Source organism: Photorhabdus hindustanensis, assembly GCF_002968995.1.
Taxonomy (GTDB): domain Bacteria; phylum Pseudomonadota; class Gammaproteobacteria; order Enterobacterales; family Enterobacteriaceae; genus Photorhabdus; species Photorhabdus akhurstii.
Genome location: NZ_PUWT01000040.1, coordinates 1 through 48,230 on the forward strand (window position 1 = coordinate 1; position 48,230 = coordinate 48,230).

Consider the following 48,230-nt stretch of genomic DNA (forward strand, 5'->3'; position numbering starts at 1 on the left):
CTGGCTTTTTGCGGGTTCCCTGCCCGCGGGACAACGGGCGGCCATGATAATGAGCCTATTGGAAACCGCTCAGGCCAACGGACATGAGCCCTGGGTCTGGTTACGTGATGTCCTCAGCCGGCTGCCTGTCTGGCCGAACAATCGGTTGAATGAGCTGCTGCCCTGGCCTGAGAATCCCTTCCGTTAACATCCCATTTTGTTGTTATCTGACAACGCAAGGTGAGTCCACCGGAACATTACAAATGAGGTCATGGTATCAGTCATGAAAATCTTCATTACCGATGAACAAAAAGCCGAACTTGAACACCTCCATCACATCTGCTGTGATAAAAGAGAGTGTGATCGCATCAAAGCGGTCCTGCTGGCCTCTGAGGGCTGGATTCAGTGATGATCGCTCAGGCCCTGCATTTTCATGAAGCGACCGTTAATCGTCATATCAGCGATTACCTTAATCACCGCAAACTTAAGCCCGAAACGGAGCCGGTTACCACCGGAGTGAGCTGGTGAAAGACTGGGCTTATGTGATGAATATCGACTTTCGTTATTTACCGCCATACAGCCTGAATCTGAACCCGATAGAAAGGCTATGGAAGGTGATGAATGAACAAGTCAGAAATAACCATTATTTCGCCTCGACGACCTTGTTCAGGCAGGCAATACATCGCTTTTTTACGGAAATATTACCGGAACTTGCCGGGAACCTGTCGTGCCGTATTAATGACAACTTCTAGGTTCTGAATCCTGCATCTTCAAGTTAAGCGGGTATATATTGTTGCCTGGTTACTACTTCTATGTGTATTCTCATGACTACCTTAGCCATGATATTAACCATAAATAGTGTATTTATGGGTATAAGAAAATGTAAACATATTATTTTCATTCAAGTCAGCCATGTATTGTATATGATACTTGGATATTGGAATCCAAATCATTTACCTAAAGCTTTAATATCTTTCTCATCAGAAAGTTCGCTATATTTCATCAGGTTTTTATTACCATCGATCACCATTAGCTCTTTCTGTGATTTGAAACAATTGCTTAATGGTGAACGGCAGTATTCTGGAAATTTATGATAAATACCTAGCCAATCACTGATAAGGTAATAATTATCTGAAGTTGAGAAAGGGGTATTTATTACACCAGTATGACGATATTTTGGATCAACATTATCGTTATACCAAATAAATAAGGGGATATTATAAGCCTCTTTTCGAGGATGACTAACTCCGTGGTGATAACGAATGTCACCGTTTTTATCTAAGCGTTGTAATCCATGATCTGAAAAATAGAGAATAGATGCTTTATAATCTTTGATTTTATTAATGATTTTCTCTATTAGATGATCAGTATAAATTATTGAGCTGTCATAGCAATTATCATCTTCGTTCGATGAGAAAGATATTAGTTTATTTTCGGGAAATCGGTTACAGGATGGCTCATGACTGCCGTAGATATGCATAATAATAAATTTTTTACCTTTCTGTTTTAGTGCATCATCTAGATAGGGTAGTAACTCTTCATCGTATCCAATATATTCATTCCATTTTTGGCTTTCAGCCATATTAGCAATAACTGTAATCAGGCTATTGCTTTTACCTGATCTTCCTTGATTACTTATCCAAGTTGTCCTAAAACCTGCATCTTTAGCTAAAGATATAATATTGTCGGCATAATGAACCTTATTTCTGAGCTGATATAGAGTAATATTAGAAAGCGAAATAGGTAAGGATAATATAGTAACTGGAGCTGGGGAAATAGCTTGATTGAATATCAACATATTTCTCTGCATTGTGTCTAATGTCGGTGTTGTGGTTTTGTTATAACCGTACAGAGACATATGATCTCTTCTTACTGATTCTCCTATCAGCAATATGTAAATATCAATATCTTTATCTTCTTTTATGTAATTAAAATTCACATTAACAGAAGAAATATTTTTAATTTGTTGATTTTCATATATTGCTTTTACCATTGCTGATGAGTTATAGAATGGTGTTCCCATTAGAAAGTGTTCTGATAGAATAATATCATCTGAATATTTCTTTCCTGAGATATAGTAGTCAACAGGCACTAATAGGCAGACAAAAATAAAAGCCCATAAACTGGATTTGAGTAATTTTTTGTCTATATTTTTGGATAGCCATCTAATAGACAAAAAATATATTAACAACATGAAAATAAAGAAAAGCACATAGTATTTATTGTAGGACAACATACCTACAGCTTCGTTGCTATTTGTATTAATAAAAGTATTGGCAATAGTTGAAGAAAAGCTTATCTGGTGTTCATTAAAGAAGAAAAAAGATGTGGATATATTAAGCGACCACAATAGAGAAATAAGTAAAACCAATGGTTTAAGATATTTATAACAATAAAAGAATGCGTTAACACTTGCTAGCAAGAAACTCAGTAATATTATTTTTAACTTATACTCACCGGCTAAATCGCTAGTGAAAATTATCGGTAGTAAAGAGAGAATCAAAATAATAATAATCGGAGATTTATTTCGCATACAGATTAATAGTTTAATTAATAAATTGAAATAAAAGAGTTAATCATTAACCTGTGATTAAAACAAGAGGTTAACTTGTGAAATAGCTCTGAATTCAGGTGACTTCTAATGAAAATACCTCTCCCGAAGGAGAGGTTGGACATAAAAACGTAACTAATGTGTTTTTCCTTGTGCGATACCGAGTCCTGTTTGTGATCGAATAAACTGGATTCTAAATTGTTCTCTTTCCTGCATACCTTGTTGTGAATTATCGGTGATAGAAAATAGCCATGAGCCAATAAAAGCGATAATCATTGAAAATAATGCTGGATATTCATAAGGATAGATTGGTCTCTCGTGACCGAGAATGCTGACCCAGATTGTTGGGCCGAGAATCATCAAAACCACCGCTGTAATTAATCCTAGCCAACCCCCAGCTAAGGCACCACGGGTAGTGAGTTTACGCCAGTACATAGATAAAAGAATAATTGGGAAGTTACAGCTTGCAGCAATAGAAAATGCCAATCCAACCATGAAGGCTATATTCTGGTTTTCAAATAAAATACCTAATCCGATTGCGATAAACCCAAGTATCACAACTGTTATTTTTGATACTCTCAGTTCATCTCGTTCATTGGTTTTACCGCGTTTAATGGCGTTTGCATATAGGTCATGTGATACCGCTGATGCGCCAGCCAGCGTTAGCCCCGCAACAACGGCTAGAATTGTGGCAAAGGCGACAGCAGAGATGAACCCCAGGAACAAGTTGCCTCCAACTGCATTAGCGAGGTGAACGGCTGCCATGTTAGTCCCACCAATGAGCGCGCCGGTAGCATCTTTAAAGGAAGGGTTTGGACTAACCAGTAAAATAGCACCGAAGCCGATAATAAAAGTCAGAATGTAAAAATAGCCAATAAAGCCAGTAGCATAGAAAACACTTTTTCGTGCTTCTTTCGCATCACTTACAGTAAAGAAACGCATAATAATATGAGGTAAACCAGCAGTACCAAACATCAATGCCAGACCGAGAGAAAGTGCGGATATTGGGTCAGATACCAACCCTCCTGGACTCATGATAGCTTCACCTTTTGAGTGAACAGCAACAGCTTCTTTGAATAACGTATTGAAATTGAAGTTTACTGTTTTCATGACCATAAGCGCCATAAAGGTGGCGCCAGCTAGTAATAGGATAGCTTTGATAATTTGTACCCAAGTCGTTGCTAGCATACCGCCAAATAGAACATAAAGTACCATCAGGATGCCAACCAATACGACCGCTACATGGTAATTGAGTCCAAAAAGCAATTCGATAAGTTTACCTGCCCCAACCATTTGAGCGATAAGATAAAGAGCGACAACAAACAGCGAACCAATTGCAGATAACGTACGGATTGGACGTTGCTGTAACCGGTAAGAAGCGACATCGGCAAAAGTATAGCGTCCAAGGTTTCTTAATCTTTCGGCAATCAGAAATAGGATAATAGGCCAGCCAATCAGGAAGCCGATAGAGTAAATTAGTCCATCATAACCAGAGGTATAGACTAAAGCGGAAATACCAAGGAATGATGCTGCGGACATAAAATCTCCCGCAATTGCCATTCCATTTTGAAAACCTGTAATACGTCCACCCGCCGTGTAGTAATCACTACGGGAGCGTGTTTTTTTTGAGGCCCAGTAAGTGATATAGAGTGTAAAACCAACAAACAGGACAAACATGATAATAGCTTGAACGTTGACAGGTTGCCTTTCTCCGGTTTCAGAGATTGCATTAGCCCAGGTGAGATGAGGAAATAGCATTATTGCTAATAGCAGGAACTTTTTCATTTCTTTACCTCACTGAGAATTTGTGAGGTAAGGTGATCAAACTCGCTATTGGCTCTGATGACATATAAGCCGGTTAAGATGAATGAAATAATAATTAAACCAATACCAACCGGTATTCCACGGGTAATACTGGAATCATTATAAAGGGGAGTACCTAGCCATTCGGGTGAAAATGCAATGAGAAAAATAAAACCGACATACAGAATTAATGTGATTATTGATAGCAACCATGCAAAACGTCCTCGCTTTTCAACCAATTCTTTAAAACGAGGGTTATTTTCGATCCCTTGGTAAATATCGTCATTCATCGGAATATATCCTCTTATATTTATTATATTTTGATTACAGCCGCCTTACGGCGGCATGATCTGTTACGAAATTCTCATTGTTTGTTTTTCTTCCAACAATTTTTCTACTACGCCTGGATCTGCTAGTGTTGAAATGTCTCCTAGATTGCTGGTATCGCCGGAGGCTATTTTGCGCAGAATACGGCGCATAATTTTTCCTGAGCGGGTTTTTGGTAAGGAGTCTGTCCAGTGTAGGATATCTGGTGTAGCAATCGGGCCGATTTCTTTACGTACCCAATTACGGACTTCTGTATAGAGTTCTGGAGAGGGCTCTTCACCGTGATTTAAGGTGACATAAGCGTAAATTGCTTGCCCTTTAATGTTATGCGGGGTACCTACGACAGCAGCTTCTGCAATTTTAGGATGAGAGACCAAAGCAGATTCAATTTCAGCAGTACCTAAACGGTGGCCGGAAATATTCAACACGTCATCAACACGGCCAGTTATCCAATAGTAGCCATCTTCATCACGGCGTGCACCATCGCCACTGAAATACATTCCCTTAAAGGTAGAGAAATAGGTTTGTTCGAAACGGTCATGATCGCCAAATAGTGAGCGTGCTTGTCCTGGCCAGGAATCGGTAATAACCAAATTTCCTTCACAAACCCCTTCTAGTAGTTCACCAAGATTATCAACCAATGCAGGCTGAACGCCAAAGAAAGGTAGCGTTGCGGAACCTGCTTTTAGTTCGGTTGCGCCCGGCAGTGGTGTGATCATGAAGCCACCAGTTTCTGTTTGCCACCAGGTATCGACAATCGGGCAATTGCTGTTACCAATTTTCTGGTAATACCATTCCCAAGCTTCCGGGTTAATCGGCTCGCCAACTGATCCCATAATACGCAGAGAAGTACGTTTTGTTCCTTCAATCGCTTTGTCGCCTTCAGCCATCAGGGCACGAATCGCTGTAGGTGCTGTGTACAGGATATTGACCTGATGTTTATCAATAACCTGACTCAGACGGTTAACCGCAGGATAGTTTGGTACGCCTTCAAACATTAGAGTGATAGCGCCGCAGGAAAGGGGACCGTAGAGCAGGTAGCTATGCCCGGTAACCCATCCCACATCTGCTGTGCACCAATAGACTTCCCCCGGCTGATAGTCGAATACATATTTAAATGTCAGAGATGCATATACAAGGTAACCTCCAGTGGTGTGCAATACACCTTTAGGTTTACCGGTAGAGCCTGAGGTATAGAGAATAAATAGCGGGTCTTCTGCATTTATCTCTTCAACTGGACAGTCAGCACTCGCGTCTGCGACCAATTCATGCCACCAAAGGTCACGGCCAGATTGCCAGTGACTAATATTTCCAGTACGTTTAAAAACGATCACATTGGATACACTGACAACGGCTGCATTATTTAATGCGTCGTCAACATTCTTTTTCAGGGGAATAGTGCGTCCGGCTCTCAATCCTTCATCGGCGGTAATGACCAATTTTGTGTTTGAATCGATGATGCGCCCGGATACGGCGTCGGGAGAAAAACCGGCGAAAATAACAGAGTGAATAGCACCAATGCGGGCACATGCCAACATGGCAACCGCTGCTTCTGGCACCATCGGCATGTAAATAGCAACAACATCGCCTTTTTTAATACCCAGATTTTTTAATACATTGGCAAACTGACATACATCATGGTGTAATTCACGATAGGTTATTGCTTTGGATTCTGTTGGATCATCACCTTCCCAGATAATAGCGGTTTGATCGCCACGTTCTTTTAGATGACGATCGAGACAATTTGCGCTTAAGTTTAGTGTCCCATCTTCAAACCAGCGGATATTGATATGTCCAGGATCAAAAGAGGTATTTTTTACCTTGGTGTAAGGCTTAATCCAGTCAATAATTTTGCCTTTCTCACCCCAGAACCTTTCGGGATCTTGCAACGATAATTGATAATCTTGTTGATATTGTTGTTTATTCATCAGGGCATGTTCTGCGATGGAGGCAGGAATAGGGTGCTTCATTATTTTGGTCATATAATATTCTCCTTACGAATGTTAATATTATGTCAAATCAAAGTTAACTAAAGTGTAAAGAGAATTTTTGTTTTTTTTTTTGCGCGGAAGATCACGCAATAAAAAGAATATTTTTCACGTAATCGTCATTTAGTGTGGCGGGTTTATTTAGGTTTAATTGCTAACCAAAAATAGTAATTCAAAATCCTAATCCAATAATAATGTTAAATATAGATAAATTGACTGGTAAGTTGCTGAAACACAGTCATATAATAAAACCATAATGAGAATATGGTATTGATAAACATTTCCAATAATATTTAATTAACTATAATGATCACGTTGTTCACAAGGTGTGGACTTTGAACCATTCTTATATGACTGGAGTACATGATATGAGCTATTCATTACCTTCTCTTCCTTATTCTTATGAAGCTCTGGAACCTCATTTTGATAAGCAGACGATGGAAATTCACCATACCAAGCATCATCAGACTTACGTCAATAATACCAATAGTGCCTTGGAAGCTTTTCCTGAGCTAGCGGGACTGGATATTGATGATCTGATTCAGCAATTAGATAAAATACCTGCTGATAAACGTACTTTTGTACGTAACAATGCTGGTGGACACGCTAACCATAGCTTGTTTTGGAAAGGTCTGAAATTAGGTACAACTCTGCAAGGCTCATTGAAAGAAGCTATTGAACGTGATTTCGGTAGCATAGATTCTTTTAAAGAGAAATTTGAGCAGGCAGCGGCTACCCGTTTTGGTTCTGGTTGGGCTTGGCTAGTACTGAAAGATGATGGCAAGCTGGCGGTTGTATCGACTGCTAACCAGGATAGCCCATTAATGGGTGAAGCTATTTCTGGTGCATCTGGTTATCCGATTATTGGTCTGGATGTTTGGGAACATGCTTATTACTTACAGTACCAAAACCGTCGTCCTGACTATATTAAAGCGTTCTGGAACGTTGTTAACTGGGATGAAGCAGCAACACGTTATCAGGAAAAAGTGAAATAACTAGCTGAATAATTTCTCTTTTCTGCTATGCCGGCTGATATGACTGCCGGCATTTTTATTGGTTGAATGTTGGTTTATGATGGTGATGTCAGACTGATTTCAATAAGGAAAGTGAATTATGTATTGTCCGCAGGTATATACGGGTAAAATTGAAATATCAGGAAAACTTTCTGCTAGCGCAATTAATAAACGAATGGTTGATGGTAGTCTGAGTCTGACTTCTCTAGGATTGGAAGGTGATGAGCAGGCTGAGACCCGTTTCCACGGTGGCCCTGATCGTGCACTTTGTCATTATCCTCGTGAACACTATGATTTCTGGAAACATCAATTTCCTGATCAAGAAGATTTTTTTATTGCTCCAGCGTTTGGTGAAAATATTTCCACAACGGGGTTGACTGAAGAAAATGTTTGTATTGGTGACATTTTCAGTTGGGGTGGGGCAATGATTCAGGTAACTCAGCCTCGTTCGCCTTGTTACAAACTTAACTGTCATTCTGGTATCAGCAATTTTTCTGCCATTATGCAGGAGAGTGGCCGTTGTGGCTGGCTTTATAGAATTATTTCCACAGGAAATGTCAGCCCAGATGAGCCTCTTGTTCTTGTTTCCCGTAATAGTGATGTTTTAATTAAGGAAGCGATAGCTATTGCTTTTAATATGCCATTTGACGAGGAGCAATATCGTCGGCTGATGAGTGCCGCTGGCTTATCTGCTAGTTGGAGCCTGACTATGCAAAAGCGGGTGATGTTTGGAAAGATTGAGGATTTTAACCGTAGGTTATTCGGAAAATAATAAAATGTGCACGTGATGAACGTGCACATTTTAGATTGCTGGTTTTTAACGTTGTTTTTATTCCTTTATTAACCTTGCGATTTAGTGTTTTTTATTGACTTTTCTAAGTCCGATTTATCAGGTTAAATCATATGGATTATCTTTTCTATACCATTTAAAAACAAATGGTTATATAAAACTCTCTTATTTAAATGCGTTATCTGAAAATGATAAAATAGTAGTTAAGAAAAGCCGATAGTCTTTTAGATTAACCAGATTACAGCGAAAAAAGAATAAAAACATTTAACAGTATTAAAACCATTAAATAAATTGGTTTTGATTTTAATACTATTAGCATATCTATTATCCTTTTTGGTTTTAAACTTAAAATAAATCAAATAGAGGAAAAACGAGAAAACTTAAGTATCAGTTTAATGAAAATGGAAAAACCATTAGATTTGCAAAAATTGCTCGTTTAAACGGTAATCTGGCAGGTTTTTTAAAATAAAGTTACGCACATCTGGTTTTCGGTTGATTTATCAAGTGATTGATGAAGAAATCGTGATATAGGTTATTGTTGTTGGTAAACGTGAGGATGAGAAAGCCTATGATACTGTGCGTAAATGGATTCACTGAGGTTGAGCAAAAAAACAGGCGTATCTGGGGAAAAGGCTTTTTCTCTGCTGTACAAAAAACAGATTTAATTTAGAATTACCCCGTTTTCCAAACAGCCCCTAGGTCATGTGGGTGAATTTAAGCGATTCCACCAAAATAGTGTTTCGTAATACCCGGTTATCCCGAACAATCCTGTTGAGATAGAAACCACGATGTCCGATATCAGTAATCTGCTGCGGGATCCGCAGTTTTTTTCCATGCTGCATAAACAGATGTTGCAGTTTGCCAGCTTGCAGTTGAATGATTTTCATCAGGCGGAAGATGTTGTCCAAGAGGCGTTGGAAGGGGCGATGAAGAATGCCGCTTCTTTTGCCGGACGAGCCGCTTGGAAGAGTTGGGTGTTTACGATCCTGCGCAACAAAATCTCGGATGCCTTGCGTATGCGTTATCGGCACAGCAACGTGCAATTGACTGATGATGTTGATGAGCAAAATTTCGAAGCGCTGTTTGATGAATCTGGTCACTGGCCGAGAAATGAGCATCCACAGCGCTGGCATTTACCGGATGAAGCGGTCGAGCAGGAGCAGTTCTGGACGGTTTTCGAGCTTTGTTTGACGCAGTTGCCAACGCAAAACGCCCGGGCATTTATGATGCGCGAATTTATTGGCCTTGAAACTCAGGAGATCTGTCAGGAAATGGCGCTTTCTGTCAGCAACCTGAATGTGATGCTCTGGCGTGCGCGTATGCGTTTACGCGAATGTTTGTCACAACGTTGGTTTTCCCAGGAGGGTAAATATGCTTAGTTGTTATCAAGCTACGCGCCTGATGTCTCAGGCGCTGGATGAAAAAATCGTGTTTTCCCAACATGTTCAGCTAATGCTGCATTTGCGAATATGCGGCGGGTGCCGAAACGTCAGACAACAGCTTGCCGACCTGCGCACTATCACTTCCGCATTCACTCGTGGCGAAAACGAGAATCAAAATAAAGTAACGTAGGGAAGGGGAATCAGGTGGTACGATGGCGGTAAATCAGGCGATCAAGGGAAAACCTCCCACCGCCATACATCACCAGATACAACTGAGCTGTCAGCCAGGTAGCGTGAACAGGCCAGGCATCTGGATAAACAAATATTTGAATCACCAGCGTCATCACCATTAATGCTAGCGCGGAGAAGCGTGTCGCTAATCCGACAATCAGCAGCAGCGGAAACAAGTGTTCTGCGGTTGCGGCCATGACGGCAGCAACATCGGGTGGTAGCAGAGGAAGCTTGTATTCGTTGGTAAAGAGCGACACGGAGCTGTCGGTAACGCGCGGGATACCTAATTGCCAGGGTGTACGTGTTTCCAGAATATCTATGTTTAATCCCACCACTTTGCTTTGGCCCGACAGCCAGAATGTTGCGGCAAGGCTAATGCGTGCCAGAAGGGGGATAACACTTTCCTGCGCAATGTGTTGCCCTTTTAACACTAATGTTTTGAGTAATGCCATCTTAGCGCTCCGTGTTGCTATATAGAGAAAGGATCAGTTCGTAGTGCTGCATACGTTGTAAAATCGATTGAGGCTCAAAAGTTGCCTCCTCTCCGGCGGCAATCTCCAGGGCTTCGGCAAGGCACCGACCGGACTGGAGCATGGCGACAAACTGCATTTCCGCACGGCTGATCAACATTATTCGCACGTCGTCGGCAACGCGGCACAGCAGCATATGTTCCGGCTGGAATGGGTCCAGCGCCATCTCGTTTTCACTTTGTTGGTGTGAGGCCCACAGGCTGAAGACAGCATAATCTGAACTGAAAAGCCGTACCGAAGGATGGAGCACCATCCGCAACTGTGCGGGATCGTCAACGGGAGCTGCTTCTGTTGTCTGTTCGGTAGGGTCTGCCGCGTGCAGCGATTCAATAAACAACATTTCCAGCCGGGTGAGATCACTCAGCCAAGGCCAGTCTGCCAACGGCTGAAACGTCGCAATCCAGTCCGGCAATTTAGCGCCATAGCCTGCCAAAACAGGAGAAGAAGGCGGTTGTTGACGTATAAACTCCGCCGCCATCGCACGGAAAAAGCCCTCTCCAAGTTGGGCGACAAGGACGGGGCAGTTTTCGGCCAGTGCGTCGATCAGCGACGTTATGACATTATTACGATAAACCGCAAAACGTACCGCTGGATCGCTACCGTTCCAAGCTGTCAGCCCTTCTGGCACCATGAGGTCGGGGTTAAGGAGGGCTTTATACAGTTGTTGTTGCATTTTTCGTGCTCTCCGTAATGTAACGCTGGGCATGGCTGGCTTCGTTCAGCAACACATCTAATGGTGGAATATTGCTGTCCCATTCGAGCAGGGTGGCGATCGGCCCCGTTTCACGTAGGGTCTTGTTATAGAGATCCCAGACAGGCCCGGTCACATGGCTGTCGTGCGAATCAATCAGCAGCCGGTCGTTTGCTCCATCGCGGCTTTCCGTATAGCCCGCCAGATGAATCTCACCGACACGGTGAAGTGGCAGCTCGAATAGCATCTGCCGTGGGCAGCGATTATGGTTGATGCCACTGATATAGAGGTTATTCACGTCCAGTAGTAGTCCGCATCCGGTGCGGCGTATCACCTCGGAGATAAAGTCAGTCTCGCTCATGGTTGAGGCACTGAACTCGACATAGGTGGACGGGTTTTCCAGCAGAATGGGACGACGCAGCGCATTCTGTACCTGATCGATGTGTTCGCAGACCTGCGTTAGCGTGACATCGGTATAAGGCAGCGGCAGCAGATCATTGAGAAATAGATCGTTGTGCGTTGACCAGGCAAGGTGTTCAGAAAAAACAGCTGGCTGGTAGCGTTCAACCAGCGCAGCAACACGTTGTAAATGGGTCTGATTCAGAGGATTTTCTCCGCCGATGGAGAGGCCCACGCCATGAATAGAGAGCGGATAATCCTGGCGAATGGCGGTCAGTGCCTGGTGAAACGGACCACCCGCAACCAGATAATTTTCCGCGTGAATTTCAAAAAAACCAATGTCGGGTTTATCGCGCAGGATAGCGCGAAAATGCTCCGGCTTTAACCCAATCCCTGTTCTGGCCGGGAGCTTATTTAGCATGAGGCAGTCAGGAGCATCACGAGAGACGCTGTGTGAGGGTAAAGAAATTGTCATCGTATAGCTCCTGCCTGATGTTGGAATTACACTTCTTTAAACGCGTCCAGTTGACCAAAACCGGTCGGGGAGGTCGGAGACTTCATTTTTACGCAGGAACCCGCCGGTACCATTTTCCAGGCGTTACCTTGATAATCCTTTTTTGAGGTACCAGCACAGGTGGTGCCTGCACCTGCTTTACAGTCGTTTTTCCCTTTCAGAGAAACGCCATAGCATTTCTCCATTTTGCTGCCGGAATCCGCCATTGCTGAAGTGCCTACCGTAATCAGCGCGCTACCTAAGGCCAGAGCCAGTAATGCTTTTGTCGTTTGTTTAGTCATAGAACGTTCCTTTTATATTGGTGTAGAAGGTGAATTACTGCTTCGCTTAAACGAGCATTTGCTTCACTCCATTAGTCGCACCACACATTAATTTCTTACAGTGAATATGAGAAAAAAATGATTTTTTTATAATTAACTGATTTTTAATGACTTATTTTTTTGAATTAGATATCGATCTGTACAATAAATAGGCTTATTTTGGGATGTTTTCCGTATGTTCATTGTAGTAGGCGTGAAAGCGGGGTGGTTGTGGTCGTCATAGTACATCTGTATCAAGATGCCAAAAAACTTCCGATTAAACCTAATAAAAAGCAGGTGTTAAAAGTGGTAAAAACAACGGTCAAAACCTTATACCGATTAAAACTAGAAGGTAAAACAACGGCCTTTAATAATGGTTTAAAATATGCCCGTCATAAAACTATTAATGGAAAATGAACCGTTTTAATAATATTTTCAACCGCGGAATAAACTTTTTGATAAACCAGTTAAATAATCGAATATGAAAAATCGGAATACCTTAAATAGGTCAGTTTAAGCTTGCTTTACGCTGTTTTTAATCTGTTTAATCGTATTGCTTTTCTGTCAGATTAAACTATCAGACTTTTCACCATTGATGATGCAAAAACACTCCTCGTTTTTTAAATAGGTTTTTCTGTGGCTTGAAATGTGCACGTAGTGAACGTGCACATTTTATCGATTTAAGGGTGGGCAATAAAGCCAACAGCTTCGTATACTTTATCCAGCGTAATCTGGGCGCGGGCTTTTGCCTTCGCTGCACCTTCCGCCATGATTTTATTCAGCAGTACTTCATCGTTACGGAAATGATGGAAACGCTCTTGTAACTCAGTCAACATACCGGAAACGGCATCAGCAACAGCACTTTTTAAATGACCATACATTTGGCCTTCAAATTCTGCTTCTAGTTCAGGAATGGTTTTGCCAGTAACACCCGCGAGGATATCTAATAAGTTGGAAACCCCCGGCTTTTGTTCCAGATCGTAGCGAACACGGGGTGGCTCTTCTGAATCTGTGACGGCGCGTTTTATCTTTTTAGCGGCTGATTTTGGATCTTCCAGCAAAGCGATAACGTTGTTGCGATTATCATCTGACTTGGACATTTTCTTTTCTGGGTCTTGAAGAGCCATAACTCGGGCGCCACCGGTTGGGATAAACGGCTCTGGTATAGCGAAGGTATCGCCATAGATGGCATTAAATCGTTGAGCGATATCACGGCTCAATTCAAGATGTTGTTTCTGATCGATACCTACTGGAACTTGGTTTGTTTGGTATACCAAGATATCCGCTGCCATCAGTACTGGATAGTCAAATAAGCCTGCATTGATATTTTCGGCATGACGAGCTGATTTGTCTTTAAACTGAGTCATACGGCTGAGTTCACCGAAATAGGTGTAGCAGTTCAGAACCCAGCTTAATTGGGTGTGTTGTGGGACATGAGATTGGACAAAAATAGTACTTTTCTCCGGGTCGATGCCACAAGCCAGGTAGAGCGCCAGTGTATCCAGAGTGCGTTTTCTCAACTCTTTTGGGTCCTGGCGGACTGTGATTGCATGTTGGTCAACAATGCAATAGATGCAGTCGTAATCATCCTGCATTTTAACCCACTGGCGTAACGCTCCCATGTAGTTACCGATGGTTAATTCACCGGAAGGTTGTGCGCCGCTGAATACAATAGGTTTTTGGGAGTTTAGTGTTTCAGATACAGTGGGTTCATTCATTTTATTATGCTTCCTGAAGTTTCAAAGATGGGAGTCCAATTGTGGATAGCAGATCCGAAAAATCCGTTAGTATGCAATCTGGATTGCTTAATGCGATAGATTCACCGTAGTTATATCCATAAGTTAAACCAACACAAGGGCAACCTGCCGCTTGTGCCGCCAAAATATCATTACGGGAATCACCGACAAAGAGCAGTTCTTCCTTACGCAGTCCGAATGTGCCCATTGTTAAATAAATAGGTGCCGGATGTGGCTTTTTCTCTTTAACATCATCACCACCTAACACTAATGAAAAATACTCACTAATGCCTAAAGAAGCCAGTAGAGGAGCAATGAAAGGTGTTGGTTTATTGGTGATGATACCCATTGGTAAGTTGTGTTTTGCCAGTTCAGCCAATGTAACTTTGACTTCCGGGAATAACTGACTGCCTGTTGTTACAGTTGTTTCATAGAAACGGTCAAACAACTCACGGGTTTCTTTATGCAGTTGAGCGGTCAATTTGACGTTGGCCCATGTCAACGCCCGTTCCACCATAATATCTGCGCCATTACCTACCCAGGCAGCAACCCGTTCTTTTCCCGCAGCAGGAAAACCTTTGGTTAACAGCGCTTGATCCAAGGCATCAGCCAAACCACCGGCGCTGTCTACCAGTGTGCCGTCTAGATCAAAGGCGATAGCACGAATACCTGTTAATACCTTACTTGCCATGAGATACCTTTGACAATTCACTACGCATATTATCAATAACAGTTTTGTAATCTGGTTGACCGAAAATGGCTGAGCCAGCAACAAACATATCTGCCCCCGCAGTTGCCGCCGCGGCAATATTGCTAGCTTTAATACCACCGTCTACCTCAAGACGAATATCATAACCGCTTTCATCAATGATTTTACGAACCTGACGCAGTTTCTCTAGTGTTCCAGGGATGAAAGATTGGCCGCCGAAACCAGGATTTACCGACATCAATAGAATGACATCTAATTTATCCAGGACATAATCAAGGTAACTCAGAGACGTTGCAGGATTGAACACCAAACCGGCTTTGCAGCCATGCTCTTTAATGAGTTGTAGGCTGCGGTCAATATGCTCACTGGTTTCTGGGTGGAAGGTAATGTAAGTAGCCCCTGCTTTGGCAAAATCAGGGATAATGCGGTCAACCGGTTTTACCATCAAATGGACATCGATTGGTGCAGTAATGCCATAATCCCGCAGAGCCTGGCAGACCATAGGCCCAATAGTCAGGTTAGGGACATAATGGTTGTCCATAACATCAAAGTGAACAACGTCAGCCCCTGCTGCCAGCACCTTAGCGGTATCTTCACCCAGTCGCGCAAAATTTGCAGATAAAATGGATGGGGCAATCAGAAAATCTTTCATTATCTTCTCCAAATCGTTTCTATCATCCCTTAATTGCCTGGCAAAAGGGGGTGGATAAATCAGCGATATAATGCCAAAAGTTCGTCTACCTTACTGCGGGCAAGGATATTCCTGCTGATAGTACGACGTGCTTTGACAATATGAAGTGAAGCTTGATAGTACCATTTTCGTGTCATTGGCGTATCGTGGTTGGATATCAAAACAGGAATTGCACGTTCTGATGATAACTTAAATGCAATATTTGCCAGATTTTCCTGATCTGCAATGTTAAAACTATTAGTGTGATACGCCGTAAAGTTCGCTGTTGCTGACAAAGGAGCATAGGGAGGATCGCAATAGATAACTGAGCCTTTATGTGCTTTGTTCAACGTGTATTGATAGTGCTCGCAGATAAAAGTCGCATTTTGGGCTTTTTCAGCAAACCAGTGTAATTCTTCTTCAGGAAAGTAGGGCTTTTTATAACGGCCAAAAGGTACGTTAAATTTACCATGAGAATTATAACGACAGAGGCCGTTGTAACAATGACGATTGAGGTAAAGAAATAACACGCTGCGATAGAACGGGTCCGTGCTTTGGTTAAATTGCTCCCGTAACTGATAAAAGTGTTCGGCTGTATTGTATTCTTGGGTAAACAGAGGTCGTGTGTGGACGATAAACTCATTAGCCCTGAGTTTTACTGTGTTGTACAGGTTAATCAGGTCACTGTTGATATCAGCGAGGATATAAGAATCGTAGTCTGTGTTCAAAAAGACAGAACCTGCGCCAACAAATGGCTCTATCAGACAACTACCGGCTGGCAGATGACGTTTGATGTCATCTACCAACGGGTATTTTCCACCGGCCCATTTTAAGAAAGCGCGTTTTTTTTTTCATGCTGTCAATAAGTACTCAATCATTCCAGAGCCGCAGATTGTACTCTGTTTAGGACAGCATATCAGCGCCTAATAAATATTGTTTTATTTTCTTAGGTCTTGTTGCACTTGCTGCATCGTTCTGACCCAAGGTTTTTTCGCCTGAATCTCGGCCGGTAGAGATGAAACAGCCTGTTTAGCTTCAGAAACGGAACGGTAGTCTCCATGAATTAAAACAAACCAAACTTTTCCATTACGTTTAGTTTCATAAACTTTGTAATGAGTAAGATCATGCTTTTTAGCAAAAGCGGTCAGTGTATCTGAGCGGCTGGCACTACTTAATTGTAAAGTGTAATGGTTTGCCGGGGTTTTCGATAAATCACTACTGGTGCCGCTGACCACATGGTTTTTACTGCTAGCATGATTTGTCGATGGTTTTGATTTAGCCGGTGTTTCTGATTTCAGTGGACGGATATTTTCCGATTTCTGCTGTATCACTGGCGGCGGTGTTACTGTCTGTTGTTGGGCTTGATTCAGATTTTGCACTGCGTGATTTATATTACTTTGTTGTTGAGTCAGTGCATCAGGAATATTTCCTGGTAATTCAATGCGCTGATTTTGGGTTTCGCCATTGTTGGTTTGAGGCTGATGAGGTTGAGTTGCAGTACCACTAACAGGAGGAACATGGATTTCCTGTGGCCTGTTAATTGTATTTGTGGTGTTACTCTCTGATGTTATGGATTGATTGTTATCGTTGTTGGACGATGAACCGGATAAATCAATATTCTTCTCGGCAACATTTGGCGATTGCTGTTTTTCATGCTCAGTTGGGGCTTTTAAAGCAGAACTGATAGCAATAATCAGCAGTACCAGCACTAAAATACCAATGCCGAGCATCATTTGCTGACGTGAAATCGCAAATTTAGGTTTGTTTAATGGCTGACGCGAGCGTGAAGGACGGCGATCTGAGGTATCTGGCCTAAACTCACTGTCTACTCTTTGAGCTGCTCTTTGTTCATTTTCTGATTTGAATTCGTCCATATAGCCCTCCAAACAGAGCCAATACTGCCAATTGCAATTGAAGCCAGTCCGGCCGGCTGACTTAACTAAGATAGAAATTTGTCTGATAGAATTGTTATTTTATGACACAACAATCAGATGTATGCAAAAAAACATTTAATTTAATGCCATAAGCATACAACTTACTTAAAATTTACACATTTTCATGGTAAGCACTGACGAATAGCGTCAATAACACAATTGTGTTCAATATCTGAGCGGAGATCAGCTTTACCTATTTTTGTTGGAAGAACCAGCCGTAATTTACCTGCTATAACTTTCTTATCTCGCATCATATGTGGGAGATAGGCTTCTGGCGGCATGTTTTGTGGCCCGTGTACAGGCAGATTTGCCCGTTCCAACAATCGGATAATGCGTTGAGTATCCTGTTCGGAGAAGTTATCAGCAAGTTGAGCTGTTCTTGCTGCCATGACCATTCCTGCGGCAACTGCTTCTCCATGTAACCAGACACCATATCCCATTTCTGTTTCGATGGCGTGACCAAAGGTGTGACCAAGGTTCAACAGGGCACGCAAGCCACTCAATTCTTTCTCATCTGCTGCGACAACTTCAGCTTTCAATTCGCAGCAATGACGGATGCAGTAAGCCATTGCTTGGGTATCGAGAGCCAGGAGTTTACCCATATTATCTTCAAGCCAGCTAAAAAATGCGCTGTCGAGAATGATACCGTACTTAATGACCTCAGCCAGACCGGAAGAGAGTTCGCGGGCTGGAAGCGTTTGCAGGCAGTTGAGATCGATCATTACAGAGGCGGGTTGATAGAATGCGCCTATCATATTCTTGCCGAGGGGATGGTTTACTGCGGTTTTTCCTCCGACAGAGGAATCAACTTGAGCAAGAAGGGTGGTAGGCATTTGAATAAAACGGACGCCACGTTGATAACAGGCAGCGGCAAAACCAGTTAAATCACCGATTACGCCGCCACCGAGAGCGATAAGTGTTGTGTCCCGGCTGTGGTTATTTTCCAGCAAAGCAGAAAATACGTCATTTAATACGGAAAGAGATTTGTACTGTTCACCATCAGGTAGAATCACTTCATCTACCCAAATCCCAGTTTGCTGCAAGGCGGCTTTTACTTTTGCCAAATACAGCGGAGCTAGGGTTTGATTTGTTACCAGCATAACCTGCTGGCCTGCTTTTAGTGGTGCAAAAGCAGAAGGATCATCAAATAACCCTTTTGCAATGGTAATTGGGTAACTACGTTCCCCTAAAGTGACAGTGATCTTTTCCATAAGCAACCTTCGCCTTAATTATTTATCGCTGTACAGACTTGCTTGAATCAGTTCTTTTCCAGTAACTCAATGATTTGGTTAGCGACAACTTTAGCGCTCTGTTCATCGGTACGGATAGTGACGTCAGCAATTTCCTCATATAGAGGGTTACGTTCGCTTGCTAAATTTTCTAAAACTTCGCGTGCTGGTGCATCGACTTGAAGTAAGGGGCGTTTTTTATCGCGCTGGGTGCGTGCTAACTGTTTTTCAATGGTGGTTTCCAAGTAGACCACGACACCACGGGCAGACAGACGATTACGGGTTTCTCTGGATTTCACAGAACCTCCGCCAGTCGCCAGTACAATGCCTTGTTTTTCAGTGAGTTCGTTAATCACTTTTTCTTCGCGCTCGCGGAAGCCTTCTTCGCCTTCCACGTCGAATACCCAGCCCACGTCAGCTCCGGTACGTCGCTCAATTTCTTGATCGGAGTCATAAAACTCCATATTGAGTTGCTGAGCTAACTGACGACCAATAGTGCTTTTGCCGGCACCCATAGGCCCAACCAGAAAGATATTACGTTTCTCTGCCATGTTTTTGGTATTACTAAGACTATTCGTTAATGATAACCCGCCCCGCTAATCAAATCAGCAGCGGGACCTAAACTGAAACCTCATGAGCGGTAATGTGAGATCAGATAACAAAATTATCTCAGTACATCAGCCAGTTTTGCAACTATATAAATCAATGATGAGCTTTTTGTAACGAAAGCTCTGGTTTCATTGGCTGATTATTGTGATGTTAAACCCGACCACTCAATTAGCTAACTCTTGTATGCTAAATCGGACTCAGCGTCAAATCTATAAACAAGATTAGTTGGAAAAATCTGCGTATCATCATACGGAATAGTTAAGTTTTCTATATCCAACTTACTGATATAATGGTTATATTTTTATTTTTGATCAAATGTCCATCAGTTGAGGAGTAATAAATATGACTAACTCGCGTCGGCTGTGTTTATGGCCTTTTTGGTTAAATAGTGAACCGAGCAATGGGATGTCTGATAGATAAGGTACCTTTTGGGTTTGCTCGCCTTTTTTCTGTTGAAAAATTCCACCGAGAATAAGTGTTTCACCATTCTTTACAGTAACTTGAGTTATTATTTCCTGTTTGTCGATGGTTAAATTCTCACCTCCTCCTTGACTGATTGAGATCCCTGGCATGTTTTGGCTGATTTTCAGAGAGAGTCTGATTTTATTTTTTCTCAGTATATGGGGGGTAACTTCCATTCCTAGTACGGCTTCTTTAAATTGCACGGTACTTTTCTCTTTTTCTTGGCTGACGTAGGGAATATCAGAGCCTTGCTTGATGCTGGCTAGCTGTTGATGTGAGGCGGTTAATCTTGGACTAGCGATAATATCTAGTTGGTTTTCTTGCTCTAAGGCACTGAGTTCCATTTCCAGTAAACTGGTGTGAATGCGGGCAATATTGAACGCAAATCGATGCATGTTGTCGCTGGCTGATTGGTTAATATTGAGGCGGTTTATACCTGTTGTTGCATTAATCGGTTCTCCGATCGGCATGCCCCAGTAAATGCCGAGTTCATGTAGTGCTTCCCTGCTGCTGGTCACGATATGTGCCGTAATTTGCACTTGCTGTTGTGGTGTATCTATCTCTTTCAGCCAACTTTTTATCTGTGCGATGGCGATGGGGGTATCCTGTAAAATCAGACTATTAGTTTCAGGATCAAAATCAACTTTACCCTCTTTTGTTATCAGTGCGGGTCTATTTTGCTTGAGATTTAGCGCAATTTTTTCTGCGTCTGCATAGTGTAATACGGTTGAGAGGGACTGAATTTCGGTCTCATTGACTGATTGATCAAATAACTCAACCGATTGCTCTTCTGTCTCTATCATCGGGGGTGCAAAAGGATTTCTTATTTCTGCAACAACAATAGCAGGCAGAAAAAGGATAAGCAGAATAAATTTTTTAGTCATAAAACTCCTCATGTGAGGTTTCTGACAGGGTGATTTTGACGTTTAGGGATTCACCTGATGGCGAAATGGAAAGCTGTTTAATCAGCAGCGGTGGATGTAACGTTTGTAACGCTTCAAGAAAACTCAGCATCTGTTCGTAGTTCAAATAAATTGTGATTTGCCAGAGCGTTTTTTCCCCTTCTTTTTTACGTTGCCACTCAAGAACTTGTGCGCCAGAATTTATCAATGGCTGTTGCAGCTGTTTTATTGCGGTAATTTTTACCTCATTTTGTCGCGGCTTACTGATTTCATTTTCTATTTGATTGATATGTTGTTGTATATCTTCCAATAGCGGTAGCTGATTTAGTCGTTCATTGGTTGCTTTGGTATTGATTTGTTGAACTGCTATTTTTTCTGTCAGACTACTTCTCTGTTCAGCTCTTTCTTGCCAGAAGAAAAGATAAAACAGAATCAGAAATGATATAATGATAGTTTGCTGCCAGATAAAGAGTAGCCAGGTTGGTTTGGCAAACCACCATAGGTAGTCACTTTTTATCATTGACTATCTCCGTCTGCCAGTTAGCGTCAATAATAAATTGTCTGATTTGTTGTTCGGTGGTGGTCATCTTTTTTAGTTGAATTTCAGACAATTGCCTGTTGTTTTCAAGATTATCCAGTAGAGACGTCATACTGGAATAATCCAGACTATTAGCAACCAGTTTTAATTGACCTTCCTGATCATCGAAAGCAGTTAACCAACTTCCTTCCGGTAATAATTCAGGTAATTCATTAAATAATTGCCAATGTTGTTGGTTCTGTTTCAGCCACGTTTGTTGCTGTTTTAATTTATAGGTCAGTTTGTTGTGAAGATTGATCGCTTCCTCTGTCTGAGTTATCTGTTGTTGCAAATGTAATTGTTGCTGGCTGAGTTGTTGTAATTGCCTTTGATGCTGATTAATCGTTTCCTGTTGTTTTAGTAACATCCAGACGAGCACTGTCAGCCACAACATCAGTTGCAATAGAAGAAAAATCGCCCACCAACGATAACGATGTTTTAGCCGGGTTTGGCGCCAAGGTAGAAAATTAACCTGATACATCATTACTTATCATCCGGTCTGAGTGCTAAACCACCGGCTATCACATATTCCATCAGTTGAATTGGCAGTGGTGGTTGATAGTGACGAAATGCTGTCAACATATCCCAAGAGTCAGTTCCTTCAGGTAGGTCTTCTTGTTGGTAGCTACTGTAGTAAACCGGTTGTTCAGCCATAGATGAGGCAGATAATTGACGGATAATCTGTTGTGGAGAAGCAGCCGTATTTGCTGATACCAAATCATAAGCGAAGGGGGCATTGGCAGGAGATACCCATAACCAGCCGGATTGTTGCCTGTGTAGCAACCAACTATCAGCGGGAACGCCGGCGTATTGCGCTATATAGCGTAGGGCGCAGGGAGCAATATCAATGGCGTCTGGAAATATTCCTGCTTGTGCAAGACATTGTAGCCAGAGGTTGAGATCTTTCTGGCGGGCGGCGCTGATGTAGGCGTTTTGTTCAATGATACGGTAATCCAGCGCCAGTTCTCGGGTGTTAAAGGGAAATTGTTTCTCGGCGCTGGCGTTGATAAACCAGCTTTGTTCCGGCTCTTTAAGGTTGATATCTGGAGGTAAAATCAGACTCTTCTGCAATGTTTGTTGTACAGGCAGGGCGAGTCTGAAACTGATTTTTTTAGGTAATTCTTGGCGCCATTGATTTAAAATGTCACATAATATTTCTGGCCGTTGTAAACGGCCTTCTGGCATAACCGCATCAGATAAAAGATATTGCCAGCAGTGGCGAAGCTGCCAGCCATCTCGGCGTTTTATAGCTGCGACGGCGCGGAGGGCGCCATTTTGGATGTCCAATCCGACATACCATTTTGGTGAATACATCTATCGATCTCCATATCAGTAATTTTAATAAAAGACCATATTCAAGGTGCTGTGTAACCTTTATACTACGCGCCGATTGTTTATAAACCACCCGACTAACGTGGCATGGGAAATTTCAGGTGAAGTTCGTAAAGTATTTTCTAGTCTTTGTCGTGAGTTGCATTTTTCTGGGAACGGCCTCGATTTTTGGTATGTACAAATATATCGAGCCTCAGTTACCTGATGTGGCGACATTAAAGGATGTTCGATTACAGACACCAATGCAGGTGTTCAGTGCGGATGGCGAGCTTATTGCCCAATATGGTGAAAAACGCCGTATGCCTCTTGAGCTGTCCGAAATTCCACCCATTATGGTGAAGGCGTTCATTGCAACGGAGGATAGTCGTTTTTATGAGCATCACGGGGTTGACCCTGTGGGGATCATCCGGGCAGCATCTGTCGCAATGAGTTCAGGCCATGCATCACAAGGGGCAAGCACCATTACTCAGCAACTGGCGAGAAATTTCTTTCTCACTCCTGAGAAGACGTTGATGCGTAAAATCAAGGAAGTTTTTCTGGCCATCAGGATTGAGCAATTGCTGAATAAGGATGAGATCCTCGAACTCTATCTCAATAAAATTTACCTTGGTTACCGGGCTTATGGTGTCGGGGCGGCGGCTCAAGTCTATTTTGGTAAGAGTGTCAAAGAGTTGACATTGAGTGAAATAGCCATGATTGCCGGTTTGCCAAAGGCGCCTTCTACATTTAACCCGCTTTATTCGTACAGTCGGGCGATTAACCGCCGGAATGTGGTTCTGAGCCGTATGCTCAATGAGGGCTATATTACTCAGCAGCAATATAATCAAGCCAGAAGTGAAAAGTTGGTCGCTAATTACCATGCGCCCCAGATTGCTTTCTCCGCGCCCTATTTGTCCGAGATGGTGCGTCAGGAGATGATTGAGCGTTATGGTGAGAATGCTTACACCGACGGTTATAAAGTTTACACCACGATTACGCGTAAACTTCAGTTGGCTGCTGTGGATGCGGTTCGTAATAACCTCATTGATTATGATGTGCGTCATGGCTACCGTGGAGCGCAGGAAATCTTGTGGAAAGTGGGCGAACCTGCTTGGGATCGGGAACAGATTGTCAAGAAGCTTAAGACCTTGGCAAATTATGGGTCGTTAATGCCGGCTGTGGTGACCAGAGCGGGTAGTGATCAGGCGATAGTGATGTTGCCTGATGGCAGTAGTGCGGAATTGCCAATGGCGGGTGTCCGTTGGGCCAGAAAGTTCAGATCTGATAGTGCACAGGGGGCGGTTCCTCGTAGTGTGAATGAAGTAGTTCAGGTTGGTGAACAGGTTTGGGTTCGGAAAGTAAAGGATATTTGGTGGTTGGCACAAGTGCCGGAAGTTAATGCGGCTTTGGTCTCTATTGATCCAAATGATGGTGCTGTGAAGGCGCTAGTCGGTGGGTTTGATTTCAACTTGAGTAAATTTAACCGTGTCACTCAGTCGTTACGTCAGATTGGTTCCAATATCAAACCATTTCTCTATACCGCAGCGATGGATAAAGGGCTGACATTGGCTTCATTGCTGAATGACTTACCCATTAGTCGTTGGGATGCTGGAGCCGGTACTGACTGGCGTCCGAAAAACTCACCACCGACTTATGTTGGGCCAATCCGTTTGCGTCAGGGATTAGGGCAATCGAAGAATGTCGTGATGGTTCGGGCAATGCGAGCAATGGGAGTCGATTATGCTGCTGATTACCTCCAACGGTTTGGTTTCCCGGCACAAAATATAGTACGTACAGAATCTCTGGCTTTGGGATCGCCATCATTTACACCAATGCAAATGGTACGTGGCTATTCGGTCATGTCCAATGGCGGCTATCTAGTTGATCCTTACTTTATTACTAAGATTGAAAACGAAGATGGCGATATTCTATTTGAGGCTAAGCCTAAAATTGCATGTCCGCAGTGTGATATTCCAGTAATTTATGGGGATACGGTACGTTCAATCGAACTTTCTGAAAACTCAATTGAGAATGTTGCTCAATCTCATGTCAGACAACAAGAGATATTGCCGTTACCTGAATTGGAAAGAGCGCCGGTAATTGATAGCCATGAAGATGCGCCAAAATATGCTCCTCATGTTATCAGTACTCAGTTGGCATTTTTGATCCATGATGCTTTGAATAGCAATATTTTTGGCGAGCCGGGTTGGTCAGGTACGGGGTGGCGCGCCTCACGCGATCTGAAACGTCGTGATATCGGCGGCAAAACTGGAACAACTAACAGTTCAAAAGATGCTTGGTTCTCAGGTTATGGGCCAGATATTGTCACCACGGTTTGGATTGGTTTTGATGACCACCGCAGAAGCCTTGGTCGTACCGCGGCCGGTGGCGGTGAAGCGGGCGCTAAGAGTGCGCAGCCAATTTGGGATGACTTTATGAAAATCGCACTGGAGGGGGTTCCTGAAAAAGAAGTCACACCTCCTCCGGGGGTTGTTTCTGTCGTGATAGATCGTAAGACAGGTAAACTTGCTGGCGGAGGCGGGGATACCCGTAGTGAATACTTCATTGACGGAACTCAACCTACAGAGAGTGCGGTGCAAGAAGTTGGCACAACTTTAATTGAGAATGGTGAAAGCCAAGAATTATTCTGAGGATAAGACACAGGCACAACGGGAGCGCTGTTGTGCCTGTGAACTTCAACGGTGTTTTAAATATTTTTGTGCCAGAAATAGGGCGCAGACATTACGCGCTTCGTTGAAATCAGCGTGATCCAGTAATGACATCATATCTGCTATTGGCCAGCGTATTTGTGGTAGTGGTTCAGGTTCATCCCCTTCCAGTCTTTCTGGATAGAGATTTTCAGCAATAACAATATTCATTTTGTGAGAAAAATAGGCTGGAGCCATAGTAAGTTTGGCTAATTGTTCTATTTTTCTGGCACCAAAGCTGACTTCTTCTTTTAATTCACGGTTAGCGGCTTCGAAGATATTTTCCCCAGGGTCGATCGCGCCTTTAGGAAAGCCCAATTCGTACTGCTCAATGCCGACTGCATACTCACGAATAAGCAACAATTCATCCCCAATGACCGGGATTATCAGAACAGCTTCCCGATTGACCGGACGCATTCGTTCATAAACGCGTTTTACACCGTTACTGAATTCGAGATCAACTGACTGAATATGAAATAAACGTGAATGAGCAATGTCCTCTATGTTTAGGATTTTAGGGTTTTTCAGGTCATTCATAATTGCCCCTGATGGTTTAGTATTGGTTGAGTTGAGTGTCTGTGCATTATTACATCATGAATTATTTCATTAACCTTAGATTTTATGATGAAATTAGGTACACTCCATAAATTGACTAAATATGGCCGATTATTTTGATAAATGATAGTGATTATCGCTGGTTATTGTTGTTACTGTTATCTTTATCCTCTTTGGAAATAGATCTATGTTGTATATAGTTTAGTGCGTGATTATATAACTCATTGTAAAATAAATTAAAAAAACAGATAGAAATAACCTAATTCAAAACTTAACGTGTAGTTGATAATTTGCAAACAACAATAGCAAGATTGTCATGGGTATGGGGATAAAATGAGCGTAACAGTCGTTATATTGGCTATCTTGATAATTAGCTTGATTGTCATGGCTTCCTTTCTGATTTTCAAATGGAAGCTACATGATAATGCCTGTTATCTGCCTTCTGTTGCTACACCAACCTATCGTAAACTTAATGCTGATGAGTATCAGGCTATTGAATGTTATTTGAGTCGAGTGTTGCCGCCAGTTGTAACAGACCGTATTAATAAAACAAGTTGGCCAATTCTGATGGGTAAAAATGATATGGTTTATACTATCTGTCATTCCATTACCCGGTTTTCTGTTGCCTCGGATGAACTACATAGCTGGCGTTATTATATTGATATGGCAGAAGTTCATTTACCGTTTTTCCTTGAGCCTTTTATTAAACAACAGAATATTATTGATGTTGTTCACACTGCGACAATACCACTGGTTATTTCGATTAATGGTCACTTTCTGAAAGATTTTCAACAGGATTTTCCTTCTGCTCCGGTAATTTCAGAGGTATCTCATCAACAGGCATCGATCCAGAAAAATGGTGAAACCAGCGTAAAGTTACAAAATATCCGTAAAGAGACATTGGAAGAGTACCAGTTAAATCACTCATCGGGGATTTGGGAGGGGGGATTTTTGTGTTTCGGATTTTTCATTTGGTTTCTTGCATTACTTTCACCAACACTGCTTTTGCCGTGGCTGATGTTGATTGCAGGCAGCTTAGTCGTTGTCAGTTTTTGGCCGCTATTTTGTCCACTCTCAATATGCAGGCGCCAGGATATTCACTGTTTTACCGGTATACCAAAACGATGGGGATTATTTGGCGAATTTGAACAAGGGCAAATGAGTAATATTTCACTTGGTGGAATTGATTTGATTTATCCTCCTCATTGGGAGCCTTATGTTGCTCACTATCTTGATCAAAAAACCAATATTGATATTTACACTAACGGCCAGGTAGTCAGGCAAGGGCATTATCTCTCTTTGCATGAGGAAGAAAAAAATTACCCTTACCGTCGTTATGGGAAAAATCTCATGATGATCGTTAGCAGTTTGCTGATTATGTTACTACTCTATTTTTATCAGCCGGTTAGTGTACCGATGAAACTCAGTTTTGCCTGGTTGCGTGGCAGCAGCACAAAAGTTGTCACTGACGCTAGTATGATGGAAAGGATGGAATTGCGAGTTGGGGATATCCTGAAAGCAAAAGGGGTTGGTATGTGTTATATGCCGCCAAACAATATGAATGGTAAAGGAGACACCTATTTTTCTCCATTCGATTGTTCGGGGATATATTGGAATAGAGTTAATCCACTGCCAATACCAGAATCAGAAATTATAGAAAATGCCGCTAAACTGATTGCAACTGTTAATAAGCAATTACGTTTACAGGAAAATGACGATGTAATAAATCCAGATCTTGCTCAGGAGATTTTCAAATCTGGTATGATCTTATTGGATAATTTCCCTGATATTATATTGAAAACTAAAGAATTATGTGAAAAAGAAACCGACTGTTTACGATTGAAAAATGCTTTGGTTAACTTGGGTAATGCTAATGATTGGCTAACTTTGTTAAAGAATGCGGAAAGTGGCAAATTGGATGGCGCTCATGTTTTATTGCGTCCGGCTGGCGCTGAAGCTTTGGGGAAATTGGTTGATGCGACTACATCATCATTTATCTACCGGGAAATAGATAAAGTCGCAATGTTGCTTAATAGCCCTTCTCCTGGTGGTGTTCTGCTTATCAGTGATGAAGGCAAACAACTGGTTGAATATATAACGCCGGCCATCATCTCTTATGACCATAGTGCGTTGGAACAATGGCGAGAATTACAGCGGTTATCGGATATGGTATTGCAAACACCCTTTGAGACAACGGGAATTATCACGGAATTGTCTGTAGACAGTCATGGAACTCGCCGGATTGTGTTGCATAATGAACTGGATTCCATGACGCTTGCTCGTTGTATTGGTACTACTGTTTTATTCTTGACTCTTTTTACGACCTTAATCATTAACTTTGTGCTGGTTGTTAAGAAAAATCGGCAGAATAAACAACGTCTAAACAAAATCAGTCAATATTACGATAACTGTTTTAATACACTTTTTCCGCCTACGCGTTGGCGATAATCGACAATGGTATGTTAGGCTTTGCTTTATTTGCCAAAGCTGATGGTAAGAGGAAAAATGAAGGGTAATTCAGACTCCGATCAAGCTGTCCGTCTGGATAAATGGCTGTGGGCGGCCCGTTTTTATAAAACACGGGCTATTGCACGAGAAATGATAGACGGTGGTAAAGTTCACTATAATGGTCAAAGAAGTAAACCGAGTAAATTGGTTGAATCAGGGGCTGAAATTAAACTGCGTCAAGGTAATGATGAACGTATAGTTGAAGTTCTCGCCCTAAGCAATCATCGACGTAGTGCGCCGGAGGCGCAGCAACTTTACCAGGAGACGGAAGCGAGTATTGCTAACCGGGAAAAAATGGCAATTGCTCGAAAAATGAATGCATTAACTATGCCTCATCCTGATCGCCGACCGGATAAAAAAGAAAGACGCACGCTGATTAAGTTTAAGAACACCAAATTAAGTGGGCAGGAATAACCTGCTTGAATGAGAGATAGTTATGTTTAAACAAGACCGATTGCACCGCTTTTTATTTGAGAATTATTCTGTACGTGGTGAGCTGGTTTTAGCCAGTGAAACTTACCAGCATATTTTGGAAAATCATGATTACCCGCAGCCGGTACAGCAATTATTGGGAGAACTGTTGGTAGCAACCAGTCTATTAACTGCAACCCTGAAATTTGATGGCGATATTACGGTTCAAATTCAGGGGGATGGTCCGGTCAAATTGGCAGTGATTAATGGTAATCATCAGCAACAAATGCGAGGTGTCGCTCGTATTGATGGATTAGTGACTGAAAATAGCAGTTTGAAACAGATGGTTGGTACAGGCTATATGGTTATTACCATTACGCCAACTCATGGTGAGCGTTATCAGGGTGTGGTTGCGCTGGAAGGTGAAACACTGGCGGATTGCCTTGATGATTATTTCAGACAGTCTGAACAGCTACCGACTCGCCTATTTATCCGTACTGGTATTCAGAGTGGAAGAGTTGCTGCTGGTGGTATGTTATTACAGATGCTGCCAGCGGCGGAACAGGGGAGTGCAGAAACTTTTGATCATCTGGTGCAACTTACTGCAACCATTAAAGGTGAAGAGTTATATTCATTGGAAGTTAAGGAAATCTTGCACCGCCTTTATCATGAGGAAGATGTCATATTATATGAACCGCAAGCGGTCGAATTCCGTTGTACTTGTTCTCGCCAACGTTGTGCTGACACATTAGTCACACTTTCCGATGAGGATGTTAATCATCTTTTGCAGAAAGATGGCAACATTGATATGGCGTGTGAGTATTGCGGCACGCACTATATTTTTGATGCTGATGATCTTGCTGCAATCAGGACGGAAAAAAAGAACCAACTCCATTGATATTCGATCTAAACAAACTTTTTCACCTTTTAAGGCGCGGCTCCGCGCCTTTCTATCAATTATCCATAATACTCAGAACTATTTTCGTGCCTTTGGCCCAAGATCAAACTTAAAAAAATAGTGGGTTTTCAATTTTTTGATAACTATCGCTGTTAATTAATCATAACTATTTATTATTGCTCACAGAAAAAGCGTGACTACCCACCAGGAGCAATGACATGAGTGTTAAAGGCATTACCCCGCAGGAACTCGCGGGCTACGGAATTCATGATGTTAACGAAATTATTTATAATCCAAGCTATGAGTTGTTATTTTCAGAAGAAACTAAACCTTCACTCAAAGGCTGCGAGAGTGGCACTCTGACCAACCTGGGGGCTGTGGCTGTCGATACGGGGATCTTCACGGGTCGTTCACCCAAAGATAAGTATATTGTTCGTGATGATGTCACCTGTGACACCGTATGGTGGGCCGACCAGGGAAAAGGTAAAAATGATAACAAGCCATTACAGCAGGAAACATGGACACATCTGAAAGGCTTGGTAACTAAACAGCTTTCAGGCAAACGTTTGTTTGTGGTTGATGCTTTCTGTGGTGCTAATGCAGATACACGATTGAAAGTCCGCTTTATTACAGAAGTTGCGTGGCAGGCCCACTTTGTTAAAAACATGTTTATCCGTCCGTCAGATGAAGAGTTAGCTGAGTTCAAACCAGATTTTATTGTAATGAACGGTGCAAAATGCACCAACCCGCAATGGCAAGAGCAGGGTTTGAACTCTGAAAACTTTGTTGCGTTCAACCTGACAGAGCGTATGCAGCTTATTGGCGGTACCTGGTACGGCGGCGAAATGAAGAAAGGGATGTTCTCTATAATGAACTACCTGTTGCCACTGAAAGGTATTGCTTCAATGCACTGTTCTGCCAACGTGGGTGAGAAAGGGGACGTTGCGGTCTTCTTTGGCTTGTCCGGTACAGGTAAAACCACACTTTCTACTGATCCAAAACGTAAGCTGATTGGTGATGATGAGCACGGTTGGGATGATGACGGTGTGTTCAACTTTGAAGGGGGTTGTTACGCGAAAACCATCAATCTGTCCAAAGAGGCGGAACCTGATATCTACAATGCGATTAAACGTGATGCGTTGCTGGAAAATGTTACTGTACTGACAGATGGCACGGTTGATTTCAATGATGGTTCAAAAACGGAAAACACCCGTGTTTCTTATCCTATCCACCATATTGAAAACATTGTTAAGCCGGTTTCCAAAGCGAGCCATGCAACTAAGGTCATTTTCCTGACTGCGGACGCATTTGGTGTGTTGCCTCCAGTATCTCGCTTGACACCTGAACAGACTCAATATCACTTCCTATCTGGTTTTACGGCAAAATTGGCAGGTACCGAACGTGGTGTGACTGAACCGACACCCACATTCTCTGCATGTTTTGGTGCCGCATTCCTGACTTTGCATCCAACCCAATATGCGGAAGTATTGGTAAAACGTATGCAGGCGGCAGGCGCTAAGGCTTATCTGGTGAATACGGGCTGGAATGGTACGGGTAAACGGATCTCGATTAAGGATACCCGTGGGATCATTGATGCCATCCTAAATGGTGATATTGAGGAAGTTGATACCATTACATTACCTATTTTTGATCTGGCGGTTCCGACAGCATTACCGGGTGTTGATACCGATATTCTTGATCCACGTAAGACTTATGCAGATAAATCTCAGTGGGAAGAGAAGGCGAAAGATTTGGCTCATCGTTTTGTCGACAACTTTGATAAATATACCGATACCCCGGCGGGGGAAGCTTTAATGAAAGCGGGTCCTAAACTGTAATTGTGAATTTTTTAGCCTCATCCGTTAGGGTGAGGCTTATTTGATATTTATGCCGGAGGAAGGTCAAACAACAATATTTCACAATCGTTGCTGCTGTTAAGTTGAAGATTGATTTCATCCCGGATAGCCAGACCATCGCTGGTGGTGGCTTTGATACCATTAACCGTCACTTCGCCATGAATGACTTGTATCCAAATATAACGACCTCTTTCTGCAACATATTCGGCGGTTTCGTGATCCTTAAGTACCCAACGCCATAAAGTCATATCCTGAAATACTTTCAGTGAACCATCCCGGGCATCAGGCGAGAGCACCAATTGGCGACCTTGTACATCATCAAAACGACGTTGTTCATAACGTGGTGTTAAGCCTGTTTTATCTGGGCTAATCCAGATTTGATATAGATGCAATTGGCGCTCTCTGTCCGGGTTGTATTCTGAATGACGAATACCGGTACCTGCGCTCATAATTTGGAATTCACCGGCAGGTACCCGTTCTTTATTTCCTATACTATCCTGATGTTCAACGGTGCCGGAAAGAACATAGGTCAGTATTTCCATATCCTTATGCGGATGGGTACCAAAACCTTGACCTGCTTGGATGGAATCTTCATTAATCACTCTCAGAGCTGAGAAACTCATAAAATTGGCGTCGTAGTAGTTGGCAAATGAGAAGGTATGCCAGCTAGTTAACCAGCCATGATCGGCATGGCCGCGATCTGATGCTTTACGTAAATGGATCATATTCAAATCTCCTCAATAGTTTTTACAGTCTAATTGAGAAGAGCTAGCATTAAAGCTTAAAAAGCTGACTTAAATTTTCAAATATTTTGAATGATTGGCGATTGGATTAATTAATAAAAAAAAGCCAGCACCCGGCTGGCTAAAGTAAACACTGGAAGCAATGTGAGCAATGTCGTGCTTTCATCTGTACCCTGAAGACGGTTCATCTGAAAGCGATACGAATGATAATAATTATCACTATCGATTGTAAAGCGTTTTTTCTGGTCAAATATAGAATAATGGTAGGATGTTATCTCAATCATTTGATAAATATCACTATTTTTATAGATTCTGGTGTCATGTTCAAGGGAAAGAAAACACTTTCACCGAACCGATTCATTAGGAGATCACCTTAAATTGTTCAGTAAATTTGACGTGATATTAAAAGCCTTGACAGGGTTACTGTAAACCCTTAACTGAGGTCTATTTGTCGAAATAATTTGATTAGGAACTGAAACGTGTTTAAACAGAATAAGCTCGTGCTGGAATTTCATTTACCATAGCTAACTATTTATTTTAAGAAATGTTGTGATGAAATAATTACGCTATAATGAATTTTAATATGCTGCTCAACGCCAAATTTTCTCTAAAATTTACCCATTCTGAATTTATTTACTCTAATAAGCTGTTTCCTTTATATATTCTGACTGTGTTTTAACGTCATGAAAGATATCTTTTCAGGTAATTATATGTGGCATTTTTTGGCGTGGATTATGTTAACAAGTTTGACTGTTTGGGGAATGATTAATCATTCACTAAATCAGAATTATCAACAACAAACAGTTTCATTTAATATTCTTTATCGCGAGCTGAGTGAAAAGCTGGCACAACATGACGCTATTGTATCGCTAACGGATACTAATATCGAATTAGATCAACTACAGGAAAACTTTCCGCAAATCGTCGGATTACAAGAGATGCCAATGAATGTATTAATCTTCCCTATAATCAGTGAAGAGGGAAAAGGAAGATATTGGCTTAATAGTAAACATGATAGCATCCGGTTATTGATAGATCTCAATATTCTGATGAAAGATCTATCATTATTATCACAATTTCGGATGGTACAACTGGATTGGAATAATCGCCCATTGATTACCTATGGGCTGGAGAAAGATCACTATTTTTGGAACTGGGAGAAGAAGTTAACCAATCGCTTTCAGCCTTTTGTGCTTAAAGTGGGTAACGACCAACAATGGTCTAAACTTCCGTGGGGCTATATTGCTTGTCTGAGTTTTTTATGGGCAGTGATTATCTGTTTTATCTTTTTAATTCAGAAGAATAAAAGATTGAGGAAAATTTCTGATTTACGAGCACGTTTCTTTGAATTTACCCGCTTAAATACAATGGATGAAGTGGCAACGGGTGTTGTTCATGAATTAAATCAGCCTTTGACAGCGATTATGAGTTATAACCAAACTGCATTGCGGTTAATGAAAAAGCAGCAATATGATAAAGTGACGCCGATACTGGATTCATCAATTTTGCAAACTCAACGCATCGCAAATTTATTAACGCAATACCGCCAAAAACTGACGGCCGGTAGTATTATTTTTCAATCTATAAATATTCAATCGATATTAGGTCGAGTTGAGATATTGCTCGAAAATGAAATAAAGGTTGGTAAGATCAAGATAATAAAGCATATTTGTGATGAGCTGCCGATGATATCTGCCGAGCCGTTATGGATTGAGCAAATATTCCATAATTTAATCAGCAATGCCATTCAGGCACAGCAAGAGCAAGGCCAGTCAGAATATCAAAATTGGATCTGCATCGATATCGCTTATATTAATGAAATGATAAGAATCACCATAACAGATGGTGGTCCTGGATTAAGTGATGAAGCTTTAAAGAACGTGTTTATTCCATTCTTCACAACACGCCAACAAGGTATGGGATTGGGAATGACGTTAACGGAAACATTAATTCATAAACTTGGTGGTGATATCAATGCTGAAAATTGTGAAACGGGAGGAGCGCGTTTTATTATTTTGCTACCAACTAATAAAGGTAAGGAGAAATAATGGCGGCAGTGATTTATCTCATTGATGATGACGAAGCGATCCGTGACTCATTATCTATGTTATTAGAAACAATGAATTGGCAGGTAATTTCATTTCCAGGTGCGCAAGAATTTCTTGATGAAATTGGCAGCAAGAATATTACAGCGCTTCAGGGATGTATTTTATTGGATATTCGTATGCCGGGAAAACCTGGATTGGCATTGCAGGCGGATCTATTGAAACTCAATAGTACATTACCGGTCATTATCATGACCGGACACGGAAATATTGATATTTGTCGTCGTGCTTTTAAGAATGGCGCTTTTGAGTTTTTAACCAAACCTATTGATGCAGATTTATTAATTGAAACAGTTTCAAGTGCATTATTATTTCATCAGAAAGTATTTAAGCAACGTCAGATATATGAACAATTAAAAACGAAATTCAGCCAGTTGTCTGAACGTGAAAGGGAAGTGATGAAAATTATTTTAGAAGGTAAAACCAGTAAACAAATTGCTCAACAGTTATCGTTATCACCACGTACTATTGAGGTTCATCGTGCCAATATATTTCATAAGTTGGATATACATTCTTTACCGCAGTTAGTCAAAGAGTATGAATTATTTAAGTCATTATCTCATGACTAAGTATTTCTACTGAGTCGAATAAGTAATTGGCCGAATAGCTATAGCTGATAAACCTCATTAAGTTAGAACAGGATAATTCATCAACTTAAACTTAATGAGGTTTACCTATGAAACATTCTCTTTTCTATACTGTACTGGCAGCAGGTTTATTCGCTCAAACGGCTTTTGCTTCATCACTAATTACTGAACGTAATATTACCCTTGAGGTAGCAAATAAATTAGCTTCTGAGGCAATTCAGTCCTGTAAATCGAATAATTATAACGTAGCGGTTTCTGTTATTGATAAAAGTGGGGTTTTGAAAGCGGTTCAGCGTATGGATAAAGCCGGATTGCATACCGTTGAGGCGAGCAAAATGAAAGCTTATACCGCGTTATCTACCCAGAGAACGTCAGAGGACGTAATGAAAACGGCGCAATCAAATCTTGGTGCTCAATATTTAGGGGATATTCCAGGCTTCCTATTACTTGGTGGTGGTGTTCCGGTTAAATCTGGTGATGAAGTAATTGGTGCAATTGGTATTGGTGGCGCACCGAGTGGTTCTTTAGACCAACAATGTGCTCTTGATGCAATTCAAAAAATTTCATCAGATTTATCTTAACCATAACGATTTATGAAATTTGCAGGGGTAACGATAATGAATTAAATCTCTATTTCTACTCATGATGACAATATTCGTTGTATTGATTTTAGGAATGTGGAATTTAGGTTTAGTATCTTTCATAATCGTACTCTTGCACAGAGGCAATAACTGGAATGAAGTTATTGCCTCTCATTGATTTTGTTTATGGTTGATATATCACCTTTATCCTCAGGTTTATTTAAATATATTCTTAGTTAAAGTGTATATAATTGGCTCTGTTGTTTGTTTTATAATAACGTTACGAATTAAAGTGAATAGGCTATTTGGGAAATTTTATCTAATTAGATGAGCTTGGCTTTAATTGGGATGCAAATATAAATGGACGTAGAAGGACAGATTTGCATGAAATATCATTTTTTAATGAAGACAGAGATGATAGAAAAGGTAATTATAATGTAAGTAAACAGGTGCATATTAAAGATATTAGAAATTCTACATATCAGGATATGAAAGAATTTATTAATTCTCCCGATTATAATCTTATTTTAGGCTATTGTTTTGGTCGAAATGATCAAGCTTTACGTTTTTACACAGGTGCAGGTCCTGTAACAAGTTACACTTATATCTAATGCAAGAAAAAACGCAGGATTAGGAGGAAAGGAATTACTTAATAATCCTGCATCACAAAAAATGCTTTTTTGCAGAAATAATAAAGTTTGTGAAAATATATAAAAATGACAATGACTGTATTTGACATCATTTTAATCTGTATCTAATGGAATAATATAAATAAGCTCACACTAGGTTTATGTAATAAAAGATCATTACATTATTATTGTGCGCAATATCACGAAAAGGTATCTCCTCCTAACTCCTCCTCCCTCTTAGTATCAAAACTAGGAGGATGCTGACTCATCTGAGACATTATTTAATATTTCATTCCTATTTTATTAACAATAATATCGGCGACGATTTATTTCTATTAAAAAGGTCTGATTATGGTAGTTCCCTTCTGGAAAAGGGCTTACCTGGCCCTATTAAGCAGTACATTTGTTTTACTACTGGCAAGCTGTGATAACAATAGTTCTTTACCCGAATCCCCGGAGGAACCGATGGCGCATATCCCTAATAAAGTACCCAGTGAAGCTGCTGTTGCCGGCAATTTTCAGGCAGTGATCCACTTGGTGGACATTGCTAAATTAAGTCAAAGTCCAACAACAAACCGTGATTACAGTACTAACACCCTCTACTTGTGGAACGATAAAAATTGTGATGCCTTGGCTTCCCCTTCATTAAGCTGGGACGATATCAGTGCAACTCCCGCTGGAAGTGATAGTTATGGGCCTTACTGGGTGGTGCCGTTAAATAAGAACGAGGGCTGTATCAATTTTATCGTGCGTGATGGTAGCAACAATAAATTGATCGACAGTGACCTAAAAATCTCCTTCTCTGATTTCAAGAACCGTACCGTCTCTGTGATACCGGGCAGTCATCAAATCTATAGCAGTCGTGCGGCAGCCTTTAATTCTGTGTTTGGCGTTTCTCAGGCTTCGGCACACTGGGTCGACAACCGGACTTTGTTGTGGTCGGGCGGAGCGGATAAACCCCATGTCCGCTTATATTACAACCGGAATGGCAAAGTAGAAGCTAATGATGAAGGAAATTTCATCGATAGCTATCTGACATTAACACCGACCACCTTGAGCCAGAAAACGGCTGATAGATTTCCGCACTTGAGGAAATTAACCGCATTTCGTTTGCCTGCGGATACGGATGTCGATACGTTACTTACCGGTGATCTGGTGGCGTTGGCGACCAATGAGGCGGGGTTGCTATTATCGGCTACTCAAGTACAAACGGCTGGTGTGTTGGATGATCGCTTCGCTAACACTGCTGACACACTAGAATATGGTGCGCTAATCAACGATGTAGGTGTTACTTTCCGCTTGTGGGCGCCTACTGCTCAACATGTTGGGTTGGTTATCTACGATGCAGATAAACAAGTCATCGCCAATCATGCCATGAACCGTGATCCTGCTAGTGGCTCCTGGTCATGGCAAGGTGATCAAGAGCTGGTTGGTGCTTACTACCGCTATGCTTTAACGGTATACCATCCATATTCCCGTAATGTAGAGCACTACGAGGTTACCGATCCTTATTCCCACAGTTTGTCCACCAATTCGGAATACAGCCAAGTCATCAATTTGGATGACGAAGCGCTAAAACCACAAGACTGGGATAGCGTTTTTATGCCGCATTCGCAAAATACACTAGCGGATATTGCGCGTATGACCATCTATGAAGCTCATGTCCGTGATCTCTCCGTTGCAGATAGCACAGTGCCAGAAACCTGGCGTGGTAAGTATCTGGCTCTCACTGCTGACAACAGCGATATGTTCAAACACCTTAAGGCATTGAGTCAGGCAGGGGTGACTCATATGGAGTTATTGCCGGTATTCGATGTGGCTTCCATTAATGAATTTAGCAACCAAGTAGCCGATCTCAACCATCCATTCAGTCGTTTGTACCAAGTCAACCCAAAGGTGAGGAGCAGCCGTTTCGCTGATTATTGCAATATTTCACAGACCGTGGGTGAAGTATTGCAGGAGTTGCAGCGTGGTGACAGTGCCAATAACCCGCAGGTACAAGAGTTAAATGCAATGATTGCAGAAACCGACTCCTACAACTGGGGCTATGATCCGTTTCATTACTCGGTACCGGAAGGCTCTTATGCCACTGATGCGGAAGGTTCGGTACGTATAAAAGAGTTTCGCGCCATGATTCAGGCCATCAAGCAACAATTGGGGATGAATGTAGTCATGGATGTAGCGTACAACCACACCAATGCGGCGGGTCCAACAGACAGATCTTCCGTGTTGGATAAGATAGTCCCTTGGTATTATCATCGCCTGAATGAAATCAGTGGTAATGTTGAATCCAACACTTGTTGTCACGATACAGCGCCAGAACACCGTATGTTTGCTAAGCTCATTGAAGACTCATTGGTGACTTGGGTTAAGGACTATAAAATCGACGCATTTCGATTTGACTTAATGGGCTACCATCCGAAGGCTCAGATTTTATCGGCGCTGGCAAAAGTACGCGCGATTAACCCATCGGTCTATTTTTTTGGTGAAGGTTGGAACTCAGGGCAGGAAGACCGTTTCGAAATCGCTTCACAGATTAATCTTAAGGGTACTGGGGTGGGTACTTTCTCTGATCGGCTACGAGATGCGGTACAGGGTGGCGGGCCGTTTGATTCCGCTGATAGCATTCGCATTAATCAGGGGGTAGGCAACGGCGCTGGAACGTTACTTAACGAAATGGCGTGGTTCGATGCTAATGAGGCGCGTCATCTGGCGGATTTGGTACGTCTCGGTATGGCGGGTAATTTGGCTGATTTTGTGATGATCGATAAAGATGGGGCAGTGAAAACGGGTAGAGACATTAACTACAAAGGCGCTATAGCCGGTTATGCCGCTGATCCAATTGAGGTGATTAATTATGTCTCTAAGCACGATAACCAAACGTTGTGGGACATAATCAGCTACAAAGCGGCGCGTGAGGCAGATTTGGCGACACGAGTTCGTATGCAGGCAATATCTCTCGCCACGACATTCCTTGGGCAGGGGCTGGCTTTTGCTCAACATGGATCGGAGCTACTGCGTTCAAAATCTTTTACCCGCGATTCCTATAATTCCGGCGATTGGTTTAACCGTGTTAGCTACACCTACCAGGATAATAACTATGATGTTGGTATGCCGGATCAGCGTGTTGATGGCGAAAATTATGCATTGATTGAAAAAGTGAAAAATATGGTAGATAAACCGGGCCGGACTGAATTATTACAGATGACGGCTTTTTATCAGGAATTGTTGCGTTTGCGCCAATTTTCACCACTGATGACGCTTGGTGATGGCGCATCGGTTAAACAACGTGTTGATTTCCGTAACGTTGGGCCGTATCAGCAGCTTGGGTTGCTGGTGATGACCATAGATGACGGTAATACTACTGGTGATGACCGTGATTCGCGATTTGACGGCTTGGTGGTGATGATTAATGCGGCTCCACATCCTGCCACAGTAAGAGATCTTAACGTCAGAGAGTTGAAGTTGAATGATATTCAGAGCGAGCTAGGTAGAGCTTCGTTGGCGGCGGGTATCAGAATAGCAAAAGATGGTTCGGTCACGCTGCCGGCTTGGTCAGTAGCGGTGCTGGTTCTACCGCAGGATAGTGTTCGCGGTATTGGTTTGCCTGTCCGCAGGAAGTAACGCGCAGGAATTTTCCATTGTTTACATCGGGGCGGTTTGTCCAGACCGCCCATTTTTACCTTGAAAAGGTACTCTTACCGCTTTTCTTGCTGATGATAATTGAGGCATTGTTTATCTCCTTATTATCTGCCTGCGCTGGCAGTTTTTGTTTTCCATCATCCTCTTGCTGTTTTCTTCACAAAATGGGTGGCCCTATAAGCTTAATTCTTCCATTGGTCACAGTACTTGATAGTTATATAAGTCAGTAAATTGTATTGACATAATAAAAAAATGTGATGATATAGTTTTATTCGATTGTAAATTATACAAAATTCTTGGTGGTAGCTTTTTACTTGTTACCACACAGAGGGAGGCGAGTTGAATTTCCAAGGGTTACAGGCAAAGTATCGCCGTCTATTTCAGGAAAGTGCCGCCTGGAAACTGTTAAGAGCTGATAATTCCCCTTTAATTTTGGCGTTTCTGGGGGAGTTGTTTTCTGAGGAGAGTGAAGTCCCTTTTAGTCGTGCCCGCGTGTCACTTGATGCAGAACTGGTACGCTGTCGTGAACTTGGTCTTTGGGAAACTGAAACGGGAGCGGGTACGTATCTTAATAAATGGATTCGGGAAGGCTGGTTGCGTGAGATGGACGACATGTTAACCAAAACGGATGCCAGTGAAGTTGCACTTCGTTTTAGTCAGGGGCTTGATGAACGCAGTACAGGAACCACCGCATCTCACCTTAGAATTGTTCAAGAAGCGGTCAGGGACTTTGCAGTAGCGATTAGTCCGAATGTCGATGAACGTGTCACGCTTTTGGAATATAGAAAAGCTGAAATCCAAAGAGAGATTGATGCTCTGAGAGCTGGCGTGGTGCTTGAACTGACCGAGCTTGAGCAGCGGGAGAGAATTCGTGAGATCTACCAGTTGGCCTCTGTTTTAACGGGTGATTTTCGTCGTGTTGAAGATGAAATTCGTCAACTGGATCAGGAAATTCGCATTCAAATTATTGAAGGAGATTCCACCAGAGGGGATGTTCTTCTCTCTGTTTTAGAAAAAGAAGCGCTATTGGCGAAAACGGATGCGGGTAGTGCGTTTGAAAGTTTCTTTGATTTGTTATGCGATCAGAATAGAACAATGGAACTGCGGGATCAACTTCGAAGCATTTTAAATCGTCCCGCAGCAGAACATTTGACTACCCAGCAACGACAGTTCTTAAATCAGCTCATGAGGGAACTGAGCCGCGAGAGTGACAGAGTTTTTCAAATCAGGCGAAGAACGGAAGAGAGTTTGCGTGCTTATATAGAGAGTGGCACTGCGCAAGAAAATCGTGCTGTTGATAGATTGCTTGGTCAATTGGAACGACTCGCCGTTGAATTGAGGAACTCAGGTTATGACTTGCAAACGGCGACAACTCTGTCACTGCCCGTTGGCGCGGCAAGTATTAGCTCTCCTGAAAGCATGCTCCTTAAATCACCTGATGAAAAACTAGATACTTCAGGTGCTGAAGAACAGATCAACTCTCGAGAACCGAGTATGCAGATGCTGGATTGTCTTGATGTTGTTCAAATTCGATTAATCGCTGAGAGAACATTAGCAACGTTAAAAGAGTTTGGCCCAATGACGATTGCATCTGTTGCAAATTATCACCCACTTAATTCAGGGTTGGAGGAGTTAGTTGCCTATTTGCGGGTGGCGAAATCTGTCGGGGCTGCATTATTGGAAGGAAAAGAATCAATTGAAATCAGCGATAAACGGGGAGTTCGCTTGCGGGCGTCTATACCTACTTTTCTGTTGAGTGCCGACCTGTTTCCTGACAGTTTGGATGAATTAGTTCTTTAAATGGTGAAGAGAAAGTGGCTGTAGATTTATATAGTGAGGGTTGAAATGCACAAAGGTAAAAAGTTGAATAAAGATAATGGCATCCTCGCTACCCTTGGGAAGTCTAATTCTGATCCTCAAGAAGAACAGAAAACAGGGTTCTTCGATCAGTTGATAAAACACCATACGCAATCAGAGTATAACCCGCTTACAGATACAGCCAGTGTTGAATCTGATGTTGCTCTTTCGGTTGTTAATCAAAGCCCATCCTGTAACGTTGATGATGTATTAGTCAGTGAGCAGGCTGAGAACTCAAACAGTGATATGCCGCCTGATGCACGCCGGGTGCTGGTTAGCTTGTTGCGTCAGGGCGTTATTTTGTCTTCGCAGAAAGCTAAATTATTTGAATTACTTTGTCGATACCAATGTGCTGTACGCAAACATCTATCAGAAGTTTATTTGAAGTTAGTCTTGGATGAAAAAGCAGGTGTTGCTTTTATCGCGGGCTTTCAAAATGAGGAAGATACTGAATCATTGGGTATAGATGATGACGAGGTTGTCTCTCTGATTAGCCGAAGGACGCTCTCTTTATACGATACATTGTTGCTGTTAGTGCTGCGTAAACACTATCAAGACCGGGAAACATCGGGAGAACAAAGGATTATCATTGATATTGAACGTATAGAATCCCATCTGACACCGTTTTTACCGCTGACAAACAGTACTAAATCTGACCGGAGAAAACTCAAGGGCGCTCTTGATAAAATGGTGACGAAAAAAATATTGAGTTCGGTCCGGGGAAGCGAAGATCGCTTCGAGATTACGCCGGTGATCCGCTATGTAGTCAGCGCTGAATTTCTCGAGAGCATGCTTAATGAATACCTGAACATGGCGAGAGAGAAGGGTATTGAGCTAAATAAAAATGGCGGCGACGCTGTTGATTATCAAGATGAAGGGAAAGAGACAGGAGATGAAAATGACTGATCAAACTCTTTCGGCTAATTCGTTATTTCACGTTGGTCAAATCAGATTAGCTGAACTCTCAGTTTATAACTGGGGGTCATTTAATGGCTTGCATACCGCGTTGATCGATCCTATGGGAACATTGGTCACTGGAGATAATGGCGCCGGTAAATCGACGTTTATTGATGGCCTTATGGCTTTGCTGCTTCCTGCCGGAAAGGCAACTTTTAATGTGGCTGCGGCTCAGGGTGATCGTTCTGACCGGACTTTACTTTCCTATATGCGGGGAAGTTTTGGATCAGCCCATGACGGAGCGGGGACGAGGGTCAGAAGTAAGCGTGAGTTTGGCGTAGTGACCGGGCTTAGAGCTTTATATCAGGGTGATGATGGTTCAAAAATCACGCTTGCGGCACTTTTCTGGATTACTAAATCGACGAATGTGCTGGCGGATGTGACGCGAGTTTATGTTGTTGCCAAAAGAGACCTGACGCTTAAGGAAATGCTCAATGCTTTTGGGGATGGTAATGCTCGGGCATTCAAGCAATGGCTTCGTGATGACCCGGCGATTACGTGCTGTGATGATAATTTTTCTGATTATCAGGAGTTATACCGAAAGCTTTTGTATATGGACAATAAGAATGCGCCTGCACTGTTGTCGCGGGCGTTAGGTCTAAAAAAAATTGATGATTTAACTGGGTTGATTCGTGAGTTGGTACTTGAGCCGAGCGCAGTTAAAGATGATGCTAAAAAGGTCGTGGAAGAGTTTGCTGATCTGGTAGCAATTCATAGTCAATTAGTGGATGCAAGAGCGCAAAAAATGCACTTGTCTAAGTTACCTGAACTTAGCTCAATTATCGAAAAAACGACGAGAGAATTTGAAGAATTAACGGCTGAAAAAAATAGTCTCCCGGTTTACTTTGGGGAAGTCTTCGCGCAACTGTGGAGCGAAAAAATTGCCGATATTGAGTCTGAACTTGAAGCGCTACTCCTCGAAATTAAGCAAGTTGAAGAGCAGAAAACAGATGCGGATAAGTTGGTTGAGAGAAGGCATGAGGAATACCTTCAGTTTGGTGGGGATAAAATAGAGTCGCTTCGAAAGGAAATTGGTCATACCCAAACTCAGTTGAATCGGGTGGTTAGGAATTCATCGCAATATCAAACTCATGTTAATGAGCTGTCTCTGCCTTCTGTATTGGAGGAGGCGGTATTTCTTAAAAATCAATCCGCGGCATCAGCCAGACTTGCCAGTATTCAACGAGACGAAGAAGAGTATCAGGACAAGTTTGCCGCCATCAGTGCTAAATTCAGTGAGCTACAAGCCAATATCCATGATATCTCTCAGGAAATCCGGGAAATCGAGGCAAGGCCGGATTCCAATATCGATGTGAAATATCAGCAACTGAGGGATGAACTGGTTAATTCCTTAGAATTAAGTAAAGACCAATGCGTATTTATTGGTGAGCTTATCGACGTCGAAGATCGTGAAAAAATCTGGCAAGGCGCGATAGAGAGGGCGTTAGGCGGGTTGCGAACAACACTTGCTGTGCCACATCATTGTTATTCGATGGTGACTCGTTGGTTAAACGTCCGGCATACAGGTTTACATGTCCGTGTTCAAGTTGTGAATGATTCTGCGATTAACCGGGGTCATTCGGCGGAGTTTAAGCCTAATGGCTATTTAAAGAAACTGGTATGGCGTACTCACCCTTATCAAGAGTGGCTCAAGCATTATTTGCAGCGATTTGACCTGCAATGTGTCTCGAATACGGAAGAATTGGATAAGACCCCGTTTTCGATGACACAACAGGGGTTAATGCACATGGATAAGGGGCGCTTTGAGAAAAAAGATCAACACCGAATAGATGACAGAAGACGCTGGTGTTTGGGTTTTTCAAACAAATCACGTTTAGCTATTCTTAATAACGATAAAAAAGAGTTAACTCTGCAATTGGCGGAAACCGAAAAAAAGGTGAGTCAGGCCCGTCAAGATTTGAATACTGTTTCTGATCGTAAAATACTTTGGGAGAAGATCCAAAGTTATTGTTGGGATGATATTAACGCCCCTTATTGGCACGAAAAGCTTTCGGATTTGCAGGCTGACCTTAAGGTATTGGAGCAGTCAGGTGGTGATCTTGATAAGGCCAGAGAGCGTTGGGAATCGGCTAAAGAGCAGTTAGTTCAAATCCAATCGGTATTAAATCAGCTCAATTCTGATTCTGGCGGCGTTAAAAATACGCTGAAAAATGCAAAAGAGGAATGGAGCAAAGCGCAGGCAAAAGCATCAAAAGGATTACCTGATTCAGCCAGACAATTACTTGCTCTTCGGGTTGGAGTGCTTAGTACAAACGATTTAAGCCAGATGTCTGAATTAGTGTCCAAGGTTGAAGAAGATTTGGAGCGTTTGTTAGATATTAGCCGAAACAGTAAAGATAGGGCGGAAAGGTCAGCCATCAGCATTATGGTCTCATTCAGGTCTAACGATAAATGGCAAGTCTTCACGGTTGATTGGCAAAGTAATATTGGCAGCCTGCCTGATTATCTTAATCATTTACGACAACTGGAAGAAGAAGGGCTTCCCAACCTTGTGGAACAGTTTATTGAACGTTTGAATAAGCATGCAACGCAGTCGCTAGCGCGGATTAAAACTAAGCTTGAATCTGAACGGGAAGATATCCTTGAGCGGATTGATATCATTAACCGGGTCCTCAAGCGTACCGAGTTTCGATCAGGGACACACTTAAAGCTAGGTTCAAAGAGAGAGAAATTCCCGCATGTTAATGAGTTTGAACAGCATTTGCGTAAGGTGCTTAGTCAGGTAACCAGTGATGACCATGAAGCGCGGTTCCGTCAATTGGCTAAAGTAGTTGAAATACTTGGGAAAGCAAGTGCGCCAGGCTCCTCAAATACATTAGAAAGTTTAAGGCTGCTTGATCCTCGTTATCAGATGTCATTTTACGCCGAAGAGTTGGATAGTAATACCGGTGAGATTCGTGATGTATTGGAATCATCCAGTGGAAAGTCAGGTGGAGAGAAAGAGTCATTTGCGGCGACTATTGTAGCGGCAAGTTTGGCCTATGTTTTGACGCCAGATGGTTATGATCGACCAGTTTACTGTACTGTTTTCTTGGACGAAGCATTCTCAAATACGGCTGAAACGGTAAGTCGGCGGGTGCTCCGAGTATTTAGAGAGCTTCACATTCACGTTAATTTGATCACGCCTTATAAAAACTTGAATCTGGCAAGAGAATCGGCTCGTTCACTACTCATTGCGGAAAGAGACCAGGAAAACCATGACAGCCATTTATGTGAAGTGACTTGGGAAGAGATTGACCGGAGAATGGGCGAAGAGAAGGAGAAAAAGTTGCCTGATGAGGCTGCTAATCTGGGGATCGAGCTTGAGAAGTTGACATGAAAAAAGGGCAGTATGAGGTGCGTTGGGGGTTATTGCCGGCGCAAGTTAAGAGCATTATTAGACAGCGTGAGTGGGATAACCGTTCCTCACTAAAAGACCGGCTACTGGGCAACAAGGCATTTCCTATTCGCGTTGGCTTGAAACCACCCAAAGGGAATTCTGCCATATTAGATATCGCTCATTTTCAACGATTTATTGATGAGTGGAGATCATTTCCCTATCAAGATGTTGTGGAGTGGTCTTCCAAAAATTTCCGGGAACTATCTGAGCAACGAATCCCGACTTTTGTTGTCATTGAATCAATGCAACATTTGATTCAATTTTTAGGAAATGATGCTCTTTCCCGAAGTAAGGTATGGGAAAGAAATATGAAGCCATTTTTGCGGGTTGATAAAGATCTCTATCCTGCATTGGTGAAATGTATAGATATTGTGGAAAAACTCTCGTTGAGAGATGCGGAATTATTAGCAAAATTGCTGCCACAATTAAAACAAGGCTTAGGTGAAGGACAATATTTAAGAGCACTGCCGCTCATTGGGATTGATACTAAGTTTCTTGAGAACCACCAGATCCTGATTGAAGAGCTAGCCGATATCATTCACAAAGGGGCTGTTTCGGCGTCAGGGGGCCTTATCGCTTGGTTGGGGTGTGCAATAAATCCCAAAGGTTGGTTAACTATCAGGCCGCTTTGCCATGCCGCGACTGCGGCGCTTGGGGGAATGCCAATACTACAAATACCCGGCGAATTACTTAGAAAGCACGAACTTCCGGCATCGAATATTCTAATAGTAGAAAATTTACAGTCTGGTTTGGCATTGCCCGAAATGCCTGACACGATAGCGGTGATTGGCGGCGGGAAAAACATTGCTTGGATGGATGCGGCATGGTTGAGAAGTAAACGTGTAGGATATTGGGGAGATATTGATACTTGGGGGTTGTTTATTCTCAGTGATGCCAGAAACAAGTTTGTAGATATTGAGCCTCTGATGATGGATGTTGAAACCGTTAAAGCTCATGAAGATAGAATGGTTCCTGAACCAAATCCAGTTGAATCCAATCCTTCATCGCTAAATGAAGATGAAACAAATTTGTTTAATAATCTTATTTCCGGTCATTTCCAATCTTCACGTTTAGAGCAGGAGCGTCTTTCATCTGATTACATTAGAAACAAGCTTATGAATTGGCTGTCGTGACTATTCTTGTTTTTTCCGCGCCCAAGCGCACTCAAGATTGATGCTTCTAATTTTCTCCTCTCCGGGTTAAACTCTTACCGCGATGGCAGAAGAATTTAACCAAACTTACTATGCGGTGATAGGTCGCTTGCCTAATAACTCAGTGGTAAGATTTGAACAGAATGAGAACGATAAAAAAGCCGCATCACTTGCATAGTGCGGCTACGATAACATTAATTATTCTAAATAATTAGCAAAATCCGCCGTAAACCCTCGCCCAATGCGGGCGGTGATATAAGGCGAAAAGCCCGCAGGGCTTTCAGGTTATTAACCATCACGTTCACTGGCAGCTTGGGGGGGACATGGCCAAAAAAAGCGGTTAAAATACATAAACTATCCCGATGAGCGCTGATGATGTTAAGAGCCACCAAAGTCCGCATTTACCCGACACCCGAACAGGCTGATTATCTCAATGCTCAGTTCGGTGCGGTTCGTTTCGCGTACAACAAGGCGCTGCACATCAAGAAGCACGCTCATCAACGCCACGGGGTGAACCTCAGCCTGCGTAAAGACCTCAAACCCTTACTGTCAGTGGCGAAAAAATCCCGCCGGTATGCCTGGCTCAAAGCGTATGATTCCATCGCCTTGCAGCAGGCGGTGATTAACCTCGATATGGCGTTTTCCCACTTTTTTAATCCGAAGCTGAAAGCGCGCTTCCCGACATTCAAACGCAAGCATGGCAGGCAGTCCAGCTATCATTGTGTCGGGGTGAAGGTGTTGGACGGGGCAATAAAAATACCCAAATTATCGCCGATAGAAGCCCGTCTGCACCGTGAAATGACCGGAGAGGTGAAAAGCATTACGCTGAGTTGTTCAGCCACCGGTAAATACTACGCCTCGATACTCTGTGATGACGGCCTGGCCGCGCCCGCGAAGCCCGCTTTGATAACCCAGATGACAGGTTTGGATATGGGATTGTCTCACTACGCTGTCAAATCCAGCGGAGATAAGATGGCCAATCCCCGTCATCTTATCAATGCCGGCC

Annotated in this window: 40 protein-coding genes and 5 pseudogenes; 24 read left to right on the plus strand and 21 right to left on the minus strand. The window is 42.4% G+C overall.

What is annotated here, in order from left to right; all coding sequences use genetic code 11:
* The 3 genes and pseudogenes from C6H66_RS15100 to C6H66_RS27680 all read left to right on the plus strand — a co-directional run.
* Window positions 1–187, plus strand: a 187-nt coding sequence (locus C6H66_RS15100) for a transposase domain-containing protein (RefSeq protein WP_146111054.1), incomplete at its 5' end; no start/stop codon positions are given.
* Window positions 188–262: 75 nt separating this feature from the next.
* Window positions 263–474 (plus strand): annotated as a pseudogene (locus C6H66_RS27675) (helix-turn-helix domain-containing protein); the annotation flags it as partial.
* A pseudogene (locus C6H66_RS27680) lies at window positions 474–731 on the plus strand (transposase); the annotation flags it as partial. The pseudogenes C6H66_RS27675 and C6H66_RS27680, both read left to right, overlap by 1 nt.
* Window positions 732–928: 197 nt before the next feature.
* Here C6H66_RS27680 and C6H66_RS15110 read toward each other — a convergent pair.
* The 4 genes from C6H66_RS15110 to acs all read right to left on the minus strand — a co-directional run bounded on the left by C6H66_RS15110 (window position 929) and on the right by acs (window position 6,642).
* Entirely contained in the window at window positions 929–2,512 is a 1,584-nt protein-coding gene (locus tag C6H66_RS15110; RefSeq protein WP_040149920.1) for a phosphoethanolamine transferase family protein, read from the minus strand.
* 153 nt (window positions 2,513–2,665) lie between these two features.
* Window positions 2,666–4,315 carry a cation/acetate symporter ActP gene (gene actP, locus C6H66_RS15115; protein ID WP_036779492.1) on the minus strand — a complete coding sequence of 550 codons (1,650 nt, stop codon included), beginning with the start codon at window positions 4,313–4,315 and terminating at the stop codon, window positions 2,666–2,668.
* Complete coding sequence (locus C6H66_RS15120; RefSeq protein ID WP_036779490.1) at window positions 4,312–4,623, minus strand: DUF485 domain-containing protein; 312 nt, start codon at window positions 4,621–4,623, stop codon at window positions 4,312–4,314. The genes actP and C6H66_RS15120 overlap by 4 nt, the downstream gene beginning before the upstream one ends.
* A gap of 63 nt (window positions 4,624–4,686) precedes the next feature.
* Window positions 4,687–6,642: an acetate--CoA ligase gene (gene acs, locus C6H66_RS15125; protein ID WP_105396006.1), complete on the minus strand. Its 1,956-nt coding sequence runs from the start codon at window positions 6,640–6,642 to the stop codon at window positions 4,687–4,689.
* Between the two features lie 374 nt (window positions 6,643–7,016).
* Here acs and sodA point away from each other — a divergent pair, with 374 nt between their 5' ends.
* From sodA to C6H66_RS15150, 5 genes and pseudogenes are all read left to right on the plus strand, one after another.
* Window positions 7,017–7,643, plus strand: a complete 627-nt coding sequence (sodA, locus tag C6H66_RS15130) for a superoxide dismutase [Mn] (RefSeq protein ID WP_046396203.1) — start codon at window positions 7,017–7,019, stop codon at window positions 7,641–7,643.
* 118 nt (window positions 7,644–7,761) lie between these two features.
* Window positions 7,762–8,433 carry a 6-hydroxyaminopurine reductase gene (gene yiiM / locus C6H66_RS15135; protein WP_105396007.1) on the plus strand — a complete coding sequence of 224 codons (672 nt, stop codon included), beginning with the start codon at window positions 7,762–7,764 and terminating at the stop codon, window positions 8,431–8,433.
* 430 nt (window positions 8,434–8,863) lie between these two features.
* Window positions 8,864–9,048 (plus strand): annotated as a pseudogene (locus C6H66_RS27685) (hypothetical protein).
* Between the two features lie 191 nt (window positions 9,049–9,239).
* The gene (locus tag C6H66_RS15145) at window positions 9,240–9,830 is read left to right on the plus strand and encodes an RNA polymerase factor sigma-70 (protein WP_036779478.1); all 591 of its coding nucleotides are present in this window, start codon (window positions 9,240–9,242) and stop codon (window positions 9,828–9,830) included.
* On the plus strand, window positions 9,823–10,023 hold the full coding sequence (locus C6H66_RS15150; protein ID WP_105396008.1) for an anti-sigma factor family protein: 201 nt from the start codon (window positions 9,823–9,825) through the stop codon (window positions 10,021–10,023). Before C6H66_RS15145 ends, C6H66_RS15150 begins: the two co-directional genes overlap by 8 nt.
* Window positions 10,024–10,033: 10 nt before the next feature.
* Here C6H66_RS15150 and C6H66_RS15155 read toward each other — a convergent pair whose 3' ends face one another.
* Genes C6H66_RS15155 through C6H66_RS15170 form a run of 4 tightly spaced genes read right to left on the minus strand, consistent with a single transcriptional unit; the run spans window position 10,034 to window position 12,479 of the window.
* Window positions 10,034–10,516: a DoxX family protein gene (locus C6H66_RS15155; RefSeq protein WP_036812552.1), complete on the minus strand. Its 483-nt coding sequence runs from the start codon at window positions 10,514–10,516 to the stop codon at window positions 10,034–10,036.
* A 1-nt stretch (window position 10,517) separates the two neighbouring features.
* Entirely contained in the window at window positions 10,518–11,267 is a 750-nt protein-coding gene (locus C6H66_RS15160) for an HvfC/BufC N-terminal domain-containing protein (protein ID WP_105396009.1), read from the minus strand.
* Window positions 11,248–12,159 (minus strand): MNIO family bufferin maturase, encoded by a 912-nt coding sequence (bufB, locus tag C6H66_RS15165; RefSeq protein WP_105396010.1) that lies wholly within the window; start codon window positions 12,157–12,159, stop codon window positions 11,248–11,250. The genes C6H66_RS15160 and bufB overlap by 20 nt, the downstream gene beginning before the upstream one ends.
* A 26-nt stretch (window positions 12,160–12,185) precedes the next feature.
* Window positions 12,186–12,479 (minus strand): BufA1 family periplasmic bufferin-type metallophore, encoded by a 294-nt coding sequence (locus C6H66_RS15170; protein ID WP_036779464.1) that lies wholly within the window; start codon window positions 12,477–12,479, stop codon window positions 12,186–12,188.
* Between the two features lie 249 nt (window positions 12,480–12,728).
* Between C6H66_RS15170 and C6H66_RS15175 the strand changes: the two genes are divergently transcribed.
* The gene (locus tag C6H66_RS15175; protein WP_146111055.1) at window positions 12,729–12,914 is read left to right on the plus strand and encodes a hypothetical protein; all 186 of its coding nucleotides are present in this window, start codon (window positions 12,729–12,731) and stop codon (window positions 12,912–12,914) included.
* Between the two features lie 263 nt (window positions 12,915–13,177).
* Here C6H66_RS15175 and trpS read toward each other — a convergent pair whose 3' ends face one another.
* From trpS to pilM, 11 genes and pseudogenes are all read right to left on the minus strand, one after another.
* The gene (gene trpS / locus C6H66_RS15180; protein ID WP_046396767.1) at window positions 13,178–14,215 is read right to left on the minus strand and encodes a tryptophan--tRNA ligase; all 1,038 of its coding nucleotides are present in this window, start codon (window positions 14,213–14,215) and stop codon (window positions 13,178–13,180) included.
* A 4-nt stretch (window positions 14,216–14,219) separates the two neighbouring features.
* Window positions 14,220–14,924, minus strand: a complete 705-nt coding sequence (locus C6H66_RS15185) for a phosphoglycolate phosphatase (protein ID WP_046396766.1) — start codon at window positions 14,922–14,924, stop codon at window positions 14,220–14,222.
* Entirely contained in the window at window positions 14,914–15,594 is a 681-nt protein-coding gene (rpe, locus tag C6H66_RS15190) for a ribulose-phosphate 3-epimerase (RefSeq protein ID WP_105396011.1), read from the minus strand. The genes C6H66_RS15185 and rpe overlap by 11 nt, the downstream gene beginning before the upstream one ends.
* A 59-nt stretch (window positions 15,595–15,653) precedes the next feature.
* Window positions 15,654–16,463 (minus strand): annotated as a pseudogene (gene dam, locus C6H66_RS15195) (adenine-specific DNA-methyltransferase); the annotation flags it as partial.
* A gap of 87 nt (window positions 16,464–16,550) precedes the next feature.
* Window positions 16,551–17,486 carry an SPOR domain-containing protein gene (locus C6H66_RS15200; RefSeq protein WP_105396013.1) on the minus strand — a complete coding sequence of 312 codons (936 nt, stop codon included), beginning with the start codon at window positions 17,484–17,486 and terminating at the stop codon, window positions 16,551–16,553.
* Window positions 17,487–17,668: 182 nt separating this feature from the next.
* Window positions 17,669–18,757 carry a 3-dehydroquinate synthase gene (gene aroB, locus C6H66_RS15205; RefSeq protein WP_105396014.1) on the minus strand — a complete coding sequence of 363 codons (1,089 nt, stop codon included), beginning with the start codon at window positions 18,755–18,757 and terminating at the stop codon, window positions 17,669–17,671.
* 47 nt (window positions 18,758–18,804) lie between these two features.
* Window positions 18,805–19,326 (minus strand): shikimate kinase AroK, encoded by a 522-nt coding sequence (gene aroK / locus C6H66_RS15210; RefSeq protein ID WP_036779445.1) that lies wholly within the window; start codon window positions 19,324–19,326, stop codon window positions 18,805–18,807.
* Between the two features lie 369 nt (window positions 19,327–19,695).
* A complete protein-coding gene (pilQ, locus tag C6H66_RS15215; RefSeq protein WP_046396761.1) occupies window positions 19,696–20,730 on the minus strand; it encodes a type IV pilus secretin PilQ in 1,035 nt (344 codons plus the stop codon).
* Window positions 20,723–21,268 carry a hypothetical protein gene (locus C6H66_RS15220; protein ID WP_105396015.1) on the minus strand — a complete coding sequence of 182 codons (546 nt, stop codon included), beginning with the start codon at window positions 21,266–21,268 and terminating at the stop codon, window positions 20,723–20,725. Before C6H66_RS15220 ends, pilQ begins: the two co-directional genes overlap by 8 nt.
* Window positions 21,255–21,809 carry a PilN domain-containing protein gene (locus C6H66_RS15225; RefSeq protein ID WP_046396759.1) on the minus strand — a complete coding sequence of 185 codons (555 nt, stop codon included), beginning with the start codon at window positions 21,807–21,809 and terminating at the stop codon, window positions 21,255–21,257. The genes C6H66_RS15220 and C6H66_RS15225 overlap by 14 nt, the downstream gene beginning before the upstream one ends.
* Window positions 21,809–22,639, minus strand: coding sequence for a pilus assembly protein PilM (gene pilM / locus C6H66_RS15230; protein ID WP_105396016.1), 831 nt, complete (start codon window positions 22,637–22,639; stop codon window positions 21,809–21,811). Before pilM ends, C6H66_RS15225 begins: the two co-directional genes overlap by 1 nt.
* A 119-nt stretch (window positions 22,640–22,758) precedes the next feature.
* Here pilM and mrcA point away from each other — a divergent pair, with 119 nt between their 5' ends.
* Window positions 22,759–25,287: a peptidoglycan glycosyltransferase/peptidoglycan DD-transpeptidase MrcA gene (gene mrcA / locus C6H66_RS15235; protein WP_105396017.1), complete on the plus strand. Its 2,529-nt coding sequence runs from the start codon at window positions 22,759–22,761 to the stop codon at window positions 25,285–25,287.
* Window positions 25,288–25,332: 45 nt separating this feature from the next.
* Here the strand turns inward: mrcA and nudE are convergent, their stop codons facing one another.
* Entirely contained in the window at window positions 25,333–25,881 is a 549-nt protein-coding gene (nudE, locus tag C6H66_RS15240; RefSeq protein ID WP_046396756.1) for an ADP compounds hydrolase NudE, read from the minus strand.
* A 351-nt stretch (window positions 25,882–26,232) separates the two neighbouring features.
* Between nudE and C6H66_RS15245 the strand changes: the two genes are divergently transcribed.
* The 4 genes from C6H66_RS15245 to pckA all read left to right on the plus strand — a co-directional run bounded on the left by C6H66_RS15245 (window position 26,233) and on the right by pckA (window position 31,554).
* Complete coding sequence (locus C6H66_RS15245) at window positions 26,233–28,347, plus strand: intracellular growth attenuator family protein (protein ID WP_105396018.1); 2,115 nt, start codon at window positions 26,233–26,235, stop codon at window positions 28,345–28,347.
* 57 nt (window positions 28,348–28,404) lie between these two features.
* Window positions 28,405–28,821: a ribosome-associated heat shock protein Hsp15 gene (gene hslR / locus C6H66_RS15250; RefSeq protein ID WP_046395560.1), complete on the plus strand. Its 417-nt coding sequence runs from the start codon at window positions 28,405–28,407 to the stop codon at window positions 28,819–28,821.
* A gap of 22 nt (window positions 28,822–28,843) precedes the next feature.
* A complete protein-coding gene (gene hslO / locus C6H66_RS15255; RefSeq protein WP_105396019.1) occupies window positions 28,844–29,716 on the plus strand; it encodes an Hsp33 family molecular chaperone HslO in 873 nt (290 codons plus the stop codon).
* A 218-nt stretch (window positions 29,717–29,934) separates the two neighbouring features.
* Window positions 29,935–31,554, plus strand: coding sequence for a phosphoenolpyruvate carboxykinase (ATP) (gene pckA, locus C6H66_RS15260; protein WP_105396020.1), 1,620 nt, complete (start codon window positions 29,935–29,937; stop codon window positions 31,552–31,554).
* Window positions 31,555–31,601: 47 nt separating this feature from the next.
* On the opposite strand, the gene C6H66_RS15265 is transcribed toward pckA, so the two are convergent.
* Window positions 31,602–32,297: a pirin family protein gene (locus C6H66_RS15265; protein ID WP_105396021.1), complete on the minus strand. Its 696-nt coding sequence runs from the start codon at window positions 32,295–32,297 to the stop codon at window positions 31,602–31,604.
* Window positions 32,298–33,049: 752 nt separating this feature from the next.
* Between C6H66_RS15265 and C6H66_RS15270 the strand changes: the two genes are divergently transcribed.
* The 10 genes and pseudogenes from C6H66_RS15270 to C6H66_RS15320 form a co-directional block, all read left to right on the plus strand.
* The gene (locus C6H66_RS15270; protein WP_248000684.1) at window positions 33,050–34,363 is read left to right on the plus strand and encodes a sensor histidine kinase; all 1,314 of its coding nucleotides are present in this window, start codon (window positions 33,050–33,052) and stop codon (window positions 34,361–34,363) included.
* Window positions 34,363–34,989: a response regulator transcription factor gene (locus C6H66_RS15275; protein ID WP_036812584.1), complete on the plus strand. Its 627-nt coding sequence runs from the start codon at window positions 34,363–34,365 to the stop codon at window positions 34,987–34,989. The genes C6H66_RS15270 and C6H66_RS15275 overlap by 1 nt, the downstream gene beginning before the upstream one ends.
* A gap of 107 nt (window positions 34,990–35,096) precedes the next feature.
* A complete protein-coding gene (locus tag C6H66_RS15280; RefSeq protein ID WP_046395565.1) occupies window positions 35,097–35,588 on the plus strand; it encodes a GlcG/HbpS family heme-binding protein in 492 nt (163 codons plus the stop codon).
* Window positions 35,589–35,932: 344 nt separating this feature from the next.
* Window positions 35,933–36,199, plus strand: a pseudogene (locus C6H66_RS15285) (hypothetical protein); the annotation flags it as partial.
* 369 nt (window positions 36,200–36,568) lie between these two features.
* Window positions 36,569–39,841 (plus strand): pullulanase-type alpha-1,6-glucosidase, encoded by a 3,273-nt coding sequence (gene pulA / locus C6H66_RS15290; protein WP_105396023.1) that lies wholly within the window; start codon window positions 36,569–36,571, stop codon window positions 39,839–39,841.
* Between the two features lie 357 nt (window positions 39,842–40,198).
* Window positions 40,199–41,659 (plus strand): DUF3375 domain-containing protein, encoded by a 1,461-nt coding sequence (locus C6H66_RS15295; RefSeq protein ID WP_046395567.1) that lies wholly within the window; start codon window positions 40,199–40,201, stop codon window positions 41,657–41,659.
* Window positions 41,660–41,704: 45 nt separating this feature from the next.
* Window positions 41,705–42,622, plus strand: coding sequence for a DUF4194 domain-containing protein (locus C6H66_RS15300; RefSeq protein ID WP_052739426.1), 918 nt, complete (start codon window positions 41,705–41,707; stop codon window positions 42,620–42,622).
* Complete coding sequence (locus tag C6H66_RS15305; RefSeq protein WP_248000685.1) at window positions 42,615–46,013, plus strand: ATP-binding protein; 3,399 nt, start codon at window positions 42,615–42,617, stop codon at window positions 46,011–46,013. The genes C6H66_RS15300 and C6H66_RS15305 overlap by 8 nt, the downstream gene beginning before the upstream one ends.
* Window positions 46,010–47,206, plus strand: a complete 1,197-nt coding sequence (locus tag C6H66_RS15310) for a DUF3322 domain-containing protein (protein WP_105396025.1) — start codon at window positions 46,010–46,012, stop codon at window positions 47,204–47,206. The genes C6H66_RS15305 and C6H66_RS15310 overlap by 4 nt, the downstream gene beginning before the upstream one ends.
* A 393-nt stretch (window positions 47,207–47,599) precedes the next feature.
* Window positions 47,600–48,230, plus strand: a 631-nt coding sequence (locus tag C6H66_RS15320; RefSeq protein WP_146111056.1) for an RNA-guided endonuclease InsQ/TnpB family protein, incomplete at its 3' end; no start/stop codon positions are given.

Bases quoted from the DNA above. Each gene is read 5' to 3' on its own strand.
- C6H66_RS15160 (WP_105396009.1), bottom strand. From the start codon at position 11,267: ATGCAACAACAACTGTATAAAGCCCTCCTTAACCCCGACCTCATGGTG.
- C6H66_RS15225 (WP_046396759.1), bottom strand. From the start codon at position 21,809: ATGATGTATCAGGTTAATTTTCTACCTTGGCGCCAAACCCGGCTAAAA.
- sodA (WP_046396203.1), top strand. From the start codon at position 7,017: ATGAGCTATTCATTACCTTCTCTTCCTTATTCTTATGAAGCTCTGGAA.
- trpS (WP_046396767.1), bottom strand. From the start codon at position 14,215: ATGAATGAACCCACTGTATCTGAAACACTAAACTCCCAAAAACCTATT.
- C6H66_RS15185 (WP_046396766.1), bottom strand. From the start codon at position 14,924: ATGGCAAGTAAGGTATTAACAGGTATTCGTGCTATCGCCTTTGATCTA.
- C6H66_RS15275 (WP_036812584.1), top strand. From the start codon at position 34,363: ATGGCGGCAGTGATTTATCTCATTGATGATGACGAAGCGATCCGTGAC.
- C6H66_RS15145 (WP_036779478.1), top strand. From the start codon at position 9,240: ATGTCCGATATCAGTAATCTGCTGCGGGATCCGCAGTTTTTTTCCATG.
- actP (WP_036779492.1), bottom strand. From the start codon at position 4,315: ATGAAAAAGTTCCTGCTATTAGCAATAATGCTATTTCCTCATCTCACC.
- C6H66_RS15120 (WP_036779490.1), bottom strand. From the start codon at position 4,623: ATGAATGACGATATTTACCAAGGGATCGAAAATAACCCTCGTTTTAAA.
- pulA (WP_105396023.1), top strand. From the start codon at position 36,569: ATGGTAGTTCCCTTCTGGAAAAGGGCTTACCTGGCCCTATTAAGCAGT.
- nudE (WP_046396756.1), bottom strand. From the start codon at position 25,881: ATGAATGACCTGAAAAACCCTAAAATCCTAAACATAGAGGACATTGCT.
- C6H66_RS15245 (WP_105396018.1), top strand. From the start codon at position 26,233: ATGAGCGTAACAGTCGTTATATTGGCTATCTTGATAATTAGCTTGATT.
- C6H66_RS15265 (WP_105396021.1), bottom strand. From the start codon at position 32,297: ATGATCCATTTACGTAAAGCATCAGATCGCGGCCATGCCGATCATGGC.
- C6H66_RS15310 (WP_105396025.1), top strand. From the start codon at position 46,010: ATGAAAAAAGGGCAGTATGAGGTGCGTTGGGGGTTATTGCCGGCGCAA.
- pckA (WP_105396020.1), top strand. From the start codon at position 29,935: ATGAGTGTTAAAGGCATTACCCCGCAGGAACTCGCGGGCTACGGAATT.
- aroK (WP_036779445.1), bottom strand. From the start codon at position 19,326: ATGGCAGAGAAACGTAATATCTTTCTGGTTGGGCCTATGGGTGCCGGC.
- C6H66_RS15280 (WP_046395565.1), top strand. From the start codon at position 35,097: ATGAAACATTCTCTTTTCTATACTGTACTGGCAGCAGGTTTATTCGCT.
- rpe (WP_105396011.1), bottom strand. From the start codon at position 15,594: ATGAAAGATTTTCTGATTGCCCCATCCATTTTATCTGCAAATTTTGCG.
- C6H66_RS15200 (WP_105396013.1), bottom strand. From the start codon at position 17,486: ATGGACGAATTCAAATCAGAAAATGAACAAAGAGCAGCTCAAAGAGTA.
- hslO (WP_105396019.1), top strand. From the start codon at position 28,844: ATGTTTAAACAAGACCGATTGCACCGCTTTTTATTTGAGAATTATTCT.
- C6H66_RS15110 (WP_040149920.1), bottom strand. From the start codon at position 2,512: ATGCGAAATAAATCTCCGATTATTATTATTTTGATTCTCTCTTTACTA.
- C6H66_RS15300 (WP_052739426.1), top strand. From the start codon at position 41,705: ATGCACAAAGGTAAAAAGTTGAATAAAGATAATGGCATCCTCGCTACC.
- C6H66_RS15155 (WP_036812552.1), bottom strand. From the start codon at position 10,516: ATGGCATTACTCAAAACATTAGTGTTAAAAGGGCAACACATTGCGCAG.
- yiiM (WP_105396007.1), top strand. From the start codon at position 7,762: ATGTATTGTCCGCAGGTATATACGGGTAAAATTGAAATATCAGGAAAA.
- hslR (WP_046395560.1), top strand. From the start codon at position 28,405: ATGAAGGGTAATTCAGACTCCGATCAAGCTGTCCGTCTGGATAAATGG.
- aroB (WP_105396014.1), bottom strand. From the start codon at position 18,757: ATGGAAAAGATCACTGTCACTTTAGGGGAACGTAGTTACCCAATTACC.
- pilM (WP_105396016.1), bottom strand. From the start codon at position 22,639: ATGTATTCACCAAAATGGTATGTCGGATTGGACATCCAAAATGGCGCC.
- C6H66_RS15305 (WP_248000685.1), top strand. From the start codon at position 42,615: ATGACTGATCAAACTCTTTCGGCTAATTCGTTATTTCACGTTGGTCAA.
- acs (WP_105396006.1), bottom strand. From the start codon at position 6,642: ATGACCAAAATAATGAAGCACCCTATTCCTGCCTCCATCGCAGAACAT.
- C6H66_RS15220 (WP_105396015.1), bottom strand. From the start codon at position 21,268: ATGATAAAAAGTGACTACCTATGGTGGTTTGCCAAACCAACCTGGCTA.
- C6H66_RS15150 (WP_105396008.1), top strand. From the start codon at position 9,823: ATGCTTAGTTGTTATCAAGCTACGCGCCTGATGTCTCAGGCGCTGGAT.
- C6H66_RS15270 (WP_248000684.1), top strand. From the start codon at position 33,050: ATGTTAACAAGTTTGACTGTTTGGGGAATGATTAATCATTCACTAAAT.
- pilQ (WP_046396761.1), bottom strand. From the start codon at position 20,730: ATGACTAAAAAATTTATTCTGCTTATCCTTTTTCTGCCTGCTATTGTT.
- C6H66_RS15170 (WP_036779464.1), bottom strand. From the start codon at position 12,479: ATGACTAAACAAACGACAAAAGCATTACTGGCTCTGGCCTTAGGTAGC.
- bufB (WP_105396010.1), bottom strand. From the start codon at position 12,159: ATGACAATTTCTTTACCCTCACACAGCGTCTCTCGTGATGCTCCTGAC.